This window comes from Clostridium hydrogenum (assembly GCF_021432385.1).
GTDB classification, from domain to species: domain Bacteria; phylum Bacillota; class Clostridia; order Clostridiales; family Clostridiaceae; genus Clostridium_S; species Clostridium_S hydrogenum.
In genome coordinates this window covers 1983258-2040928 of sequence record NZ_JAEACT010000002.1, presented here as the reverse complement: position 1 = coordinate 2040928, position 57671 = coordinate 1983258, and the positions used below count along the sequence as shown (strand labels likewise).

52 protein-coding genes, 3 pseudogenes and 3 riboswitches (2 of these 58 cut by a window edge) are annotated in these 57671 nt (G+C 30.9%); of the genes and pseudogenes, 49 read left to right on the top strand and 6 right to left on the bottom strand.

Going from position 1 to position 57671, the window contains the following annotated elements:
* From CUEA01_RS09235 to CUEA01_RS09160, 17 genes and pseudogenes are all read left to right on the top strand, one after another.
* Positions 1-836, top strand: the 3' portion of a protein-coding gene (locus tag CUEA01_RS09235) for an FRG domain-containing protein (protein ID WP_234121352.1). Its footprint begins 127 nt before the window's first position; 836 of the gene's 963 nt are visible here — the last part of the coding sequence; the start codon falls outside the window, past its left edge; its stop codon occupies positions 834-836.
* Positions 833-3082, top strand: coding sequence for a hypothetical protein (locus CUEA01_RS09230; protein WP_234121351.1), 2250 nt, complete (start codon positions 833-835; stop codon positions 3080-3082). The genes CUEA01_RS09235 and CUEA01_RS09230 overlap by 4 nt, the downstream gene beginning before the upstream one ends.
* Positions 3083-3154: 72 nt before the next feature.
* A complete protein-coding gene (locus tag CUEA01_RS24910) occupies positions 3155-3280 on the top strand; it encodes a hypothetical protein (RefSeq protein ID WP_268906149.1) in 126 nt (41 codons plus the stop codon).
* Between the two features lie 184 nt (positions 3281-3464).
* On the top strand, positions 3465-4898 hold the full coding sequence (locus CUEA01_RS09225; RefSeq protein ID WP_234122156.1) for a Sau3AI family type II restriction endonuclease: 1434 nt from the start codon (positions 3465-3467) through the stop codon (positions 4896-4898).
* 101 nt (positions 4899-4999) lie between these two features.
* Positions 5000-6367, top strand: coding sequence for a DNA (cytosine-5-)-methyltransferase (dcm, locus tag CUEA01_RS09220; protein ID WP_234121350.1), 1368 nt, complete (start codon positions 5000-5002; stop codon positions 6365-6367).
* 567 nt (positions 6368-6934) lie between these two features.
* Positions 6935-7369 (top strand): DUF3788 family protein, encoded by a 435-nt coding sequence (locus CUEA01_RS09215; protein WP_234121349.1) that lies wholly within the window; start codon positions 6935-6937, stop codon positions 7367-7369.
* Positions 7370-7580: 211 nt separating this feature from the next.
* A complete protein-coding gene (locus tag CUEA01_RS09210; protein ID WP_234121348.1) occupies positions 7581-8297 on the top strand; it encodes a hypothetical protein in 717 nt (238 codons plus the stop codon).
* A gap of 829 nt (positions 8298-9126) precedes the next feature.
* Positions 9127-9408 carry a hypothetical protein gene (locus CUEA01_RS09205; RefSeq protein WP_234121347.1) on the top strand — a complete coding sequence of 94 codons (282 nt, stop codon included), beginning with the start codon at positions 9127-9129 and terminating at the stop codon, positions 9406-9408.
* A 2-nt stretch (positions 9409-9410) separates the two neighbouring features.
* The gene (locus CUEA01_RS09200) at positions 9411-11642 is read left to right on the top strand and encodes a hypothetical protein (protein WP_234121346.1); all 2232 of its coding nucleotides are present in this window, start codon (positions 9411-9413) and stop codon (positions 11640-11642) included.
* Positions 11643-11658: 16 nt separating this feature from the next.
* Positions 11659-11931: a hypothetical protein gene (locus tag CUEA01_RS09195; RefSeq protein ID WP_234121345.1), complete on the top strand. Its 273-nt coding sequence runs from the start codon at positions 11659-11661 to the stop codon at positions 11929-11931.
* Between the two features lie 270 nt (positions 11932-12201).
* Positions 12202-12420, top strand: a pseudogene (locus CUEA01_RS09190) (tyrosine-type recombinase/integrase); the annotation flags it as partial.
* Between the two features lie 391 nt (positions 12421-12811).
* Positions 12812-12988: a hypothetical protein gene (locus tag CUEA01_RS09185; protein ID WP_234121344.1), complete on the top strand. Its 177-nt coding sequence runs from the start codon at positions 12812-12814 to the stop codon at positions 12986-12988.
* 328 nt (positions 12989-13316) lie between these two features.
* Positions 13317-14087: pseudogene (locus CUEA01_RS25335) on the top strand (hypothetical protein).
* A 260-nt stretch (positions 14088-14347) separates the two neighbouring features.
* Positions 14348-14764 carry a hypothetical protein gene (locus CUEA01_RS09175; RefSeq protein ID WP_234121343.1) on the top strand — a complete coding sequence of 139 codons (417 nt, stop codon included), beginning with the start codon at positions 14348-14350 and terminating at the stop codon, positions 14762-14764.
* Positions 14765-14778: 14 nt separating this feature from the next.
* The gene (locus CUEA01_RS09170; RefSeq protein ID WP_234121342.1) at positions 14779-15066 is read left to right on the top strand and encodes a hypothetical protein; all 288 of its coding nucleotides are present in this window, start codon (positions 14779-14781) and stop codon (positions 15064-15066) included.
* 641 nt (positions 15067-15707) lie between these two features.
* Entirely contained in the window at positions 15708-16244 is a 537-nt protein-coding gene (locus CUEA01_RS09165) for a hypothetical protein (protein ID WP_234121341.1), read from the top strand.
* 157 nt (positions 16245-16401) lie between these two features.
* Positions 16402-16779, top strand: coding sequence for a hypothetical protein (locus CUEA01_RS09160; protein ID WP_234121340.1), 378 nt, complete (start codon positions 16402-16404; stop codon positions 16777-16779).
* 14 nt (positions 16780-16793) lie between these two features.
* On the opposite strand, the gene CUEA01_RS09155 is transcribed toward CUEA01_RS09160, so the two are convergent.
* Positions 16794-17204, bottom strand: coding sequence for a hypothetical protein (locus CUEA01_RS09155; protein ID WP_234121339.1), 411 nt, complete (start codon positions 17202-17204; stop codon positions 16794-16796).
* A gap of 285 nt (positions 17205-17489) precedes the next feature.
* Here CUEA01_RS09155 and CUEA01_RS09150 point away from each other — a divergent pair, with 285 nt between their 5' ends.
* The 3 genes from CUEA01_RS09150 (at position 17490) to CUEA01_RS09140 (ending at position 21281) form a co-directional block, all read left to right on the top strand.
* Positions 17490-18086, top strand: a complete 597-nt coding sequence (locus CUEA01_RS09150) for a CPBP family intramembrane glutamic endopeptidase (RefSeq protein WP_234121338.1) — start codon at positions 17490-17492, stop codon at positions 18084-18086.
* A 305-nt stretch (positions 18087-18391) separates the two neighbouring features.
* Positions 18392-20383 (top strand): methyl-accepting chemotaxis protein, encoded by a 1992-nt coding sequence (locus CUEA01_RS09145; protein ID WP_234121337.1) that lies wholly within the window; start codon positions 18392-18394, stop codon positions 20381-20383.
* Positions 20384-20555: 172 nt separating this feature from the next.
* Positions 20556-21281, top strand: a complete 726-nt coding sequence (locus CUEA01_RS09140) for a VCBS repeat-containing protein (RefSeq protein WP_234121336.1) — start codon at positions 20556-20558, stop codon at positions 21279-21281.
* Positions 21282-21595: 314 nt separating this feature from the next.
* Here CUEA01_RS09140 and CUEA01_RS09135 read toward each other — a convergent pair whose 3' ends face one another.
* A complete protein-coding gene (locus tag CUEA01_RS09135; protein WP_234121335.1) occupies positions 21596-21775 on the bottom strand; it encodes a PDDEXK family nuclease in 180 nt (59 codons plus the stop codon).
* 546 nt (positions 21776-22321) lie between these two features.
* Here CUEA01_RS09135 and CUEA01_RS09130 point away from each other — a divergent pair.
* The 5 genes and pseudogenes from CUEA01_RS09130 (at position 22322) to CUEA01_RS09110 (ending at position 29098) form a co-directional block, all read left to right on the top strand.
* Positions 22322-24091, top strand: a complete 1770-nt coding sequence (locus tag CUEA01_RS09130; RefSeq protein ID WP_234121334.1) for a glycoside hydrolase family 13 protein — start codon at positions 22322-22324, stop codon at positions 24089-24091.
* Positions 24092-24195: 104 nt separating this feature from the next.
* The gene (locus tag CUEA01_RS09125; RefSeq protein WP_234121333.1) at positions 24196-25344 is read left to right on the top strand and encodes an ROK family protein; all 1149 of its coding nucleotides are present in this window, start codon (positions 24196-24198) and stop codon (positions 25342-25344) included.
* A 223-nt stretch (positions 25345-25567) separates the two neighbouring features.
* Complete coding sequence (locus tag CUEA01_RS09120) at positions 25568-27940, top strand: phosphoketolase family protein (RefSeq protein ID WP_234121332.1); 2373 nt, start codon at positions 25568-25570, stop codon at positions 27938-27940.
* 264 nt (positions 27941-28204) lie between these two features.
* Positions 28205-28633, top strand: a pseudogene (locus CUEA01_RS09115) (ATP-binding cassette domain-containing protein); the annotation flags it as partial.
* 207 nt (positions 28634-28840) lie between these two features.
* Complete coding sequence (locus CUEA01_RS09110) at positions 28841-29098, top strand: hypothetical protein (protein WP_234121331.1); 258 nt, start codon at positions 28841-28843, stop codon at positions 29096-29098.
* A 90-nt stretch (positions 29099-29188) separates the two neighbouring features.
* On the opposite strand, the gene CUEA01_RS09105 is transcribed toward CUEA01_RS09110, so the two are convergent.
* Entirely contained in the window at positions 29189-29536 is a 348-nt protein-coding gene (locus CUEA01_RS09105; protein ID WP_234121330.1) for a TIGR04076 family protein, read from the bottom strand.
* 24 nt (positions 29537-29560) lie between these two features.
* Entirely contained in the window at positions 29561-30382 is an 822-nt protein-coding gene (locus CUEA01_RS09100) for a class I SAM-dependent methyltransferase (RefSeq protein WP_234121329.1), read from the bottom strand.
* A 259-nt stretch (positions 30383-30641) separates the two neighbouring features.
* Here CUEA01_RS09100 and CUEA01_RS09095 point away from each other — a divergent pair, with 259 nt between their 5' ends.
* The 16 genes from CUEA01_RS09095 (at position 30642) to CUEA01_RS09020 (ending at position 44562) form a co-directional block, all read left to right on the top strand.
* Complete coding sequence (locus CUEA01_RS09095) at positions 30642-31340, top strand: thioesterase II family protein (RefSeq protein WP_234121328.1); 699 nt, start codon at positions 30642-30644, stop codon at positions 31338-31340.
* Between the two features lie 272 nt (positions 31341-31612).
* Complete coding sequence (locus CUEA01_RS09090; protein ID WP_234121327.1) at positions 31613-32218, top strand: HRDC domain-containing protein; 606 nt, start codon at positions 31613-31615, stop codon at positions 32216-32218.
* 99 nt (positions 32219-32317) lie between these two features.
* Positions 32318-32809, top strand: a complete 492-nt coding sequence (locus tag CUEA01_RS09085) for a hypothetical protein (protein WP_234121326.1) — start codon at positions 32318-32320, stop codon at positions 32807-32809.
* An 8-nt stretch (positions 32810-32817) separates the two neighbouring features.
* Positions 32818-33063, top strand: coding sequence for a hypothetical protein (locus CUEA01_RS09080; protein ID WP_234121325.1), 246 nt, complete (start codon positions 32818-32820; stop codon positions 33061-33063).
* Between the two features lie 4 nt (positions 33064-33067).
* Positions 33068-33613 (top strand): GNAT family N-acetyltransferase, encoded by a 546-nt coding sequence (locus CUEA01_RS09075; protein WP_329603989.1) that lies wholly within the window; start codon positions 33068-33070, stop codon positions 33611-33613.
* Positions 33614-33638: 25 nt separating this feature from the next.
* Positions 33639-34145: a GNAT family N-acetyltransferase gene (locus CUEA01_RS09070; protein WP_234121323.1), complete on the top strand. Its 507-nt coding sequence runs from the start codon at positions 33639-33641 to the stop codon at positions 34143-34145.
* 543 nt (positions 34146-34688) lie between these two features.
* On the top strand, positions 34689-34946 hold the full coding sequence (locus CUEA01_RS09065; protein WP_234121322.1) for a type II toxin-antitoxin system Phd/YefM family antitoxin: 258 nt from the start codon (positions 34689-34691) through the stop codon (positions 34944-34946).
* Between the two features lies 1 nt (position 34947).
* Positions 34948-35262: a type II toxin-antitoxin system RelE/ParE family toxin gene (locus CUEA01_RS09060; RefSeq protein WP_234121321.1), complete on the top strand. Its 315-nt coding sequence runs from the start codon at positions 34948-34950 to the stop codon at positions 35260-35262.
* Between the two features lie 29 nt (positions 35263-35291).
* Positions 35292-35552, top strand: a complete 261-nt coding sequence (locus CUEA01_RS09055; RefSeq protein ID WP_234121320.1) for an NUDIX hydrolase — start codon at positions 35292-35294, stop codon at positions 35550-35552.
* A gap of 452 nt (positions 35553-36004) precedes the next feature.
* Complete coding sequence (locus tag CUEA01_RS09050; protein ID WP_234122154.1) at positions 36005-38653, top strand: DEAD/DEAH box helicase; 2649 nt, start codon at positions 36005-36007, stop codon at positions 38651-38653.
* Complete coding sequence (locus CUEA01_RS09045) at positions 38654-39370, top strand: SWIM zinc finger family protein (RefSeq protein WP_234121319.1); 717 nt, start codon at positions 38654-38656, stop codon at positions 39368-39370.
* A gap of 536 nt (positions 39371-39906) precedes the next feature.
* Positions 39907-40551, top strand: coding sequence for a GTP pyrophosphokinase (locus tag CUEA01_RS09040; RefSeq protein WP_234121318.1), 645 nt, complete (start codon positions 39907-39909; stop codon positions 40549-40551).
* 23 nt (positions 40552-40574) lie between these two features.
* A complete protein-coding gene (locus tag CUEA01_RS09035; RefSeq protein WP_234121317.1) occupies positions 40575-41246 on the top strand; it encodes a response regulator transcription factor in 672 nt (223 codons plus the stop codon).
* Positions 41247-41276: 30 nt separating this feature from the next.
* Entirely contained in the window at positions 41277-42506 is a 1230-nt protein-coding gene (locus CUEA01_RS09030) for a sensor histidine kinase (RefSeq protein WP_234121316.1), read from the top strand.
* A gap of 384 nt (positions 42507-42890) precedes the next feature.
* Positions 42891-43592, top strand: a complete 702-nt coding sequence (locus tag CUEA01_RS09025; protein ID WP_234121315.1) for a pirin family protein — start codon at positions 42891-42893, stop codon at positions 43590-43592.
* A gap of 370 nt (positions 43593-43962) precedes the next feature.
* Positions 43963-44562 carry a nitroreductase family protein gene (locus CUEA01_RS09020; protein ID WP_234121314.1) on the top strand — a complete coding sequence of 200 codons (600 nt, stop codon included), beginning with the start codon at positions 43963-43965 and terminating at the stop codon, positions 44560-44562.
* Between the two features lie 504 nt (positions 44563-45066).
* On the opposite strand, the gene CUEA01_RS09015 is transcribed toward CUEA01_RS09020, so the two are convergent.
* Positions 45067-46473 carry an amino acid permease gene (locus CUEA01_RS09015; protein ID WP_234121313.1) on the bottom strand — a complete coding sequence of 469 codons (1407 nt, stop codon included), beginning with the start codon at positions 46471-46473 and terminating at the stop codon, positions 45067-45069.
* 174 nt (positions 46474-46647) lie between these two features.
* Positions 46648-46736, bottom strand: a riboswitch (glycine riboswitch).
* 23 nt (positions 46737-46759) lie between these two features.
* Positions 46760-46841, bottom strand: a riboswitch (glycine riboswitch).
* A 341-nt stretch (positions 46842-47182) separates the two neighbouring features.
* Here CUEA01_RS09015 and CUEA01_RS09010 point away from each other — a divergent pair.
* From CUEA01_RS09010 to CUEA01_RS08995, 4 genes are all read left to right on the top strand, one after another.
* Positions 47183-48772: a histidine kinase N-terminal 7TM domain-containing diguanylate cyclase gene (locus CUEA01_RS09010; RefSeq protein ID WP_234121312.1), complete on the top strand. Its 1590-nt coding sequence runs from the start codon at positions 47183-47185 to the stop codon at positions 48770-48772.
* A 119-nt stretch (positions 48773-48891) separates the two neighbouring features.
* A riboswitch (purine riboswitch) is annotated at positions 48892-48996 on the top strand.
* Between the two features lie 53 nt (positions 48997-49049).
* Complete coding sequence (locus CUEA01_RS09005; RefSeq protein ID WP_234121311.1) at positions 49050-50444, top strand: NAD(P)/FAD-dependent oxidoreductase; 1395 nt, start codon at positions 49050-49052, stop codon at positions 50442-50444.
* Positions 50445-50759: 315 nt separating this feature from the next.
* Positions 50760-51458 (top strand): ABC transporter ATP-binding protein, encoded by a 699-nt coding sequence (locus tag CUEA01_RS09000; RefSeq protein ID WP_234121310.1) that lies wholly within the window; start codon positions 50760-50762, stop codon positions 51456-51458.
* Positions 51459-51466: 8 nt separating this feature from the next.
* On the top strand, positions 51467-53725 hold the full coding sequence (locus CUEA01_RS08995; RefSeq protein ID WP_234121309.1) for an ABC transporter permease: 2259 nt from the start codon (positions 51467-51469) through the stop codon (positions 53723-53725).
* Between the two features lie 360 nt (positions 53726-54085).
* Here CUEA01_RS08995 and CUEA01_RS08990 read toward each other — a convergent pair whose 3' ends face one another.
* Positions 54086-54958 (bottom strand): methyl-accepting chemotaxis protein, encoded by an 873-nt coding sequence (locus tag CUEA01_RS08990; protein ID WP_234121308.1) that lies wholly within the window; start codon positions 54956-54958, stop codon positions 54086-54088.
* A gap of 273 nt (positions 54959-55231) precedes the next feature.
* Here CUEA01_RS08990 and CUEA01_RS08985 point away from each other — a divergent pair, with 273 nt between their 5' ends.
* The 4 genes in view from CUEA01_RS08985 to CUEA01_RS08970 are tightly spaced (at most 22 nt apart) and all read left to right on the top strand, a layout consistent with a single transcriptional unit that may run on beyond the window.
* Positions 55232-56641 carry a non-oxidative hydroxyarylic acid decarboxylases subunit C gene (locus tag CUEA01_RS08985; protein WP_234121307.1) on the top strand — a complete coding sequence of 470 codons (1410 nt, stop codon included), beginning with the start codon at positions 55232-55234 and terminating at the stop codon, positions 56639-56641.
* Entirely contained in the window at positions 56641-56874 is a 234-nt protein-coding gene (locus CUEA01_RS08980; protein WP_235699823.1) for a non-oxidative hydroxyarylic acid decarboxylases subunit D, read from the top strand. Before CUEA01_RS08985 ends, CUEA01_RS08980 begins: the two co-directional genes overlap by 1 nt.
* Positions 56875-56883: 9 nt before the next feature.
* A complete protein-coding gene (gene lpdD, locus CUEA01_RS08975) occupies positions 56884-57222 on the top strand; it encodes a prenylated flavin chaperone LpdD (protein WP_234121306.1) in 339 nt (112 codons plus the stop codon).
* 22 nt (positions 57223-57244) lie between these two features.
* On the top strand, positions 57245-57671 hold the 5' portion of the coding sequence (locus CUEA01_RS08970) for a UbiX family flavin prenyltransferase (protein ID WP_234121305.1). Its footprint extends 131 nt past the window's final position; 427 of the gene's 558 nt are visible here — the first part of the coding sequence; the start codon lies at positions 57245-57247; its stop codon lies off the right edge, out of view.

Genomic DNA, 57671 nt, shown 5'->3' with positions numbered 1-57671 from the left:
CAAAAATGATGCCAACATTATTTAGGGATAATAACGCTAAAGATATAAGTAGTATTGAAAATAGGGTGCTAGAATCAATAATAGATAATGGAATTAGTGAACAAAATAATAATTTACTTGATAAAACAATTGATATTCAACATTATATTGCGTATAGCCGTTTATTGGATATCTCATTTAATTCCCTTGTAGGATTATATTTTTCAGTGGAGAATGAAAATAAAGAGTTTGATTCATATGTTTATATAATTGGAATTCCCAAAAAATATGTTTTTTCACCAAGTTCACAATATTTAAAAAGTAATTTTGAGGATATTTTATCTGGGAAAGGTAATATTGTTGAAGATAATTTCAAATTAATTTTATCAAGTAAAAAAAATGAACGTATTATTGCGCAAGATGGAGGATTTATATTGTTTCCAGGCTCAAGATTCCATCCGATTCCGAATCTTTATTATGAGGAAATTACAATTTGTAAACATAGAAAAAAGGATATAATTAAAAATCTGAATGTTTTATTTAATATTAATCAAAGTAAAATATATCCAGAAAAAAGTTACAGAAAAGGGAAAATTGACATAGACGTTAATAATAGATTATTGCATACAAATTATTCTATTGAGACGGAGGTAGATTTATTTGGATATAGATTAATTTCAGAGTTAAAGTGTTATAAAAAATGTACCAAGGAAGATAGTGGTTTGAAGTTTGAAAGATATAAAAGAGTGTATAGAAGTGAATTTAAAAATATATTAATTAAATACATTAAGGATAAAGATAAAAAGAAATATGAAGAAAAATTAAATCAGTATTTGATTCAGGAGAAGTTTATATGATTGATAATAAAATGATAGAAATTATAAAGAAAACTATTCACATTGAAGATGTAAATACATTGGAAGAAAAAGAATTGAAGAATGAATTATATCAGTTGTCTTATGAAGGAAATGATTATATTGTTTATATTTCAAACGAAGATAATAAGTTGGACGAGCTGATTGAATATTATGAAAATAACATAAATACTATATTTATATTAATATATAAAAATTTGTATGAGTTTAAAGCGGACAAACCTCAAAATAGTAATATAAAAAAAGTAAACACTATAAAAAATAATGCTATAGTAGTTTATGATACAGAAAAGAAATTTGATATTGAAGTTAAGGGTATAGGAGAAAATTATCTTGAGTTTTCAGAGAATCCTAATATTGAAGCAAGAATTTATAATATAAAGCTTTATGATTTACATAAACTCTACATAAGTGAGGGGGATAATTTATTTAAAGAAAATGTAAGAAAAGGCATTAGTGCTAAACAAAAAGAAAAAGTTATATTAAGTAATGCTTTTAAAAATTATTTTTTATCAAGTGTTTTGAATAATTTGACAGAGGATGAACAAAGTAAGTTTTCAGATGATTTGAAATCAACTTGGCAGTCATGGATTAGTAATAAAATAGATATTGATTATGATGAAGTGAAACAAAAAAATACACCAAATTCTTTTTGGTATAAACATAATGGTATTAGTATTGTGTGTAATCAAGCTGACGCAATAAAATTCGAAAAAAATAGGATTTCAGGATATAGTGATAAAGTTCAAGTTGTAAATGGAGCACAAACAATATCTACATGGAGTGATATTTTTTATGAAATGGAAACGTTAGAAAAAAGCTCCCCCGAATTATATCGGTTTATGAAAAATACATTTAAAAAGACCATAAATCAAATGTTTGTAAAAGTTTCTTTTATGATTATAAATGAAGCAAATGGGATGTCTGCATCGGATATTATAAATGAGATTACAGTAGGATTAAATACGCAAGTTCCAGTTACTAATGTAGAAGTCTTTATGAAAGAAGATAGAGAATTTAATAAATTAAATAATATTATTTGGGATGAGTATAAAATTAGAATTGGAAGAGCAGGGGAAAATTTTGACTATAAACAAATTTTTTCACTTAAGGATATAGTACAGGGATGGTTGATATATGAAGGACAGCCAGGAAAGGCAAGAAATTTAGATAAAGATTCTGTGACAAGTGTTAAAACAATAAAAGAGTTAAAAGAATTTTTTTCAGATAAACAAAAAGGAAATCGATTTGTGCAATTTCTTAGATTCCAAGAAGAAATAGATAGATGGTGGAGAAGTAGAGCTAAGATAAATAAGAATGATATAAATGAACAAATAAAACAAAAAATAGATATAGATTCATTTGTATCAGTTGTTAGCTCTAACGGCCTTAATCATTTTAAAGCTTTTATTATTAATAAAGAAATTGATAAGGTATTAATAAAGGATGAAGGGGATATTATTGAGGAATTAAATTCTTCATACAAGAAATTTCTTTTATATTTTAAGAAAAATATTATAGATGATGATAAATTATCTGAGGAATTTAAACCGTATAGTAGTAATATGTTTAAAGGTAATGACAAAAAAATTTTTGATAATTTAATCAAAGAAAGTGATATATCAGAAATAATACAAAAACACAATAATATTGATGTTGAAAAACTGACCGATGATTACAAAAACTATTCTAAAAATCTAAATATAAAAGCAAATAATTATATGTTTATAGATGAATGGCTAAATGCAGAAAAAATTAATTTAACCAATATTAGAACGATTCCTTATTATGATGAAAAGGTAAGAGAGGCTTTTCCATTAAAAAGTAGTACTTTTATGGAAATAGCAGAAGCTGTTAATGGAGAGAAAAAAATCTCGTTTGAAGATAGTGAGTTTTACAAAGAAATATGTACGGAATTCAATATTTTTATTTTTTCAAAATTAAGAGTGGGATATATGAAAACGGATTTTAAGGAATATGAAGAGGATGCGAAAAAGGTTTTTAATCAAGTTGTAGAGGCATTTAAAACAGGAGATAAAAATCTTCTGAAAAAAGAATCAGATGATAGCAGTTTCCATATACGACCAAAAGCGAGAGATTCTTCAGATGTTATACAATTTACAGAAAGCGAATACATGACCAAACAAACATTTTGGGTTAATAAAAAGACCTTAAAAGAATTAATTCGTAATAAAGCAAGTTTTCCACATAAGAAACAAGATATTTAATCCTCTAAATCAACTTGTACAATTACAAATATATTATTTATAATATATTTGTAATTGTAGGTAACCCATGAAATGAAAAATTTATTCAAAAGAATTAAAATAACAAATATTAAGAAAAGTGCAAGAAGAAGGAATGCTTCATTAGCATCAAGAAAACACGGAATATATAAGTTCACAATATTTATGTATATAAAATAAGCTGATAATAAAAAAGAAATTAATATTAAACCAGGAAGAAAAGTTTTAGTTGAAATTAAATATTAAATTGAAAATTAAATAACGGAGTTTACAAAATAAAATAATAGACTAAAAAAGACAGATTAATGTGTAAAAGCCGCTGAAGAGATGATTCTTGATATTGAAATAGGAGAGAATAATATTGATGAATTATAATGATGAATATGATAATGCAGATCCGATTTCTATTGAAAAATATGCAAAAAAAATGATTGGACAATCATTTCAAGAAATAATAGATAAATATGAAAAAGAACATGCAATGATAATACGTGAAAGTTTTGGTTGTGGAAAACAAGAGGCACATGAAAATAAAAAGAATAAGGGGAATCTAGGGCAGATAGTGGAAGAAAAATTTTTTCATTATGCCTGTAATAGTGATTCCAGACCCGATTTTCCAGAAGCTGGAGTGGAATTAAAAGTAACGCCGTATAAGATTAATTCAAAGGGTAAAAAAGTGGCAAAAGAACGTTTGATATTGACAATGATAGATTATTTTAATGTTGTAAATGAGACGTTTGAGACAGGACATCTGTGGAATAAGGCAAAATTAATATTATTGGTTTACTATCTGTATAAAAAAGAAGTTAAATTTAGGGTTGATTATCAGATACATTATGCAAAGTTATTTACACCACCTGAGCAAGATAAAAAAATTATAAAACATGATTTTGAAGTGATTGTTGGAAAAATACGAGCAGGTAAAGCTCATGAATTGTCCGAAGGAGATACTTTGTATTTGGGTGCGGCAACAAAAGCAGTGAAATCTACAGATAGGAGAAAACAACCATATAGTGATGAACTAGCTAAACCAAGAGCATTTTCATTTAAGAACTCGTATATGACATATGTTTTGAATCATTATATTATTTCAGGGAAGAATACATATGAACCTATCATCAAGGATAAGAATGTTGATTCGTTTGAAGATTATGTAACAGAAAAGATAAATGAATATAGAGAATATACAGTTAAAGAATTGTGTGAAAAATTTGAAATAAATATTGATAAAAAGCCTAAAAGTTTGGAAGCAATTCTCGCTTATAGAATTCTTGGAATTAAAGGAAATCATGCAGAAGAATTTGAAAAAGCTAATGTTGTAGTAAAAACGATTCGAATTGAAAAAAATAACAAAATCAAGGAAAGTATGTCTTTTCCAACGTTTAAATTTAAAGAATTAGTGCAAGAAGAATGGGAAGATTCTGCCTTTGGAAATTATCTGCAACAGACCCGATTTATGTTCGTTGTATATAAATTTAATGATAATAATGAACTAGTGCTGAAAGGGTGTCAATTTTGGAATATTCCTTATAGTGATTTGCACAATGAAGTTTATAAAGTGTGGAAAAGAACAAAAGATGTATTACAAGATGGGCTTCAAATCACCGAAAAGAATGGAAAGAATTATAGTAATTTGCCAAGTTCGTCAGAAAATCCAGTATGCCATGTAAGACCTCATGGGCGAAATGCAAAAGATACTTATGAATTACCTGATGGAAGATTATATCCTAAGCAATGCTTTTGGCTGAATAATTCTTATATTTTATCGCAGTTAAATAAAAGATTTTTGGAAAAATAATAGAAAGATCTTTACAAAATGATAAAAATATTATATGATAATGATAGAACAATCATTCGAACTAATGTTCGCAATTATTTTGTAATGTAAGGAAGAGATGAATGGATAGAACAGTATGTGAATTATTCGCTGGTGTAGGTGGTTTTAGATGTGGATTAAATGGCATAGAATCTTTAGAGGACATAAATGGAGAAGAAAAATGGGAGACAACATGGTTTAGTCAGTGGGAACCAGCAGAGAAAAGTACACAATATGCACATGACTGTTATGTGTATCATTTTGGAACCTGTTTGGATAAGAATGGAAACGATACAACGAATATGAATATTGAAGAAGTCGATAAATCGACGCTCCCAGATTTTAATTTGCTCGTGGGAGGTTTTCCGTGTCAGGACTACTCTGTTGCCTCCTCGTTAGCGACATCAAAGGGATTGGAAGGGAAGAAAGGTGTTTTATGGTGGTCCATTAGAGATATTTTGGAAGAAAAGAAGCCACCATTTGTACTTTTGGAAAATGTAGATCGATTAATAAAATCGCCAGCAAAGCAAAGGGGTCGAGATTTTGGAGTCATACTTGCTTGTTTTAGAGATGAAGGTTATATTGTTGAATGGCGAGTGATTAATGCAGCTGAATATGGTTATCAGCAAAGAAGACGAAGAATATTCATATTTGCATATAAAAATGATACAAAATATGCAAATAAAATCATTGATAAAATGCAAAGTGACATAGATGAGGGTGTATCTAATGTGATTGAAAAGGAAGGTTTTTTTGGAACGACATTTTCCATTGATAAAATTAATTCAAAAAAGATAAAAATCCAAGAATTACCGAATGAAATTGGAGAGTTATCGAATCATTTTAGCTTTACTTTTGAAAATACAGGTATCATGAAGGATGGCATTATATATACGGTAAAGACAGAATCGAACTATCAAGGAAATCAAATTACACTTGGTGATATGTTGGAAAATGAATCGGTAGATGAGAAATTTTTTATTCCAGAAGAAAGATTGTATTATACGGCTACTGATATAACACATAGTGATGAATTGAAGAAAAGACTTTCAAAAGAGCAAAGACAGACATGGCAATATCTAAAAGGTGCTAAGAAATTACCACGTAAGTCATCTGCAACAGGTCATGAGTATATATTTTCTGAGGGCGCGATATCAATGATTGACGATTATGATAAACCAGCAAGGACAATGCTTACATCAGAAGGTAGTTTTAGTCGAACAACACATATAGTAAAAGATAAGATGACTGGAAGAATCAGATTACTTACACCCGAAGAAACGGAGCGTATTCAAGGATTCCCCACAGGGCATACAAAGTATTGTTTGATGAATGGGAAAAAGGTAGAAATGCCAATAAATAAACGTAGATTTATGATGGGAAATGCATTGGTTGTTGATTTGATAAAAGATATGGAAAAAACATTAAATAAAATATTTGCTAGTGAATGAAAAACATCTAGAATTACTGGACTGAATTTTTATATGTATACAGAAGAAACGGATAAAGGATCTATTGATGAAGCTGATAATAACGATTATAATGAGTATGGAGAGAATTTAATATAAATATAAATGCTGGAACATAACTAATAAATATTATGTATCCAGTTTTTTTATAGATAAATGTTTTTTACCGTAAGCTCCCTAATAAGAATCTGAATAGAAAGTGTTGAAAAAACATGAGATAATCGTCTAAAAGCAACTCAACAATACAGAATGAATTAATGGATTAAAATTATACGGGAATGCCACAGTAGTGGATGAAATATAAATTTTTGATGAAGAGGTAATAGCATTAAACTAAATACATACTACACTGATTAAAGAAAATTGGGGCTGCTACTTTGTAAGGACTACTTGCATGCATAGAATCTTAAGAATAAACTAGAAGGTTTTGAAAATGTACATTTAGAATTAGGCACTTAGTATGTTTGACTTATTGGCAAAAATATACCATTATACTAAGTATAAGTATACTGTTAACTAGAATTGGAACTGTTTTATGTTAATTAGGAGGTGCAAAATACCGTGTATGAAAGAATGCTAGACAAGCAGAAGGTGCCGTTATTTGAGGAAATGATTTCTTATTGCGGTGAAGTTGGAAAGTCATGGTTGGAACTAGATGTATATCTAAAGGATAAACTTGGAATGAAAAGTTGCATTCGTTTTCCATATGGGAATAAATACGGATGGGGCGTGAAGTATAGCCTAAAAAGTAAACATATTTGCGATGTCTTTGCCGAAAACGGAGCTTTTATGGTATTGATTCGTATTTCAAATGATGCAATGGAGCCAATTTACAAAACACTGAGCGATTATGCCAAAGTTGTGTGGGATAATAAATACCCATGTGGAAGTGGTGGTTGGCTTAATTACCGTGTTACAGGCAGTGAGCAATTACAGGATTTAATGAAGATAATGGAAACAAAAACAAAGAAACATGGTAAATGAGTATACTATGTAATTTGTCTGTGTTTATTAGAAAATAATTTAATGTACTTTGTTACTTTTTATGGATTAGGCTTTACTATTAATCGTGAAGACTATTCTGTAATTAATAAAGTCATAAGAAAGTAAAATAATTTGCGGGGCTTTATAAAAAATAAAGAAGTTTTTTCTAAATATGATTGTAATGAGAATTTGATATATGAGGAGAGTTTCAATGGGGTTATTTAATAAATTAAAAAAACATGATTCAAAAATAACATCAGAAAATAAAAATATAAAATACGTTTCTAATATTACTTTGGGACAGCTTGGTTTTATGGAGCAGCTTGACCGGGACGTAGTAGTACTAAGTGATGATGGAAATATTGAAATAGATAGAGCTGTGCATATATGTATTTCACAGGAAGCTTTAAATCAAACTTTGCAGGAATTTAAGGAGACAAAGCAAAAAGAGTATCAGTGCATTCAGCTGCCTCTTGGAATGGCAGTAGATAATGTGATTCAGCAGCCTCTATTTGATGCTCTCATAATTCATGGTCTTACACTGCAGGAGCTTATTATTACCAAAGAAGATTTAATGCCTATAAAGGATTTAATTGATTCCTTTTGCATAATGTATGCAGCAGCTAGAAATAAGATAAGTAATGAAAAGGCATTTGAACTCATGAAGGATAAGGTGGTGTACATTCTTGGAACATTGCCTACTATTAGCATGAAATCTGAAGGAAAATTTGGTTTTGATATCATTAAGCGAAAGGCAGAAAATGGCGAGGAATATGAATCTATTAAGTGTTTTTTAACTAGGGAAAGTGCAAATAAATATAATGGTAGCAAAAGTGAAATTACTCCAGTATCAGTTAACCAAATTAAACATTTCTTTGGTTCTATTATTATTGAGCCACACAGAAATTATTGGGTTGAGTTCAGATAATGAGATGAGGGATTGTTAGAATCAGCTTTAAGCTCTCCGTTTCAATCTTTATATATGGATATGAAGAGCAGTTAAAGTAAGTTAAGTTATACTAGAGGAAAGTACAAAACTAGCTTATTGTGGTTATAGATAGTAAGCTAGTTTTTTTATTGCCCCCAAATAAATAGAAGGCAGGTACTAAAAATAAATTAGGAACAATTTTTAGTATATAGCTACTGATAGATAGACAACTTGGAAATTAAAAATTTCAAATTTCAAGCTTATCATGGCAGCAATGTTTTTCAATTCACAGTTCACGATGCACAATTCACAATACACATGCTAGGGGTTTGGGCTTTAGCCCATGTAAATTCATGAACCTATGCATATTAATTTCAAATTTAGTAAACAAAAATGTATGCATATTATCAAACCTTGCCTATGGGTTTGGGCGTAAACCGATGTAGGTCCTTTAACTTAGTAGAATTACTTTTAATAGCAGTGCAATAAAACTTTGTATATTAATAAACTTTCTCTCAGGTAAATCTTAAATTTAAATATTTTCAGCTTCGCTAAGCAATAAAAAAATAAGTTTTAAGATTTTTATACGATCTCGTAGAAAAATCATCCTTCATTGTGCATTGTGAACTGTGAATTGTGAATTTAAAACATTAGCATAAGGATACATTTGGTATTTATAATTTCAATGTTTCAGGTTGTCTATCTATATTAATAATTTATATAAATAAATTAAAAAATAGATTAAAACGCATTGAAACTTGTGGAATATAATAGTAATATTAACATGGAAGTTTAAAACTGATTAGTGAAATTATGAGAGGTGACACTGTTGGGAGCAAGTGAATTAGAATATTCAGCAAGTATAATAAGTGAATGTTCATGCAATATAAAAAATGAGAAAAGCAATTTTTCTAATGGACTAGATACTGCGAACTTAGATAATAGGGATGAAGAAAACACTGCAGTACTTCAAATATTTGATACTATAAAAACAGAAGTGCTTATACTTACAAATCTGATGGATGGAATAGCAGAAGAACTTCGTGAAGAGGCAAATCGTTTAAGGCAGGCTGAAGAAGCGGCAAAACAGCAAAAGCAGGCAGGTGCTTAAATATGATTTCAGTGGATTTTGAAAAGTTAAAGGAACTTTATGATATTGTAAATAGATTTGAAGGTACAGTTAGTGAAAATTTAAGTAGAGCAGAAGCACAAACCTCTGGCATAACAGCGAGTGGTGACAGGCTTCTTCGTCATTTAAATGAAACAAAGCGATTTTTAGATGATGAAATTTCAAGGTATCAAAATTTAGAAAGAAGATTAAATGAAAAGGCAAATGCAATTAATTTTAGAGGTTTAAAAGCAGTAAATGCAGTAAATATTGACAGAATAAGCGAGGGGATAAATTCACCATCACCTAATCTTTACGAAGCTTTGTTTAAGCCCATTGTATCTGGAGGAGATGCAAGTCTTGATAATAGAAGCAGTAAGGTAGAATTAAAAAGTGAAAAAGAAGAAAATGTAATTGATAAAACTTTAAAGGTAGCAGATGGAAAAGTAAATTCAGCCGTTGATATGGTGGAAAATGCTGCAAATGAAATTAAGAATTTTGCAGAAGAAAAAATAGAAGATGTAGATAAGGCAATAAAGAATGTAGAGGAATACTTAAAATCGGAACTAGCGGAATTAACAAGGCAGATAAATTCTGTATTAGAGGAAATCTTTAAAACTTTTGAAAATAAAAACTTTCAAAAGTCTGGCACAGATTTTTTAATTCTTTTAGCTACTGATGTTCAGGAATTAACTACAAACAATAAAGAAGAACTAAAAGTACTTCCTAAGGTTGAAGCTGAATATGAAAATAAACTAATTGAAGACTTCGATAACTTCAAGGCGGATGCTTGGAATGAATTTAGTAAAAGCCATCCAGAAGGAGCAAAATTACTTGAGGATACTTCAAATAAAATAAATGATTTAGAGGGAATAATAAAGAAATCGTGGGAACTATACAAGAAAATTGATCCTAAACATGCTGGAATTCTAGCAGGAGCATGCACCTTTGTAAAAGAAACTGTAGAAATTCCATATGATGTAGCAGAGTTTTGTGGAAAGCAGTGGTATAACCTAAGAACTGATACAAAAGGAACTCTTTTAAGTTGGCTAGATACCAGTCAAAAGATATATGGTATTCTAAATCCACAAATACCAAAAACAGCAGAACAGCTGGAATTTGAAGGTAATTTGGTTAACTCTATAAAAAACAGTATAGATAAAAACCTAATTAATGGAGATGAATATACAAGATATAAGTTTGGTACAGATGTAGTATTAAATATAGCTACACTTTTTTCAGGGAAAGGAGCATTAAAAGCTGCATCTGAGGCAGGTAAGATGGAGGATGCAGTGAAATTTGGTAAGGATGCAAGTGAAATGTCCAAGCTTGAAAAAGGCACATCATATGCAGAAAAAATGTCGGAATTATCAAGCAAGCTAAAAGGTCTTGGTAAAGCTAGCGAGGAAATGTTTAAGAATACGTTAAGTGAGATATTGAGTCTTCAAAAATCAATGTCAGATAAGTTTGGAGATATAGTAGAAAAGTTAAAAGCCATAGATAAAGATGTGGAAATTAAAAGTGAAGCAAAAGAGATTGTAGAAACCGGTGAGAAAAGTGAAGTTGAAGAAAAAACAGTAAATGATATAATAAATGAAAAGAATGAAGTAGGTTCACCTGTAAAGGTTGATGAAGATATAAAGAAAGTAAATGAAAGCAGTTATGAAGAAAAAATAGAAACTGATTCGGAGAAAGTAAGAGCAACTAAGAGTGAACAGCTTAAAGATGTAAAAGACAGTGGAGTAAATGTAGAGTCTAAAACTGATGGAAGGGAAAAGAAAGGTACTGAGGGGGTTACACAAGCTGAAGACTATGGAAAGTATTCAACTCTAATTGATGGTAAAGTAAAAGAAATAGAAAAGTCATATCTACCTAATACTTTAAGTAAAACATTTACTGATAGTAATTATAGAACTGTAATTACAGAGGAAAAAATAATAGTTTATAGAACCTTTGGTGGTAGAGCTGATGCTGGAGGTTCATTTGTAACAACAGTTCCAGCAGAAAGTAGAATACAAGCTAAAATAGATACTGCGCTGTTACCAAGTTGGGGAAATAGTAGAATGTATGAGGCGGTAATAGAAGTTCCTAAAGGTGAAATATTAAACATAGGAAAGGTTGCTGAACAGACAACTGAAAGTGGTGCTAAATTAGTTGGTGGTGGAGACCAAGTGGTGTTACCATTAAATTGGGATTTGAATTGGATTAAAGAAATAAGAATAGTACCATCTAAATAAAGAAGGAGTATTAGAAATGAATATAAAAAACTTAGAAAATAGCATTAAAAAGGTAATAGATATATTGGAAAATCAATATGCAAATCAATTAAATAATGGAATTCTGGAATTAATATATAAAAGATATAAAAATGCTTTGATTTGTTTAAATAATAATGATTTAAAAACTATAAAAATAGCTGGTGGGGTAAGAGCGTATTTAGACAGTTATAGTGATTATACTTGTCCCTTAGTAATGGCAATGGATGAGGCTGAAACAATATATGATGAAGTTTTAAAAGATATATAAACTTTAATGCATAATAAACAATAAACTAGTTGCATAAAAATGATTAGTTATATTAAAGAGTGAAATCAATTGAAGTAGTAATAATATTCACTGCATAATCTAAATAATGCAGTGAGGAGATGAAATGAACCAGCTGAATTCAAGTAAGCTGGTTCATTATTTTTTTAGCAGTTAATACATGTTGTAAATACATCATTCAAAAGAACTATATTAAAAAGCGGCGATAACACATCAGAAAACAGAGATTTATGAGATACAGCTAAAGATTCAGAATATCTCATAATAGGTCAGAGAGGAGCATTAAGAAGAGATGCAATAAATACAATGATTGAAAGGTTAACTGAGGAGATAGGAATGATAAATAAATTAAAACCCCATACCTTCAGACATACTTTCTGTACAAGATTAATAAACAGAGGAGTGCCAATTTCAACAGTAAGTAAACTAGCAGGGGCTGTCGCACTAAGAAAATATTTAACTATAATTTAAAATTATTGCGAACAAAATCAAGTGAAGGTTTTAACGATACTGTGCACGTTAAAGGTTAACTTTTCAGATAAATCCGAAAGTTAAGGTTATTTTTCCTTCGCTTTGCTACGTAAAAAATTATAAATTTAAATTAAAGATTTTCCATAGTAAAACGGAGGAAAATCATCCTTTGCTTTTCACATAAGTGAAAAAGTTCACCTTTTAACGAGCAAAGCAAGTTAAAACCCTTCACTATTAGCTTTTTCGCCTTCTTTTTAGACGAAAAAATTTAGCTATTATCTCGCAATACTTTTTTGCGTATAAAATAATTTTGTGCGACAGCCCCTTTTATATTAACAGTAGCAGAGAAGAGAAAATGAAGGCGGTAAGCCTATTGTAGGAGGAGAAAATTATGATAACAATCTACACTTTAGAAGAAATCAAGGAACTAAGAGACATTTCAGAAGCAATGAAAGAAGAATTATTATCGTACTTTGAGGAGAGTGCTAAAGCTAGTGGTATAGCATCAGCAACATTGTGGAATAGGCTACCTAATAGGGCATATGTTGGGCACATCTATGTCACATGAAACTTAGATAAATCAATAGGTTGGGCATATGGTCACATTAAATTAGTTAAAGCAGAATGAAAAATAACTGAATAAATACTAAAAATAAAAAAAGAATTTACCACGCAATACGCCCTAAGCTAGTAAAATCAATGTTCTAAGAAGATTCAATAATGATTTCATTGAAAGCTACAAGGTCATTACCTCTAGCAGAATAAGAACGGATTGGCTTTCGCCCCCCATTCACAATAATTCTCCAAGAGGATTGATTGCTTTAAACTGAGGTTGCCTGCGTCCCTGCATGAATAATGAATAGGAGTGAATAGAGATGCATAAGAAGTAGAATCATATATACATTGGATTAGACCTACACAAGGATACCCATACCGCTGTTATTATAGACTGCTGGGATGAGAAGATAGACTCAATAACCACTCTGACCAATCAGCTTCATGAACAGTTAAACTATAATTACCCAAGCTATAAGAAATTTTTTTCTGATGTAAACAGTAAGACTGCATTAGCATTCTATGAAAAGTACCCATCACCGAAGCACCTAAGAGGTGTAACCGATGTAGACTTAGCTAAATTTTTAAGGAAACCTAGTCATAACAGCTGTTCAACAAGAAAGGCTAAGGAGATACTTTACATTGTAGAAAGTGATGTAGATACAACAAGAGAGTACCAAGAGTCTAGAGATTTCATCATTCAAAGCATTGTAAGAGACATTGCTTTTAAAAGTGAGGAAATTTAGAAGGCTGAGGCTGAAATGAAGAAGTTACTAAAGCTTTTAGACTTAAAGCTAGAAACTATTCCAGGGATAGATACTGTAACTGCAATAGCACCAGTAAATTTCAGTTCAGCAGGTAAAGGAAAAGATAAAAAGAGTAAGCAAGGTAATAGGGAACTATATGGAGTGTTCTATTTCCTAGCAGTGCAACAGATACAAGTCTCTAAGAAAGGAACTCCTAGAAATCCAGTTTTCCTAGAATACTACAAGAGAAAAGTCTCAGAAGGTAAAACCAAGATACAAGCATTAGTATGTGTAATGAGAAGGCTTAATAACATCATCTATGGAATGATGAAGAACAAGACTGAATACATTTTACCAGATATGTAAGTAGAGCAAATAGCATGATAAAATAGTGGTAGATGTTGAAGATACTCAAGTCTACCACTAAAAAATCATAAGACAGACTCTGACCCAAGGGGGGTAGTAAAGCTGAAGAACTAAGTTCTATAATTAAAGAATAGCATACAATAGATGATGCAATATTAAAAATAAAAAATTCATCTATTGAATCGTATAATAGTGAAAGTATTACAAAACTATTAAATGATGTTAATGAAATTAAGCTTAATACAAGGGGAAAAGCAAGGTTGAAAAGTGAAACACTTCATAAATGTGGTTTCACTAATTTTGATAGAAATGGTAGCTTGGCAGATGTTCTTGCATTTAAGGATATGAATATAGAAATTATTGAACTTAAAAATCCAATAACACTTTATAGAAGAGGATATCCAGGTGAACCAACATCATCTTATGGATTGGGAAGATGGTGGAGTGATGAAAATCTTACAATTGAGCAAGTACGTGATAAATTAGCTGTATGCGAAAGTTGGGGTAATCCACTTACAGGAGAATATAAAATAACGGTACCAGCAGGAACAAAGGTAATTAAGGGTATTTCTGAAAAACAAATTATAAAGAATAATGTTGGTGAAATTATTGAATCAAGGGCTGGTGGAGGCACTCAATATTGGTTTAATGATATTGATAGTAGTTGGCTAAAATAAGGAGATAGATGTAAATGAATAGAAAAGAAGAATTTATTAAATTAATTGATTTAGGAACTTCAATAATTACAGTATTAAAACAAAAATCAGAATATCATGTGTTTATTGATAGATACAATTTAATGCTTAAAGAATTGGAAGATTTAAAAAATGCAGTAATGAACGAAAAAATTGTAACAAGTTTCATATACCTTAATGTTGTAAAGATGTTAGACCATAATGATCCAAAAGAACTTGAAGATATAATTATTAAGATTAATAAGTTTTATGTTGATAACTATTATGAGGAAGAGGATAACTAACTGCAGAATAAGATGATAATTAACTACATAAAAATAAATAATTTATATAGTTTAGAAAATCAACAGATTGTATAATATTACTCATAGCATAATATTAATAATGTAGTGAAAAGATGAAATGAATCAGCTGAATTTAAGTAGGCCGGTTCATTGCTTTATAGTGATAAAATATGGGGAGATGTTGAAAAGAGTATATTCTACCGCCAAAAGATAATAAGACAGACTCTGCCCAAAGGGGGGTGGTGAAGCTAGATTAAAATATTTTGAAACTTTAAAAAATGGATTAGTAGATGATGAAACTTGGAATAATTTGTATAAGTATGTTGTAAGTTATATGTCTAAAAATGATTATACTAAGTTTGTTCTAGAAGGAAAATCAATTGTATAATTATTATAATATAGTAAGGCGTAGCAAAACTAATACATGGTAGAAATAGTAAAGGCTAATGCTGAAAAAAGGTGTTAGCCTTTTTTCAGCATCCTTGAGAACGGAAGTATGCCTAAGAATAAACAGTTAAATGATGTAAAGTATAGTGGAACAAATGAATACAGATGATGCAATGGTCAAGATAGAAAGAACAGACTACATTCATGCAATTAGTGGTTCTGAAATATATTTAAAGTAGTGAGGGATGAGATTAATGGATATTAAAATCGATGAAAGTGTCAAATGGAAACAAGATGGCGAGATAGTTGAAATAAAGATAGCAGATGTTTTAGTAGCAAAGGAATATGGTTTAAATAAAGTATATATTAAAAGACTGGATAATGATAAAAGTGAGATAAATGAATACTATGATTTGAAAGGAAGACTAATTTATTCATATGCAAGAAAAAGTGGAAAGGTGGTTTGCTATGATAATGCAAAAATTAATGATTTTATAGTTGATGATTTGATTTCAATTAAGTATTGTGAAAAACATAAAAGGTTTGTTGCTCAGGTTGGGATAAAAAGAACAAATAGTAGAATGATTGTATTGAATAATGTAGGAGATACGCTATATGAGGTTAAAGCACCTATGCATTATACATTTTATAGTTTGTCAGAAAACGACAATGAAATAGAAATAATATGTCAAGGAGATGAAGAAATGGCAGATAAGTTTGGACGAAATGATTGGCGTTTTTCAATTGACGTATTATCAGGTAAATTAATAAAGCAATCATTATCATATTAAGAGAATGGTTGCATGCTATGAGGTAAAGAATGACTTAGGAAATCCTGAGTATTGTTCTCTAGATGATAGTTCTGTAATTTAAGAATTATCAAGAGAAAGCAATAATGAAAAGATTGTTGCTATTAGATATAATAAACAATGGTGGAAGGTGAAATAAATGGAGGAAAATGGACAGTTTGCTATATATAAAGGAATAGAGTATAAGTGTTGCTTTAGAAACAATGGTAAAATCGGTTTATTAAGTGAAAAGCCCTTGGAAGGATTTATTGAGTTTATGGGAACTTATTCAAGGGATGTTACAGAAGAAGATTGTTCTAAAATATATAAAAAAACATTATGCTTCAAATACAACAATGATAGTCTTCTTATTCGTGAAGAGGATGATAATAAGGTTTTACTTGAAACGGGACCAAGGGCTTATGATTTAATTAGCTTAGGATTTAAAAGTGTTCTTAATGATACATTTCAAAAATGGGTATCATTAAGTGAAGGAAAAAGGTATTGGGCAATTTATGATTATAAAATGGAGCATTAAAAAGTAATTTTATATTACTTATAGTATACATGTGTTAATTTATAAAAGTTGGGCCCGTGTGTAAAAACAAAAGTCTTTGGTACAAGCATAAAGATAAGCTTGTCTGGTCCTGAAACTTTTCCAGTTTGTATTACTGTCCATTGCTTGATTGGTCCATGTCCAATTACGTTAGTTTTAACACCTTTATTAGCATAGGGTATGAAAGTTGTAGAGTTTTTTGGCACCCAGAAGAAAACTTTCATATGAGGCAGATGGTCAGCTCCAATCATCCAACTGTGAACTGGGTTGCCCCTCTTTTCAACTTCATTAGTAGAAATATAATCTGAAGAAGAATTAGATGAAAGAAAAAGAGACGATGTTTTTACTAATACAAAAGCGCAAAATGATAAAACAAATATAAATAAAAATATCTTTAAAAATTTCATTTTAAAACTTCCTATCCTTAAAATTATCAATCAAACTATGAATATATAATCTGTAATAAAGCTTGCACATAAGCTTTAAGTTTTACATGTTAGTATAATAACATTAAATAAACATTTGTACAATAATGCATGCATAGGATGATAAAATATGTATTATGAAAGGAGAAAAATTATGGACAACAAGAAGGTAGGAGCATTTATATCAGAGTATATATTATTGCAGTTTTTGAAGTGTTACAAGAAAGTATTCAACAGAAAAACTGAAACAAAGCAAGAGGTGTGATTATGAAAATGAATATGTTAATAAGTGCAGTTTTTCAGTTGATTATACTATCATTTGTACCTTTTGTATGGTGGCTTATTACTGCAAGGAAAAAAGCTAATTTCTTTAGATGGGTTGGCTTAAAGAAAATTAGGGTAGATAATATAAAAATATATTTGGTAGAAATGGTTATATTCATATGTGCCTCCTGTTTGATATCATCTAAAGTTTTTCAGATAGTTATCGGAAATGCTAAAACAGCAACAACTCAGTTTAATGGAAGAGGGGTTACTGCTGTACCTAATGTAATTATTTTTGCATTTTTTCAAACGGGGCTTTCAGAAGAGATATTCTTTAGAGGATTTTTAGGAAAAAGATTAATTAACAAATTTGGATTTACTGTTGGGAATATTATGCAGGCATTTGTATTTGGATTTGTGCATGGAGTTTTATTCTTTCCCATGATTGGAGCATTTGGTGCGGTTGTAATAATAATGCTTATCAGTGCAATAGGATGGGGAGAAGGGTTTCTTGATGAAAGAAAATCTGGTGGTTCAATAGTTACAAGCTGGATTATTCACGGAATTATGAATTTAATATCCTCTGTGGCTACTATTTGAATTAATAAGTTCAGCCATGGCAATAAATTTTGGATTAAGGTAGCAGATAAGGATGTACGTTTTATTCTTTTATGATAATGCGACACCACACCTTTTGCTGCTTCATTTTTTGATATTGGGTTAGCACTAGGAGTTTTACTTCATTTATGACATTTTCCATTACCTCCTTAAGTTATTTCTTATGGATGTTTTTGCGAAACTTTAAATGCAATTAAATTATTGACAAAAAAATGATTGACTTTTGTCGAAAAAGCACATATTCTATTACTTGGGGATAGAAACTAGTAAGGGGAGATTGGAATAAAATGAAAAAATTAAAACTTAACAGTATTCGTACTAAATTAATTGTTAGCTTAGTAGCAATTTGTGTAATTCCGCTAATTGTATTAGGTTTTGGTTCATATACTCAGTCAAAATCAATACTTAGTAAGAAATTAAGTGTTACGAGCAAACAAACACTTTTTGAGGTGAATAATGGATTGTCTGACTATTTTAACGGACTTTCTGGCATTGTTAACATGATGTCAACTAACTATGATTTTGTAAATGCTGAAGTGGGAGATAATATTAATTATATACCTGATATGCTAAAAGGTATAAAAGAAAATAATAAGGATATATTTACTACATACTATGGAACTGAAAGTGGTAAATTTCAAATATACCCTATTCAAGCAATGCCAGATGGGTTTAAAGCAACTGAAAGGCCTTGGTATAAACTAGCTTTAGAACACAAGGGACAGGTAGTAATAACTTTACCCTTTAAGGATGCTAAAACTGGTACAAGGGTTGTATCTTTAGCAAAAACGGTAGAAAAAGAAGGTAAAGTAGTTGGCGTAGTTGCAATGAACGTTTCATTAACTGCACTTACAGAAAAAATGGCTATGAGCAAAGTGGGGACTTCTGGATATTTATTTATAGCTGATATAAATGGTAATATTATAGCTCACCCTCAAAAAAAGCTTATTGGTACAAATTCAGCTTCTAAATTATCAATTTGGAATAAAGTAAAATCGGAGGATAATGGATTTGTTTCTTATACATATAATGGCGTAAAAAAGTTTGGGGTATATGAAACCAATACTATTACTGGATGGAAATTAGTAGCTACATTAGAACAAAATGAACTATCTAGTGATACAAAATCAATATTACAAACAACTATTCTAATAATAATAGTAATGGCGTTAATTTCAATACTTGTGTCAATGATATTAAGTAAAGGAATACATAAAAACATTAAGAAGCTAAAAGAAGTATTTGCCAAGGCTTCAGATGGGGATTTAACGGTATCAGTAAACGCAACTACAAAGGATGAGTTTAGAGATTTAGCTGTATCATTTAACTCTATGATAAAAAATATATCAGGGCTTATGAATAGTGTTACAAAGTCATCTAATACTGTATTAGAAACGTCAACAAGTCTTGCAAGTATGTCAGAGGAAGTAACGACTTCTATAGCTGAAGTGGCAAGCGCAATAGGGGAAGTTTCCATAGGAGCAACTGCACAAGCTCAAAGTGCTCAAGACGGTGCTGCACTTATGGAAGACTTATCAAGTAAAATAGATAAGATTAGCAATGACTCTAATGAAATGGATAAAATATCAAGTACTACTAAAGAATTAGGTTCAAAGGGATTACTAATGATAGATGCCTTAATAAAAAAATCAAATAAAACCAAAGCAACTACTAAAGAAGTTAACAATATAGTTCAAGATATGAATGAAAGCACTAAAAAAATAAATGCAATTTCTGAAACAATAGCTGATATAACTGAACAAACTAATCTTTTATCATTAAATGCAAGTATAGAATCTGCACGTGCAGGTGAAGCAGGTAAAGGATTTGCTGTTGTAGCGGAAGAAATAAGAAAACTTGCTGAGCAGTCTAAAAATTCGACAGAAGAAATAAAGTTAATCATAGCAGGTATACAGGAAAAATCAGGCACAGCTGTGGAAGCTATTAAGTCCACTGAATTTGTAGTAAATGAACAAGATATAGCTGTAGGTCAAACAAAGGATATATTCAGTGAAATCTTAAAATCAATTGAAATATTGATTAATAAGGTTGATGAAATAAAGGTATCCGTTGCTTTTGCAAAAGAGAAAAAGCAATCTACAGTATCCGAGATTGAAAATATTTCATCTGTGTCAGAAGAAACAGCCTCCGCTTCGCAAGAAGTTACAGCTTCAACAGAAGAGATAACAGCCACTATGGAAGAACTTACAAGATATTCAAGTAGGCTTCAAGCCTTAGCAGGGCAATTAGGGATTGAAATAAATAAATTTAAAATATAATTAAAAATAGCCAAACATACTAAAGGAAGCTATGCTTTAAATAAGTGTGAAAATCAACACTTGTTTAAAGCATAGCCTTTTAAATTATTATATATAAACGATAAAAAAATGTAGCAGGCTTCTCTATCACTCCATAAGATATTCTGAAAGCTAATAATAAAAGGGAGTTATCATGTATAATTGTTGTTTCAGGGAAAGTATGATATATACTAGAGTTGTTTCTTATGCACGTGGAGATGTAAATGGTGATAAAGTACCTGATAATGTGTATTTAACTGCTGTAAAGACACAAGATAGTCCTTTTGAACAGAATATTACTCTTGTAATTCAAGATGGAGTTACGAGAAGATTTACAAGTATACCACTTAAGGCAAATGCAGGCTATGACCCAAATCTGTTTTTGGCTGATTTTACAGGTGATGGAGTGAAGGATATTAAAATAAGCATTTTTTCCGGCGGCAGTAGTGGGTACACATTTCACTATATTTATTCCTTTGTAAACAATGTGCCAAAGCTAATCTTTGACTTTGAAGTGTATAATCAGGAATATAAATATGATATTAACTTCAAAAATAATTACAAGGTTGAAGCTTTAAGTAGGAAAAACCAAGAAAAATACATTATAGATTTATCTCTTAGGGACAAAGAGTATTTGAATGAAACATATGATGCAAATGGAGTTTTAAAGCAGCCAATAAGCGGTTTTGTAGATCCAATAAGCAGCCTTTATCCTGTGGATTATAATTTGGATGGAGTATATGATTTAATGGCTTATCAAAAAATAGCAGGAAGATCTAATGTTGATGGTTTAGGCTATTTTTTGAACGTTTTAAAATGGAAGGATAATAGATTTGATTTATATGACCAAAATGTAGCTATTTTTGGAGTTCAAGTATAGGAATAAGATAATTACTGCAATTGAGTTTAAGCTTTTGATAAAAGAGATGGGCTTCAAAGATGGATAGCTTTCTTTAATAATGATATTTGAGAAGATAAATTAAAATAGCTTATGAAATATACAAAATAACAAGTCCAAATTGAGAGATAGTTTGGACTTGTTATTTTATTTAAGATACCTTATTTTGAGTGGCAATTAACTATAAGTTTAACGAATTAAAATCAATTTCTAAATTATCATATATTCCAACCGTTACTTTATCCTTAAAAGTATAACCTTTTGGAGCTCTAAACTGGTTTGTTTCAGCATCAAGTCTATAGATTAATATAGTTTCTTATTTCAGCAGCAAGTTCCATAATAATTTTCTGATGAATTCTAGTTGGAGCGTCAGCCATGTTATATATGTGACCGTCTATAATTTCAATACGTTGGCCTTCTGGATAAGTCAAATAATCAGCATAGCTATGTAATTTGTTTTCAGCAGCATTATTCATAAATAGGGCACTCCTTTCAGAATTTTATTTTGAATTTTTTAACTTGTTTATAATGCCTATCTATAGGAGCATGTGAAAAATATAGGTATTCTTTTTTACGAACCGCTCATAAGGCTTTATGTGCAGTATAGTAAAACCTATAGAATACCTTTTTTCACATCCTCCTATACTAAATAATCACATTTGTTAATTAAGTTTACACCAGCTAATATTGGTTGTCAAAAAATTATTTTGCCTTTTCTTTTCTTCATGTTTAAGAAATTCAGAGTCTTTCATAGATTCACACCTAATTTAGCAAGATAGTGTTATTAATTGCCTTAATACTGCAAGAATTTTAAAATTGTTTTAATTATAATATCATTAAAGATAGTCGTCAAATCTTATAAGGTAGGTCAATTGGGATTTTCAGTAGGTCTAGTTGGCATATGGATAAGTATGGTATTAGATGAGATAGTTAGAGGAATAATAGTATTAATTTAGATGGAAAAGAGGCGGCTGGAGAAACAAATCTGTTGTCTCGTAAAAAACGCACATGGAGGTAGAATAATGAATTTTGCAGCAATTGAACACAAGGCATATGGATCAAATTGTTACGCATTAGACGATAAGAGTTTGGTAATAAGACTAAAGACAGGTTATGAGGTAAAGAAGGTAGAATTGATATTTGGCGATCCTTTTGATAAGAAGGGGTTATATGGTGATAAGGAATGGATAACTTCAAGTATTGAAATAAAAGAGCAAAAGAAATTAAAATATCAGCTTTTATGGCAGATTGTGGTTAAGCCCGAATTTAAGAGGATAAAATATTGTTTTAAGTTATATTCTGAGGAGGAATGTTTTTATTATTTTGAAAATGATTTTTACACAGAGGAACAGATGAAATTACGGGGACCTTTATTGCAGTACTTTATTTTTCCATGGATGAATGAAATCGATATAAATAAAACACCTAATTGGGTAAACAATACTATCTGGTATCAGATATTTGTAGATAGATTTTGCAATGGCGATGAAAGGCTTAATCCCGAAAACGTAAAACCTTGGAAATATGAAAAGGTATCGGCTTTTGATTATTATGGAGGAGATTTAGAGGGGATTATAAATAAGCTTCCTTACCTTAAGGAACTTGGGATTTCAGGTATTTATCTCACACCAATTTTTAAGGGAGACAGCAATCATAAATATGATACTAAGGATTACGAGGCAGTTGACCCTCATTTCGGCGATGAAAAAAAATTGAAGGAGTTAATCAAAAAAGCACACGAACACGGCATGAAAATAATGATTGATGCAGTTTTTAATCATACAAGTTATATGCATCCTATGTGGCAGGAGGTATGTAAGAAAGGCCCAGAATCTAAGTACTATGATTGGTATATGATTAACCGCTGGCCTTTTGATTTAAAGGATATAAGTACACGTGACGGAAAATACTATTCTTTTGCTTTTGCAGCACCCATGCCAAAATTAAATACTTGTAATCCAAAGGTTGTGAATTATCTAATTGGATTATTAAAAAAGTGGGTTTCAGATTATGAAATAGATGGTATACGATTTGATGTGGGAAATGAGGTTTCGCATGCTTTTGTGAAGCAGGTGAGAAGAGAGTTAAAGGCAATAAATCCAGATATATATCTATGCGGTGAAATTTGGCACGATTCTAATGCCTGGCTTTTGGGAGATGAATATGATGCCGTAATGAATTATCCTTTTTTAAGTTCAGTAACAGAGTTTTGGTGCGATCCAGCATTGAAAAACAGGGAATTTGAATATGCAATGAACTATGCGGCTTCTTTATACATGGAGCAGACTAGCTGCGTTCAGTTAAACCTTTTAGACTCTCATGATACAGAAAGACTTATAAATAGGTGTGCCGATGAAAAAGCCTTTTATGAGCAGTTAGCTGTGTTATTTACCATGAATGGAAGTGCATGTATTTATTATGGAACAGAAATAGCGCTGCAAGGAGGAATGGATCCAGACTGCCGAAGATGCATGCCATGGCAAGACATAGAGGCAGGTAAATATACTGATAAACTAGAAAAAATGAAAAAGTTAATTCATATGCGTTCTTCTTATCCATCACTAAGAAGAGGAGATATTAGTTACTATTATGACTGTGGCAATGAAAGAGTTTTGCATTACAAGAAAACCTTGGACGGAGAAAAAAGTGTACATGTTTATATTAATGCTTCCTTGGAAGATGTTAATTTAGATGAAAAAAAGGCTGAAGGATTTTTAGAACATAAAATACTTTTTTCTAATGAGTACAGCAGTGGTGTTTTGAAAGCTGGAGGGGTGCTAATTTTAGCTTAAAAAGGGGAAGACAACGAGTCTGCTTGACCATTATTTACCGTTATGATAAACTGATTTTAATACTTTAAAGGAAGCTGGGTCAGAAGATGATAGTAGATAAGCATATGATTCGAAGAAAAAATCGATCTATGATCTTAGAGAACATAATTTGTAATGAACCAATTTCAAGAGCTACTCTTTCAAAACAAACAAATTTGAATAAAGCTACTGTTTCAGAAATCACAAAAGAATTATTGGATGCGGAGATTATTAAAGAAATAGGAGAGGGTAGCAGTACTAGTGCCGGTGGTAGAAAGCCTACTATGCTCCAACTGAATAAAGAAGTCGGTTTATCCATTAGCATTGACATAGGTGCATACTATATTGCAGCGGCCTTGTTTTATACTAATGGTGTAATGATTCAAGAGACTATAACAAGAGATATTTCCGTTTATAAAAAAAATGTAGTAGATCTTGTAGTAAAGGCAGTCAAAGAGATGGAACAGATTAAAGTTCCTACTATTTATGGTATTACCGGCGTTACTTTAGCGGTTCACGGTATTACATATAATGAGAAAGTTGTTTTTACATCTTATTATGATCTTGATAAAATGGATTTGCATGCTGAAATTAGTGCTCGCTGTGATTACCCGGTGTATATTGAAAACGAAGCAAACTTATCAGCTTTAGCAGAGAGTACCTTTTCTTCTGAGCATAAAAATTTGATTTGTCTTAGTGTCCATAGTGGAATCGGTGTTGGCGTCATAAATAATGGAGAATTGTATACTGGTATTAATGGAATGGCTGGTGAAATTGGTCATTCTATTATTGTGCCGGATGGTATCCCTTGTGGATGCGGAAATCGTGGATGCTTAGAGAGATATTGTTCTGAAGCTAGTATACTGGAACAATATGCAGAGAAATCGGGCAAAACCAATGTGACTCCCGATGTACTTCAAAAAGATTATTATCAAGGTAATCCAGTTGCACATGAATTAACTGCAAAGATGTCTAAGTATTTGGCAATTGGAATTAATAACATAGTAGTGTCCTATGCACCGGAAATTGTCTATATTAATAGTCCTATCATTCGAAGAATTCCAGAGATGATTGAGCAGATTAAAAGCAATCTTGATAGCTCTTTTATGAAGGGGGTAGAAATCAAGAATTCCAGTTTGGGTTCAAAAGCAATTTTGCATGGAGCATGTGCAGTATGTACTCGTAAATTTTTAGATGTAACTCATTTAAAGCTTTGCTCGTCAAAAAATGAATAAAGCATTTTTTAAGATGTCTAATGAAGTGGGCGCTATAAAATAGACAGGTGAAAAAATTGTTTTTGCCTGTGTATTTTATAGCGTCCTTATTACGTTATAAAAAATACTTTATGTTTTTTTCAAAAAAAATAAAATTTATACTTGTCTTTTTTTTTACAAACAGGTAAAATATATTTGAGAAAGTTAGTTAGTACAATAAACAAACTAATGCTAGGAGGATACCATGGAAAAAACAGTGAATTATGATACAAAAGAATATTTAAAAAAGGTAGATGCTTTTTGGCGTGCTGCAAATTTTATTTCAATTGGACAATTATATTTAAAGGATAATCCTTTACTACAACGTCCATTACAAACTTCTGATTTAAAAGTGCATCCAATTGGACATTGGGGAACCATTGCTGGACAAAATTTTATTTATGCACACTTAAATCGTGTTATTAACAAATATGACTTAAATATGTTTTACATAGAGGGACCAGGACATGGTGGACAAGTAATGGTTTCTAATTCTTATCTAGATGGAAGTTATTCAGAAATCTATCCTGAAATCAGCGAAGATACTGAAGGCTTAAAAAAACTATATAAACAGTTTTCTTTTCCAGGAGGCATCGCGTCACATGCAGCTCCTGAAACACCAGGTTCTATTCATGAAGGAGGGGAATTAGGTTACTCCTTATCTCATGCAACAGGAGCCATTTTAGATAATCCACAGGTGATTGCAGCTGCTGTTGTAGGAGATGGAGAAGCAGAAACTGGTCCACTTGCTGCTGGATGGTTTTCAAATGTATTTATTAATCCAGTGAATGATGGTGCAGTATTACCTATTCTATATCTAAATGGTTTTAAAATTTCAAATCCTACGATTTTATCAAGAAAGACAGACGAAGAATTGACGAAGTATTTTGAAGGATTAGGCTGGGAGCCATTTTTTGTAGAAGGCACTGACCCAGAAAAAGTTCATCCGATTATGGCAAAACAATTAGATACAGTAATTGAAAAAATTAAAATCATTCAAAAAAAGGCACGTGAGAAATCAGCTGAAGAAGCTGTTATGCCAAAATGGCCAATGATGATTGTACGTACACCAAAGGGATGGACAGGTCCTAAAGAATGGGATAAAGAACCAATAGAAGCATCATTCCGTGCTCATCAGGTACCAATTCCAGCAGATGCACATCATCCAGAATATATTTCAGCTTTGGAAGAATGGTTAAAATCTTATCGCCCAGAAGAATTGTTTACAAAAGAGGGAAAATTAATTTCGGAATTAAAAGATTTGGCACCTAAGGGAAATCAACGTATGGCAACCAATCCAATCACAAATGGTGGAATTAAGCCTAAAAAATTAAAACTTGCAGATTGGCGTAAGCATGCAATTGACAATTCTACACCTGGCTCAGTCATTGCACAAGATATGATTGTATTTGGAAATTATGCAAATGATTTGATTGTAGAAAATCCAGATAATTTCCGTATTTTTGGACCAGATGAAACAAAATCTAACCGCTTAAATGCAATATTTCAATCAACTAAACGTCAATGGATGGAATCTGTTAAAGAACCATACGATGAATGGATATCTTCAGCTGGACGTGTAATTGACTCACAATTGTCGGAACATCAAGCAGAAGGTTTCTTAGAGGGTTATGTTTTAACAGGACGTCATGGATTCTTTGCAAGCTATGAAGCATTTTTACGTGTGGTGGATTCCATGATGACACAGCACTTTAAGTGGTTACGTAAAGCAAAGGAACAGTCTTGGAGAAACAACTATCCATCTTTGAATATAATTGCGACTTCAACTGTGTTCCAACAAGATCACAATGGATATACGCATCAGGACCCAGGTATTTTAACTCACTTGTCAGAAAAGAAATCTGAATTTATTCGTGAATATTTACCAGCAGATGCTAATACTTTAATGGCAGTAGCAGAAAAAGCATTTTCTAGTGAAGAAAAGATTAACTTAATTGTTTCTAGTAAACAGCCACGTCCACAATTTTTCAGTGTAAAAGAAGCAGAGGAATTAGTGGAAAAAGGATTGAAAGTTATTGATTGGGCAAGTACAGATAAAGGCGGTCAGCCAGATGTAGTTATTGCGGCAGCAGGTACAGAGCCAAACTTGGAAGCATTGGCAGCAGTAAGTATTTTAAATAAAAAGTATCCTAAACTAAAGATTCGTTTTATCAATGTACTTGATTTGTTAAAGCTTCGTAGTCCAAAGGTAGACGAACGTGGATTGTCAGATGAAGAATTTGATGCCTACTTTACACAAGATAAGCCAATTATTTTTGCATTTCATGGTTATGAAGGCTTAATTCGTGATATTTTCTTCCATCGTCACAACCACAATATTTCTATTCATGGATATCGTGAAAATGGTGATATCACAACTCCATTTGATATGCGTGTATTAAGTGAAATGGATAGATTCCATTTAGCAAAAGATGCAGCAAAAGCAGTTTATGAAGAAAAATCCGCTGACTTTGGAGCTGAAATGGATGCAATTTTGGAAAAACACCATGGATTCATTCGTGAACATGGAGATGATATTCCAGAAGTTGTTAATTGGAAATGGGAAACGCTTAAATAGGCTGATATGAAAGCTTCTTAATAATTTTAATTGAATATTTAAAGATAAACCACTGTGAAACTTAAAATTTATTTGTACCAAAATGCCGTCTTCTAGGCATTATGGTGCACATAAATTTTAATAGTTGAGCTGGTATATCTATAAGCATGTTTTATGTTCCCTCAGACTTAGGTTTGAGGGAATTTTTGCGTATTTTTTATGTGACAGAGGAAAACGCCACTCATAATTTTTAACGAATAAGAATTAATAAATTAACACAATAGAAAATATGATTATGAAGAATATATGTCCGTTTTTTCTGTAGTATTTCAGGATTTTAAGCTTTGGGCCTTTCCACTAGCGCAGAATGTTTCCGCTGGAGAGGCACAAAAGCTTGCAATTGCTAGAGCCTTATATAAAGATTCACCATTTATTATTTTGGATGAGCCTACAGCAGCTCTGGACCCTGTTGCAGAGTATGAAATTTACACCAGATTTAATGAGATGGTAAAAAATAAGACGGCGATATATATAAGCCATCGTTTATCCTCCTGCAGATTTTGTGATGAAATTGCCGTATTTAATGAAGGGCAATTGATTCAAAAAGGAAGTCATGAGACCTTGGTTTCTGATGCAAATGGGAAATACTATGAATTGTGGAATGCGCAGAAACAGTACTACGTGGAATCAACGGAAAGTAATAATGCTTCGTAGAATAAAACAATGGGGAGTTAGGCGTTTTAGCTCATGTGATTTTTGAACTAGATAAAAGCATTTTCTTAAATAATCCTATCTGGTAAAGAAGATGAAAGAGAATTCCAAGTTACCTTATTTTTTAAATATATTGTCAATTACTTTAAATTTAATTTATAATAGGAATAGACAATAACAAATTATTGTTTATTACGAGGGGGAGAGTTTATGATAATGATTTGGAATATGAAGGAAGTTTTTGTGGGAAACTCTTTACAAAAGTTCACTGAAGTTAGGAATACACTTTCTTCAAATGAAATTAAATATAAATATAAAATAGTCGATAGTACCAGTTCAAGTTATTTTGGTTCATCAAACCGAGCAAGAACTGGTACCTTTGGTGTAAATATGGATTACACAAAAACATATTATATCTATGTGCATAAGAATGATTATGATAGTGCACAAGCATTATTAAGAAAATAATTTAATAGATTGTAATTCATAATTTTCAAATATTGTTCACCAGCAACTAAATAAAGGATAGTATAATTGAGATAACCGATGATATTACCTCTAATCAAAAAACTTTCCTTTATAAAAATTCTCATTTCCAAGTTTCTTTGCCGTCATCCTAAACATAACGCAGCCATCTGGGCATACAACATTCTTGGTATATTTCCCATCGCCGCCGATATTCTCTAAATTTCCACCACTTCGGACAGCCTCCATGATTGGGAACATAATCATCATTACTTTGGAGCAAATACCTTGTCCATCCTTATTTACAGGACAGCCATAAGTGCAGGTATACTTGTCCCCAATTTCCTCGCCGTTTCTGCAATATCTCTCTGTGTGGTCACTTCGAAGAAACCCTGTTACCTCGATTTCCCATTCGTACTCTTCATCATACCATTTTTTCATAATAATAATCCTCCAAATTATAATTTATTTTCTTGATACAATCATAAAATGAGGACTCATTCCCATGATTTCTTCCTCATTTTCTGTACGTCTTACAATGTTTAATAATCTTTCTCTGCTATTCTCATCTTCCCATTTTTCACTTAAGTGAGGTGTGAACCAAATCACTCCTTCTATTGCATGCTTTTGAATTGTTTCAAAGCCTACTGATTCAAGCTCTCTTTGTAATCCTAGCGGAGTATGAAAGTATGCTTGTGCAATAAAATATGGATATTCCTTTGGTCTTATATGAACACCTGATGATAATTCATTTTCAAGCATATTAGTAAATATATTATCATCTAAAAAATTATTATCCTTACCATAGGTTGACAATGCCCAGGTTGTAGAACTAAATTTTGATATTCCTACTGAAAATAAAAGACCGTTTTTCTTTAAAACTCTTTTTGCTTCTTTTAAAACTTGTAATCGATCCTCTATATTTTGTAAATGATACAACGGCCCCATAAGCAAAACAATATCTGCACTTTCATCATCTCTATTGATACTTCTTGCATCACAAACTTCTGCAACGAAGGGATTATTTTTATTTTGATTTTTAATTGCATATTCAACCGCAGCTGGTGATAATTCTAAGAGATGCACTTCGTTATTCATTTCCGAAAGCCAAGAAGAATAAATCCCAATGCCGCCACCAATATCAAAAATTTTATTATTAGCGCCAGTAATATATTTCTTTAATATTTCTTTTGTTCTATATAACTCAACTTTTCCAAGGCCTCTTTCTAATCTCCCTTTTTCAGCACCAGCATTATAAAACTCTAACACTTCATCTATTTTTTCCATAGAAATCCCCACCAATATCAAATATTCTAACAATAAATCACAGTTAATATATGATATAATTATAACATTAATTTCAATATAATACATATATTCAGAAAATTTATGATGGGAGTAATTTTATGTAAATAAAAAAGGGATACTATAAAATCTGTAGAATATTATGAAAAGTATTGATTAATATACATAAGAAAATCCTAATAATATGAATGAAAATTGAGATGGAGCTTCTTTAATTAAAGAAAGTAGAGGGGAGATTTTAATGATATTATTTTGTTTACCATATGCAGGCGGATCGGGGAGTATATACTATAGATGGAAGATGCATTTAAATTCTTCAATATATCTAGAACCGATAGAACTTAAAGGGAGAGGAAAGAGGTTCAATGAAGATTTTTATGGAAACTTAGAAGATGCTGTTGAGGACATATTTGAAAATATAAAAGATATTATATTACATAATGAGTATGCTATTTATGGGCATAGTATGGGAGCTCTGCTAGGTTATGAGTTATATTATAAGATAAATAAAGAAAATCTTAGATTACCAAAACATATATTTTTTTCAGGGTATAAGCCACCAAGCCTACCAAGAAAAGAAAAACAGATATATTTACTACCAGATGAGGAGTTTATAAAAGAGGTAATTAAGTTAGGTGGGACACCACGAGAGGTAGCGGAGAATGAAGAATTGCTTCAGTTGTTTACTCCAATTCTTAGAAATGATTTTAAAATGTTAGAAAAGTATATTTACAAAGAAAAAAAAGACAAAATTCAATGTGATATTTCTATTTTAAATGGGAAAAAAGATGACATAACTTTAGAAGAAATATTAGAATGGAAATATCATACGGATAAAGGATTTAAAGTTTACGAATTTGAAGGAAATCATTTTTTTATAAATAATAATGTTGAGAATATAACTAAGATTATAAACCAAACGTTAACTGAATATAATTAAAAATATTGAATTGCTATTCTGTAAAATTCAGAGTAGTAAAAACTTATTTGTGAACAATTAAATTTAATGAAAGCAAAATTTGTGGTAAAAAGAAGAGATTCCCTCGTATTTAGTTTTGAGGGAATTTTTGCGTTAAGCTATATGTTTTGTGAAGTTCTTTATGTTGACAGAGGAAAATGTCACTAATAATTTTTACCGAATAATAATTAATACTTCAACACAATGGAAGATATGGTATAATTTTTTTATACTATGTGTGAGGTGACAACAATATGGGATTATTTAATAGAATGAAAGAACCGATTTTTCTTAAGGAAAGCAGCAATGCAGAAGTACAATTAGAAAAACTTAAAACATTAGAACCCTTACTTAATTCAAAGTATGCAAAGAAAGAAGTCAAAGCGAAAGTTATCCGTGCCGATCAATTGGTTAAATATATAAAAGAAATGTACGAAAGTTCTAAATTGTCAGTTGACTCGGATGAGAAAATGTTAGCTTGGGCTCAATCTTACTTAGATTTACATAATGATATTGAGAAAGATTATACAGGAAAATATGAGAAGTATAAAATCAATATATTAACATCACAGCAGCTAGCTGAAGAAACTGAGGCGCAAGTAGGAAAAGTAAAATCTGCAATAGTAGAGGAATTGCCAGTAGAAGAAACAGAAATTTTTAAAGAATTAAAAACATATAGATTGGATAAGAGTCATGAAGAAAAAATAAAACCGTATTACATTTACAACAATAATCAATTAAAAGATTTGATTTCCAAGATGCCTAGAAACAAAGAAGAACTAAAAATGATTGCAGGGTTTGGTGACGTAAAGGCAAATAAGTATGGCGATGATATCTTAAATATTATAAAAAAATATTAGCTTTTGGGTAAGTTGCAATTTAATGTTTCAGAATTCATTAGAGCTAACTGTGACTATCCTAGAAGTTGGAGTGGTAAAATTGAGAGGAGGAGGGTCAATATGATTACTATTTTTATAATGGAATGCATCTTATTTTGTGTTGTATTTACTATATTTAATTTAACTTATCTTTTCAAGAAGCCATTGGACTGGTTTTATGATTATCCAGATGAGGTACAAGCACGTATGCGCACACTGCCACAATATGAAGGTAAAATTCCAGAAAAGAAGAATAATTATAAGAAAAAGAAGCTTCCAGCTGCAATTATATTCATAATTATCTTATCAGTAATTGTATGGTTTTCTGGAGCACGTAGCTTTGCTTCTGGAGCATTGTATACATTTGCACTTTTTATGGTTATAAACTTTTATGATGCATTAGTTTTAGATACAATTTATTTCTGTCATTCTAAAAAGGTGCGCTATCCTGGAACTGAGGATATGATTAAAGAATATGAAAATCCAAAGAAGCATTGGATTGGTTTTTTGAAAGGAACAGGATTTGCAGTTTTGATTTCTTTGATAGTTGGTGGAATTATAGCTATTTTCTAAAATTCACAATGGAGGATGATTTTTTTATGCTACTTTTAAATAATGTTAATAAGAATCTAAAAGAAAAATTAAATATATTACTAAGTGAATGTAAAAGATTTGATATTACCATAGAAAGTATACTGGATGAAGAATACAATAATATAAAAATTTTTGTAGATAACCTTAGTTCTCCTACAATAATTGAAATTATTCAAGGAACATTTATTATTTTTGCAGAGATGCAGATAGCGATGTTTCAATGGAAATTGTAAAAAAATACCTCCTCACTATGGAATTCAGCCAACCGATGAAAAATGGGTAGCTTTAGCTAAAAAAATTCATAAAGAAAATTTGAAATCAAGCAAAAGATTTATTTTTTCAAGCGCTAATCTAAGTAAAAAGTATCTTGAAGAAATTATAGCTAGTAATAAATTTAGTGAATTTCTAAAAAGAATTGATTTAGATACTGCTAGTAAAATGAGTAAGGATAGTTTACAAAAATGTCATTTTTTTAATTATGATTCAGCAGAAGACTTTGTACGTAAAAGTTTTGGATTTTGTGTAGAAAAAGATAAGGAAATCTTAGCAGCTTGCACCGCATGTTTATTATCAAAAAAATCAGCTGAAATTTCTATAATAACAAATCCTAAGTTCAGAAAAAAAGGACTTGCTACCCTTGTAGCAGCGAAATTCATTTTATACTGTCTTGAGCATAATTTAACACCTCACTGGGATGCTGCAAATTATCCGTCATATTTATTGGCTAAAAAAGTAGGATATAACTATATTGATGAGTATAATATATATTATATAGATAATTGATAATATTTTAAAAGGAGGCTTAAAAATGCTAATTAGAAAGGTAAATGATTCTGACATAGAATTAATTGCTAGTTTATATATTGAAAATTGGAAAAAAACATATATAGGGATGTTGCCAAATAAATTTTTGAATAGTTTAAAAGTTAGCGATGGAATACAAAAATGGCAAGAATATTTTAGAAAAGAAAGACATATGATTTTTGTTGCATACGAAGATAAAGAATTCCTTGGTTTCTCTGCCTGCAAAGAAGATGATGAAATAAAGCATTGCTTATATTTAGATTCTTTACACGTATCTGAAGCTTCAAGAGGAAAGGGCATTGGTACGAAATTACTTAACACAGTGGGTAATTATGCTTATAAAGAGGGCTATAAATGTATGAGTATTTGCATTGTAAAAGGAAATTCAAATGCGAAGGGTTTATATGAGAAACTTGGAGCAAAGCATTATAAAGATTTTATTGATTATTTTGGTAGTACTGAATCCAATTCAGAAAAACTTATTTGGGATAGTTTAATTTCTTTTAGATAAATTTAAGTGGCTGTCGCACTAAGATTATTTAATCCGTAATTTAAAATTATTGCGAAGTAAATCAAGTGAAGGTTTTTAACTTTGCTGTGCTCGTTAAAAGACTAACTTTTTCACTTGCGTGAAAAGTGAAGGGTTTAACGATGCTACGCACGTTAAAGGTGAACTTTTCGGCTAAAGCCGAAAGTTAAGGTTATTTTTCCTCCGCCTTGCTACGGAAAAATTATAAATTTAAATTAAAGATTTTCCATAGCAAAGCGGAGGAAAATCAACATTTGCTTTTTACCTAAGGTAAAATCCTTCACCTTTGACAAGCGCAGCTATGTCAAACCCTTCACTTTTCACATAGTGAAAAAGTTAACCTTTTAACGTGCAAAGCATCGTTAAAAACTTTCACTCCTTTTGCTTCGCAATATTTTAAATTTGTGTATAAACTAATTTTGTGCGACAGCCCACCCAAATTTAAAATATAGCTTTAATAAAAAACTCGATTAATATATCAAAATTGTGATATAATATTGATATATTAATTAGGAGGTGTAATTTATGCCAGCGATAAGGCCAAGTTCAGATTTAAGAAATAAATATACTGAGATATCAGATTTCTGCCATAAATATGATGAGCCGGTTTATATAACAAAGAATGGTCAGGGAGATTTAGCGGTTATGAGCATTGAAACCTATGAAAAGCTTGTAGGCAAATTCGAATTGTATAAATTGCTTGATGAGGGATTTGATGCAATTGAAAAGAAAAAGGTTAGGCCTTTTAAAAATGCATTATCTGATATAGAAAAGGATCTATAAAATGAGTGCTTATGATATTCAAATTACTGAACCAGCTGAAAAAGATTTATATGAAATAGGTGCATATATATCTAGAGAACTTTTAGAGCCGGAAACAGCAAAAAAAGTAATTTCAAAAATAGCTAAAGTAATTAATTCTTTAGGAGATATGCCTTTAAGAAATGTATTAGTAGCTGATGAAAGATTAGCTTATAAGGGCATACGAAAAATCATAGTGGATAATTATATTGTATTGTACATTGTTACAGAGAATAGCAAGACAGTCACAATTATTAGAATACTATATGGAAAACGTAATTGGATGAATTTATTATAAATTATGCTATTAGCAGGGGAGGAATTATTTTGAGAGCACCTATGCAAGTATTAGTTATACCATACAAAATAGTAGATGAAAAACATAGGGAGTATTGGTCAGCAGATACATTCGTTTTACCTGAATATTGTTTTTCAGTAAATGTAGCTTCAAAGTCTGTAAAATTATCATCGGAACATACTGAATATAGTTGGGTTACATACGAGAAAGCAAATGAGTTGTTACATTGGCAAACCAATAAAGTTGCTCTTTTTGAACTTGATAATAGAATAAAAACGAATATGTTTTAAAAGCTACTGTCTTGCTTCTTTTTAGAAAAATGCGAACTAACTAAAAGATAAATTGAAATTTGTCTATATTTTATTACAAAATTCTATAATTCCATTTTTTCTTTGTTCCACATTTACTATTTCAGCAGTTGCTCCATTTCTCACTGGACTACAATTCATTACTAATACTTTCACAATATTCACCTCTACAAATTACTATTTAAATAAATACTATTACTTCGCATAATTCTACAATTGTGCTATAAATTATAGTTAATATATGCTCTAAGTATAACATTAATTTCAAGATAATGTATATACTTAGGCAAATACTGGGTGTCTCCTCTTAAAGTCTACTGCTTTTGTATAAGAATATCATGGTAATAAAGCTATTTATATGCTATATTTTTAAATATAATGGTTATACTAATAAAAAATAGTTATTTTACTAGGAGGAAGTTTTTTTGGAAAAGGTGCTTAAAGAAAAGAAAGAACTAATAGTTATTTTCACTAAAAATGGCTTTACAGTAGATTACGAAACGGCTAATAAGAAAAATTTGTCCGAAGAAAATCAAGAGGTATGGCATGAAAAATTTTTGAAAGATAAATATAAGGCACTGTGGGAGCTCGGCTTTACTAATAGTGATGACTGGATGTCACATTCAATAGGCTTTTTAAACTTTCTAGCTAGCAAATTAATAATGAAAATTTCAAGGCAGTCAGATATAGAAATTACCAGAGAAGCAGCGGATTTAGCTTTAGATTATGAGGAGCTTTACGAAATTAAAAATAGAATTCCGTTTTCTATAGGAATGGAATTTATAAATGATGAATGGATTTCTTTTACCTTTGAAAAAATTGCTGAAGTATATAGAAAAGAAATAGAGGAATATAAGGGAACGGTAAAGGATTTTTTTCTGGAGAGAAACACTAATATCAATGTTTGTGGAAGAGTATTTTTCCATCTTGTCGAAAATAAGGACGAAGATTATCCCTTTGCATTTCTAGCCACATATTCAACTGAAAATAGTGAAAAAGGAGCACATAAAGCTAAGCATATGCCTTTAAAAAATGCTCTTTTAGAATATAAAGATGACAAGGAAAAGCTGCTTCAATTAATGTCCACTATAAGTAAAGCAGCAGATGAAAGTGATTTTATATCAGAGCTTATGGAGAGTGGAGAATTATTTTCACCATTAAAATTTTCAAAAAAAGAAGCTTATGTAATTTTGAAGGAAATACCTATCTATGAAAGAGCAGGTATAATGTGTAGAATTCCAAACTGGTGGAAGAAAAAGAGCAATTCTTTAAGAATATCAGTTTCTATTGGAGAAAAAGAGCCTTCAAAGGTTGGAATGAATGAATTATTGTCCTTTGACCCGGAAATATTTTTGGGAGAAGAGAAAATTTCTAAAGAGGAACTTAAAAAGCTGCTTTCAGAGTCTGAGGGATTAGCTTTAATTAAAGGAAAATGGGTGGAAATTGATAAGAACAAGTTATCTGAAGTTTTGGAGGCATATGCAAAAGCTGAAGCTTTATCTAAAAAAGAAGGCTTAACTATAGCAGAAGCCATGAGGCTTGAGTTAAATGCAGGTGAAAGACTTGGTATCAATGAAGCTGAGGTTGATTTAGAGGTGTCAAATGGAACTTGGCTTAAAAAGTTAAGAGAAAGCTTAGTTAATCCAGAAATTATTAAAGAAAGTAAGCCGGTAAAAAGTTTTAAGGCTGATTTAAGAACATATCAAAAGACTGGTTTTTCATGGCTTTCCTATATGCAGAGAATTGGCTTTGGAGCCTGCCTTGCAGATGATATGGGACTTGGTAAAACTGTACAGATTATTGCTTTTCTTGAAAATGTAAGAGTTCAAAAAGGAGGAAAAGTACTGCTTGTAATTCCAGCCTCTCTCATTGGAAACTGGCAGAAGGAAATAGAAAAATTTGCACCTGAAATGTCTGTAACTGTGCTTCACGGAAAAGAAGCGGCTTCAGATTTAGAAAAAGAAAATTCATTTTTATATATTACTACCTATGGTATGGCTTCACGCCTAGAAGAATTAAAGAATACTTTTTGGGATATACTTATTTTAGATGAAGCACAGGCAATTAAAAATCCAGGAACAAAGCAAACTAAAACAATTAAAATGATTAAAGCAAAAACTAGGCTAGCTATGACAGGTACTCCTATTGAAAATAAACTTTCAGATCTTTGGTCGCTATTTGATTTCATAGATCCAGGGTTACTTGGAAGTGCTAAAGAATTTACTGATTTTACAAAGAAAATGGGAACAAATAGCAGCGATTATGCAAAGCTTAGAAATATTGTAAGTCCTTTTATACTTAGAAGGTTAAAGACAGATAAAAATGTCATATCTGATCTTCCAGAAAAAATTGAAATTAAAGAATATGCAGCTTTAAGTAAGAAACAAATTGTTCTTTATAATAAGCTTGTAAAAGATATTGAAGCTAAACTAAATGCATCAGAAGGCATAGAGAGAAAAGGTCTTGTACTCGGAAGCATAATTAAATTTAAGCAGATATGCAATCATCCCGATGAGTATTTGGGACTTAACGAATATAAACCTGATTATAGTGGTAAATTTGAGCAGCTTAAGGATATCTGTGAAAATATATATGAAAAAAGAGAGAGGGTTCTTGTATTTACGCAATTTAAAGAAATGACTGAACCTATAGCAGCTTTTCTTGAAAAAGTTTTTAAAAGGGAGGGCTTAGTGCTTCACGGAGGGACTTCTGTTAAAAAGAGGGGCGAAATGGTTGAAGCTTTTAACGGTGAGGAGTATATTCCTTTTATGGTGCTTTCACTTAAAGCAGGTGGCGTTGGTTTAAACCTTACAGCGGCAAACCATGTCATTCATTTTGATAGATGGTGGAATCCAGCAGTGGAAAATCAGGCAACGGATAGAGCTTTTCGTATAGGTCAGACAAAAAATGTAATGGTACATAAATTTGTTACAACAGGAACCATTGAAGAAAAAATAGATTTAATGATAGAAGAAAAACAAAAATTAGCTGGCGATATAATAGGTTCATCGGGCGAAAATTGGATTACAGAGCTAGATAATAAAGAACTTATGGAATTATTTAGACTAGGTGGTGAAAAATAAATGGGGTACTATGGATTTTTTGAATATGTTCCAGTTGCTGAAAAAAGAGAAAAGGCAAAAAAAACATTAGAAAAGCTGAGAAGCACAAATCCAGATATTTCACCAGTTATAATCGAAGGAAAAAGTATTGCAAGTAAGTGGTGGGGTAAAGCCTGGAATAAAAACTTAGAAAGTTATGCGGATTTCAGCAATAGAATAGGCAGAGGCAGATCCTATGTAAGAAATGGTGCTGTGTTAGATTTAAAGCTTAAAGAGGGAGAGGCTGAGGCTTTGGTTCAAGGCAGCGGTTCAAAACCTTACAAGGTTGTAATTAATATCGATAAATTAGACAAACTTAAATGGCAGAAGATGACGGAACTTTGCAATCATAAAATTGATACTATGGAAACCTTGCTTAAAGGAAAATTTCCTAAAGAGTTTGAGGAAGCTTTTAGTGGCTCTAAGAATGGAATGTTCCCTTCACCAAAGGAAATTCATTTTAGCTGCAGCTGTCCAGATTCCGCAATCATGTGTAAACATGTAGCAGCAGTATTATATGGAATTGGAGCAAGATTAGATGCAGATCCGGTTTTGTTTTTTAAATTAAGAAATATTGATTTTGAGGAACTTCTTAAAAAATCTATGGAAGAAAAAATGCAAAATATGCTCAAAAATGCAGATAATAAGAGTAAGCGTATTATTGATGATGAGGATGTATTTGATTTGTTTGGAGTGTAAGGTAAAAGTGGCTGTTGAACAAAGTTATTTTATATACAAATTTTAAATATTGTGAAGCAACTCAAGTGAAAGTTTTTAACGATGCTTTGCACGTTAAAAGGTTAACTTTTTCACTATGTGAAAAGTGAAGGGTTTGACATAGCTATGCTTGTCAAAGGTGAAGGGTTTTGCCTTCGGTAAAAAGTAAATGTTGATTTTCCTCCGCTTTGCTATGGAAAATCTTTAATTTAAATTTATAATTTTTCCGTAGCAAGGCGGAGGAAAAATAACCTTAACTTTCGGCTTTAGCCGAAAAGTTCACCTTTAACGTGTATAGCATCGTTAAACCCTTCACTTTTCACGTAAGTGAAAAAGTTAGTCTTTTAATGAGCAGGGCGAAATTAAAATCCTTCACTTGATTTTGTTCCCAATAATTTTAAGTTACGTATTAAATAATTTTAGTGCGGCAGTCCCTTTTTATATATTATTTTAAGGTTTGTTTAAGGTTAAGGGTTTATAATAAAAAATATAAAATTACAAAACATGGAGGATACAATATGCAGCAATTTAAATATGACATAAAATGTGATACCTTGTCACCAGAACAGGAATTTTATAAGGAATCCTATGTATTATTAGAAGGCGCAATTATTGAAGTAATTTCAAGATTAGATATTATTAGAAAATACAAATCAATTGAGCAACAGGAAGATCCTATAGAACATTGTAAAGCAAGAATTAAGTCAGCTAAAAGCATGAAAGAAAAATTGAAAAGAAAAAAGCTCCCTATTACTGCAGAGAGTGCTTTAAGAGAAATACACGATGCAGCAGGAATAAGGGTTATTTGCACATTTTTGGATGATATCTATTGGATTGCAAATATGCTAAGAAATCAGAAAGATATTAAGATTATTAACGAAAAAGATTATATTAAAAATCCAAAGCCTAATGGATATAGAAGCTATCATATGATTTTGCAGGTTCCAATACATTTAGAAAATAGAGTGGAAATGGTATACTGTGAACTACAAATACGTACTATTGCAATGGATTGTTGGGCAAGTCTAGAACACCAGTTGAAATATAAGAAAAACATTGAAAGCGAGAAAATGATTGCTGGAGAATTAAAAAGGTGTTCTGATGAAATTGCTTCAACCGATTTGAACTTTCAGACTATTCGAGATATGATAAAACAAATATAAATATAGAGATGAGGGAATTAAGGATGAGAATTTTACTTGCTGAAGACGAAAAAGAATTATCCAATGCCTTAGTAGCTATTTTAAAGCACAATAATTATTCAGTAGATGCTGTTTATGATGGGGCTGCTGCACTTGATTATTCACTTTCAGAAAATTACGACGCTCTTATTTTAGATATTATGATGCCTAAGATGAGTGGACTTGATGTGTTACAAAATTTAAGAGAAAAAGGAATTTATGTACCGGTTTTAATGCTTACTGCAAAAGCTGAAATTGAAGATAGAATTATTGGACTTGATAAGGGGGCAGATGATTATTTAAGCAAACCTTTTGCTATGGGAGAACTACTTGCAAGGCTTCGAGCTATGACTAGACGAAAATCTGAGTTTACACCAAATCTAATTGAAGTTGGTAATATTAGTCTTAACAAAGAAAACTATGAATTATCAAACGAAAAATCCTCACTAAGACTGGGTAACAAGGAATTTCAAATGCTTGAGATGTTAATGAATAATCCAAAACGTCTGATTTCTGCAGAGCAGTTTATGGAGAGAATTTGGGGATATGATTCTGAAGCAGAAACAAATGTTGTATGGGTGTACATATCTTATTTGCGTAAAAAGTTAGAATCTTTGGATGCCAATGTAAAAATTAAAGCAGTTAGAGGTGCTGGATATACATTAGAAGCAGAATAAAATTTAATTGAACAAGGAGTGTGAGAGAAAATGTTTAAAAAATTGCAGAGAAGATTTATTATGATTACAATGGGTTCACTAGGTTTGGTTGTATTTGTTCTCCTTGGTTCGATTAATATAGTCAATTATTATGAGATGGATCGCAAAATAAATGGAGCCATTGAGATTCTTTCAGAAAATCAAGGAGAGTTTCCAAAGTATAAGAAAGCAACAGAAATTGTCAGCGAGCAAAAATTTGGTTTTGAAATGAATCCAGAAACACAGTTTCAAACACGATACTTTGTAGTTAAGGTTAATAAAGATAATACTGTTAAAGAAACTGATACAAAGCATGTTGCTGCTGTTACCCCGCAGGATGCAGAAGGATATGCAAATAAGGTACTAGCTAGCAATAAAAGAAGTGGACATCAAGATATCTATAAATATTCTGTAGTGAGTGAACCTTATGGGTATATGATTATATTTGTAGATTATAGAATTCAGCTTCAAGAAGTTACAGTATTTTTATTGAGTTCTTGTGTAGTTGCACTTTTAACTTTGATACTTGTATTTATTTTTGTGGCTGTATTTTCTAAAAAGGTAATCAATCCTATTATTGAAAGTGTTGAGAAGCAAAAGCAGTTTATTACAGATGCGGGACATGAAATTAAAACACCACTTGCAATTATTTCTGCAAATGCAGATGTGCTTGAAATGACCTCTGGTAAAAATGAATGGATAACAAGTATTAGAAATCAAACAAATCGTCTTGACAAGCTTGTAAAAAATCTTTTAATGCTTTCTAAAATGAATGAGGATAATTTAAAAATGGTGTTTTCTGAGTTTGATTTAAGCGGTGTAGTTTTGGAAGCAGCATTTCCCTTTGAAATAATTGCAGAGAAAGAAAACAAAAAGCTTACAATAGATATTCAGCCAGGGCTTAAATATCATGGGGATGAAGGCAGTATACATCAGCTTGTTTCTACTCTTGTTGATAATGCTATGAAATATTCTAATGATGGAGGAATTATTAAAATTTCATTATCTCAAGTGAAAAAAGGAATAAAGATAGAGGTATATAATACAACAGATGATATTGATAAAGAAAATTTAGATAAGTTATTTGACAGATTTTATAGAACTGATTCTTCAAGGTCAAGAGAAACTGGTGGATATGGAATTGGGCTTTCAATTGCAAAATCCATTGTAGAAACACACCATGGAAAAATTTCAGTAAAAAGTGAGGATGGAAAATCTATCTGTTTTACTGTTCTAATATAATTTTAAATCAGATTACAAAGTACAAAGTACAAAGAAGGAGGATTTGCCTTCCGTGCGTCAGGTAAATCATAGAACTTATATATTTTGTCAGCTTTGCTGAACACTATGCTTTAACCCATGCGTAAGCATTAAGTTTAAGATTGAATATCTATAGAAATGTAGCAGGTCTTTTTTTATAGGCTATGTTTTAAATAAGTGTTGATTTTCACGCTTATTTAAAACATAGTTTATTTTTTTTAAAAAGCTATTGACTTATTCAAAATTAAATGCAATAATTTATATATAGTTACTTACTAAATGTAACTACATATAAAATTGTTATGATAGTTATAATTAAAGTATAAATGCTAAATATAAGTACAAAAATAACAGGAGAGATGAAATATGCTAAAAAAAATAGAAAATAAGAATATGGGAAGCAGTAATCTTGGATGGTTAAAAAGTAAATTTCACTTTTCATTTTCAGAATACTACAATCCAGACAATATAAATTTTGGAGTTTTAAGAGTTATAAATGATGATTTAATTGAACCTAGAAAGGGATTTGGGCTTCATCCCCATAATGATATGGAAATAATAACATACGTAGTTCATGGGGAACTTACACATGGAGATAGTATGGGGAATAGAAAAAGTATAGGTCGTGGTCAGGTTCAATATATGAGCGCAGGAACAGGTGTTTATCACAGTGAGCATAATCTTGGGGAGGAGACATCAAGGAGTCTTCAAATATGGATTTTCCCGGATAAAGATGGATATAAACCGAACTATGGGGATTTTAAATTTAATTGGGAAGATAGGCATAACAAATGGCTTTACATGGTTTCTAGTAAGGCTGGTGCGGCACCAATTAAAATAAATCAAGATATGAATATTTATTCCTTAGAACTTGATCATGGGAAAGAAATAGCTTTTCCTGTAAATGAGAATAGGCAAGCTTATCTAGTTCAGATAGAAGGTAATTCATCAATAAATAATATTGAATTAAATGATGGAGATGGAATGGAAATAGTCGAGGAAGATATTTCAATCAAAGCAAATACGACTTCTCATATTTTAATTTTTGAAATGAATAAGGAAAATTAATAGTTTTTATTGAAGATAGAGAATATATTAATTTTACTTTCAAATAATAATAAATGGCTATGTTTTAAAAGAATGTTGATATGAGCTTATGACATTAATGGACTCTAAGAATTGCTCGTTTATAATTTGCTACCCATTTAGATGCATCGTCCTGATGCCTAAATGGCTTTGACCGTCCTAGTCAAAATTACACAAATTATAAACGAGCAATCCTAAGAGTCCATAAAAGCCAACACATCACATCAACATTCTTTTAAAAATAGCCTAACATACTAAAGGAAGCTATGTTTTAAATAAGTGTGAAAATCAACACTTATTTAAAACATAGCCTAATAAATAAATAATATTTTATAATCGGAGGGATGTTTAAATGTCAAAAGATTTTTTTAAAGCCGTAGAGGATAGGCGTACGTTTTATGGAATTAGTAAGGAAAGTGTAGTTTCAGATGATAGGATTAAGGAAATTATAGAGCAGGCAGTAAAGTATACTCCATCTGCATTTAATTCTCAAGGTACAAGAGTGGTTTTATTATTAGGAAATCAACATGATAAATTATGGGATATTACAAAAGAAAACTTGAGAAAAATTGTACCAGCAGATAAATTTAGTTCTACTGAGGATAAAATAAATTCATTTAAAAATGGATATGGTACAGTTTTATTCTTTGAAGACAATAGCGTGGTGGAGGCACTTCAACAACAATTTGCTCTCTATAAAGATAACTTCCCAATTTGGGCACAACAAACAAGTGGAATGCATCAATATGTTGTTTGGACTGCATTAGAAATTGAAGGTTTTGGAGTATCCTTGCAGCACTATAATGAACTTATTGAAAATGATATAAAGAAAGAATGGAGTATACCAAATAGTTGGAAGTTAATTGCACAAATGCCATTTGGAAAGCCAACAGCACAGCCAGATGAAAAGCAATATAAGCCATTAGAAGATAGAATTAAAGTATTTAAATAAAAAAGTGTAGTGCAAAACCAAATAACATGGGACAGGTGCATTAAAAATAATGTGGTATACGAGTATCTTGAAATCTTAAATAAAATTAATAAAACTAAGTGGCAAATTTTCTGCAAACTTAAGAACTTTCAATAACTCGCTGAGAGGATACTCAAACAATTGAAAGTTCTAAAGTTTTCAAAAAATTCCCCACTAAGTTTTATACAATTTTATTTAAAATATTTCTTCGACACTCGTATACCACATCATTTTTTTAATGCACCTGTCCCATGTTATTTTGATAATTTCACTACATCTTTATTTCTGTGAAGTAAAAAGCAGAGCAAAAATCAGAGTAAAGAGTAGAGTTAAGGATGATTTACATTTCCTCACGTTAGGTAAATCTTAAACTTAAATGTTGTTCAGCGAAGCTGACAACATATATTCTATGATGGCGTAAGCAATCAAAAATAAGTTATAAGATTTTCCGTAGTAAAGCGGAAGAAAATCATCCTTCTTTGTACTTTATACTTTGTACTCTGTACTTTGATTTAATGCTTCTTCTCTATTTTTTGTCTTTGATTTAAGCATACTGTAAATTCCAAAAAGAATTATAAACCATACAGGTGTTACAAATAAAGCTACTCGAGTTTCACTATTAAGTGCTAGTGTAACTATAACGAAAGCAAAGAAAGCTAGAATTACGTAATTAGCAATTGGATAAAATGGCATTTTAAATTTATTTTTAGCAGCGGCCACAGGGTTAGCCTTACGATATTTTAAATGGCAAATAACTATAATTGCCCAAATAAATATAAAACAAAAGGTTGATATACTTGTAATTAGTACAAATACTCCTCCTGGCATAATATAGTTTAGAAGAACTGCAATTAATATAATAGCGGCAGAGAATATTGTAGCATTAGAAGGTATCTTGCTAGAAGTTAATTTTTTCATTGATTCAGGTGCATTATTTTCTTTAGCAAGAGAAAAAACCATACGGCTTGTGCTGAAAATACCGCTGTTACAAGCAGATGCAGCTGATGTTAATACAACGAAATTTACAATACTAGCTGCTGCCACAATTCCAACAGCACCGAATACTTGAACAAATGGGCTTTTATCTGGATTAATTGAATTCCAAGGGTATATACTCATAATAACAGCAAGTGCTCCAATATAGAAAATAATTATTCTAATTGGAATGTTGTCAATGGCTCTTGGAATAACATGTTCTGGATTTTCGGTTTCACCGGCTGTGAGGCCTACTAGTTCTATTCCAGTAAAAGCAAAAACAACCATTTGAAAGGAAAGGATAAAACCGTTTATACCATTTGGAAATAATCCACCATGCTTCCAAAGGTTTGTAAAGCTAGATATACCAGCATTTGTGGAAAATCCTTTAATAATCATGACGGTACCAACTATAATTAGTGATAATATTGCGACAACTTTAATTAACGCAAACCAAAATTCCATTTCTCCAAATAGTTTTACTGCCGTAAGGTTCATTATTAGTAAAACTATAAGAATTACAAGACTTGGAACCCACCTTGGTATATTTGGAAGCCAGTATTGTACATAAAGGCCCGCAGCAGTAACGTCAGCCATAGCAAGTGAAATCCAACAGAACCAATAAGTCCATCCAGTGATAAATGCGGCCCTGTCTCCTAGATAATCTTGGACGAAGTCTACAAAGGAATGATAGTTTAAGTTAGAAAGTAATAATTCCCCAAGGGCACGCATAACTAAAAAACAAATTCCACCTGTTATTAAATAAGCAAACAAAATAGACGGACCGGCAAGGTGAATAGATCTGCCTGAACCAAGGAATAAACCTGTACCGATTGCACCACCAATTGCAAGTAGCTGAACATGACGATTTTTTAGTCCTCTTGATAAATTTTCATTTTTTGAGTTTAGTTGATCCATTTTTTCCCTCCATCTTAGTCAAAAGGCATGTATTGCAGTACCTTTTCCTATAAGTATTTTATGATTGGAGATACAAATGGGAATAGATAAGATCTAAATGAAGTAATTGATATAAAGTATTACCACGCAAAAACTGTTTAGCCAGTAATTTCTTATTACTTTTGTAAGATATTTTATCTGTCCCCTGTCCTTTTACCTGAGAGTTTCGCCTTTTAGGCTTTCTCCTTCGGTGCTCTGTTTCGAGTCTCTCCAAGGGTTCATCCAATAACGGTCATCTCTATGTATAAATTACATATCTATACATTGGTACCTGAAAGATTTACTTCTTCGGTGAATGGCCATAGCCATAACTCTCCCGCTATTTTCATCTGAACTATTAAAATTAATATTTACATATTAATATAAAATTAATATAGTTGCAATAAACTTAATATTGTTTCGATTGAAAGAACCATAATAGTACTTGACTAATTTTGATAAATTGTTACTTAAAAGATATTATTATTAATTTGTTGTTAAAAAATAAGGCGTTACAAAAATAAACTATTAAAGTTAAAAACACATGTATTTGATACTAGTACACATCGAAGAATGTTAAGTTTGCATAAATATACAGAAGCTTTGTAGGAACAATGATATTAAAGAAATCATTGGATTATGTTATAATAAAAATATAATTAGTATATTTATTTGAAAGTGAGTCAGGTTTATGGAAAGAATAAACGATATTTTAAGCAGCTTCCTTTATATTGAAACTTTTGTCATTCTTATTATTGCTTGGGGTTCCTGGAAGAGGAGAAAGGCTTTGGGAGCGCTACCGCTTTTTATTGTTTGTATATGCTCGGCTTTTTATGCATTTGGGTATGGCATGGAAATAACAGCTTCATCACTTAAGGATGTGAATTTTTGGAGTAAAATTGAATATTTGGGATTGTCTTTTATTCCAGCACTTTGGATTGTACAAGCTTATTCCTTGTCAGCTAACGGTAAGAAAGCTAACAAGCTACATATAAGTTCCCTTTTTATAGTTCCAATAATTACATGTATGTTTAGACTTACAAATGAATATTTTCACTTTATGTACAAGAATGAAAGACTTATTAGTAACGGATATTTTTATATATTATCTTATCAAAAAGGTTTTTGGTATTATGTATATTACATATTTTTCTTTATTTGCATGATAGTATCCACAGCAATGTATTACAAAGCCTTTTTAAAATCAACAGGACTTGCACGACATCAGCTTAAAATTATGATTTGTGTATCAATAAGTGTTTTGATTTTTGAAACCTTTGATCAAATTCAAATTGTACCACTTAAAATGGATTATGGTGCTTTTATAATGTTTTTGGTATATGTGCTCTTTGCATATGTTGTTTATCCTTTTGATATGCTGCACATTATTCCAATATCAAGAGAAATGGTATTCGATTGGATTCATGATGGCGCAATTGTTGTGGATACTGATTTTAATCTTAAGGATTTTAATTATAGTGCAAAGGAAATATTTAAATCTTTGGATAAAAGTATGATAGGTACCAAAATAGAACTTTGTACAAGTGAAGCTCCTGAGTTTGATAAGATGTTAAGAATGTGGAACGATGTAGATAAAGTATATTCAGAAAGAAGCTTTAAAGGAGATGTTTTTGAATTTAGAATAACATCAATGGGAACCGTAAGTTATTTTAAAGCAAGGTTAAAGGCTCTGTATTATAAAGGATATAGAATAGGAAGTACTGTATTAATTTCTAATGTGACTAAGGAAAAAGAGATGGTACTTGAGCTTGAAAAAATGGCTAGATTTGATCAACTTACGGGAATACTAAATAGGAGATGTTTTATAGAACTCATTAGCATTGAATTCAGTAAATTGGAGAAAAGGGATTATCAAGGCATATTGTTTATGTTTGATATTGATCATTTTAAACGGATTAATGATACGTATGGACACCAAGCAGGGGATTATATTTTAAAAGAAATGGTATCTATAGCCAAAAATATGCTTAGAAATAAAGATTTGATTGGGAGATATGGTGGTGAAGAGTTCATTGGTTTTTTACCCAATATCTCAATGGACGAAGCTGTGTCAATAATTGAATGCATTAGAAGTGCTTTTGAAAAGCATGATTTTATTTATGATGGTATATTTATTAAAGTTACTGCTAGTTTTGGTGTTGCAGAATATTATAGGCAGGGATCTGGTGAATATTTTTCATATAAAGAAATGGTTAAACGGGCAGATACTGCGTTATATATGGCAAAGGAAAACGGAAGAAATCAAATTGCCGTAAATTAGCTAAGAATATAAGCTTAACGTTCACATTTTTTTGTAAAGTTTAATGAAATTTTGGATTTTTTCTTGATTTCTATAAAAAATTGAGCTAAAATTACCTAGTGAGACGAACTAATAAATCGAAAAATTGAATAATATTCACTTATATAAATTCAACAATATGGGTTGGATGTTTCTACCAAGCTGCCGAGAATAGCTATAGGACTATAAGTGTCTACTAAAAATTATATTTATAGATAAACTATAAAAATGGTTTATCTTTAACTAAGGAGAGATAAGTATGAGTTATGATGTAATAATAGTAGGTGCTGGTCCAGCAGGAATATTCACCGCATATGAATTAAAAAAGCAAAAACCTCAATCTAAAATTTTGTTGATTGAAGAAGGAAAAAGTATTGATAAAAGACATTGTCCTAAAGACAAAACTAAAAAATGCGTAGGGTGTAAGCCATATTGCAATATTACTACTGGATTTTCAGGAGCAGGTGCTTTTTCGGATGGAAAATTATCCTTGAGCCATGAGGTTGGTGGAGACTTACCAGAGCTTGTTGGTCCAGATTTAGTGCAAGAATACATTGATTATACAGATTCAATTTATTTGAGTTTTGGTGCCGATACTAAGGTTGAAGGTATTGGAAATAATGAAGCTGTAAAAGAAATTAGAAGGAAAGCTATTCAAGCAGCATTAAAATTAGTAGATTGCCCAATAAGACACTTGGGAACTGAAAAGGCTCAAGAAATATATTTAAAAATACAAAATCACTTGATTAATAGTGGTGTTGAAATAAAATTTGATACTACAGTTAAGAATTTGTTAATAAAAAATGGAGAAGTTTATGGAGCATTGATAACTGATTCATTAACTAAAAGTAAGGATGAAGAAGTGCTTTCGAGCAAGGTTGTTGTAGCTACAGGAAGAAAAGGTGCTGATTGGTTAAAGGATATGTGTGTAGAACACAATATAAGCCACAGTGCAGGACCAGTAGATATTGGAGTTAGAGTTGAATTAAGAAATGAAGTAATGGAAAGTGTAAATAATGTGCTTTATGAATCTAAACTTATAGGACATCCTGAACCATTTAGGGATAAAGTTAGAACTTTCTGCCAAAATCCTGGTGGGTTTGTTAGCCAAGAAAATTATGATAACAACTTAGCTATAGTTAATGGACATTCGTATAAGGATAAAAAGTCTAAAAATACAAATTTAGCAATATTAAGTTCTCATAATTTTTCTGAACCTTTTAATGAACCTATCGAATACGGACAAAAGGTTGCAGAACTTGTTAATATGCTTGGTAATGGGAAAATATTGCTCCAAAGATATGGCGATATATTGGACGGAAAAAGAACTTGGAAGCATGAATTGAATCAGTCTAACGTTAAGCATACACTGCCGGATGCAGAGGCAGGAGATTTAACTTCTGCAATACCATACAGAACAATGACAAATATATTAAATTTTATAAAAGCTATGGATACAGTAGTTCCTGGATTTGCAAGTAGAGAAACGTTGCTTTATGGACCAGAAATTAAATTTTACAGCAATAGAATTAATATGGATGAGAATTTTGAAACTAATATAAAAGGCTTGCATTGCCTTGGAGATTCCAGTGGTTGGACTAGAGGTTTAATGATGGCTTCAGCTATGGGAGTAATGATGGGAAGAAAGTTATAAACAAGGTTTAATACAAAATAACAAGATAGAAATATGCATGAAAATTTCTATCTTGTTATTTTATTTTTTGTACTATACCATTTTTCTTAGTTTTCAATATTCGAACTACAAGATTATTAATGAATATCTTCCTTTGCTATAGAAAGTATAATGGAAACAATTGAAAGTAAATGTATTGACAACTAATTCTAGTAAGAGTATACTAATTTATGTAAAAGAAAATGATAATCATTATCAATATCGCAAGCAAAGTTTTTAACCGTGCTTAGAACAGAATAAATTAATTATAGTTGTTTCAAATAAAGGGGGAGACGTATGTATTTAGAAGTAAAAGATTTAATTAAATATTACGGAGAAGATGGAAGTAGGGTTCAAGTTTTAAAAGGTGTAAATTGTTCAGTGGAGAAAGGTCAAATATGTGTTTTACTTGGACCTTCTGGTTCTGGAAAATCTACATTACTTAATATTATAGGTGGTATTGAAGAAATTGATAAGGGAGATATAATTGTAGATGGGAAATCAATAGTAAATATGAATAAAAAGCAAGTATCACTTTATAGGCGAAATAATTTGGGATTTGTATTTCAATTTTATAATTTAATACCTAATCTTTCTGTAAAAGAAAATATAGAAGTTTGTGAATATCTGAGTAAGACACCTCTTGATATCGATGATTTAATTAAAACTCTAGGACTTTGGGAACATAAAGATAAATTTCCTAATCAGTTATCGGGTGGACAGCAACAAAGGTGTGCTATTGGAAGGGCACTTGTTAAAAATCCTGGAATTTTACTTTGTGATGAACCAACAGGAGCGCTGGATTATAATACATCAAAGGAAATATTAGAGCTCATAGAGAAGGTAAATCAAAAATATAAAAATACTATTATAATAGTAACTCATAATGATGCTATTAAAAATATGGCTCATAAAGTTTTAAAGCTGCGTGATGGTAAAATTACCAAGCAGTATGAAAATGAAACTATAATGCGGGCTAAAGAGCTAGAATGGTAGGTGATATTATGAGAAATCCATTAAATAAAAGATTAATACGTGATTTAAAACATAATTCCGGCAGGTATATAGCAGTGGCTGTTATAATGATAGCTTCAATAGCTTTACTTTCAGGTTTTTTAGCAACAGCTGATGGGATAAAAGAAGCTTTTCAAAGTAACAGATTAGATTGCAAAGTAGAAGATGGACTTTTTAGTTCTTATTTCAAAGTTCCTAAAGAAGTAATAACGAAAACTGAAAAATTAGGAGTTAATATTTATGAAAATTACTATTCAAATGAGCCAGTTTTAAAAAGCGCTAAACTCAGAATTTATAAAAGCAGAAAAAATATTGATATAGAAACAATTATTGAAGGGAAGCTTCCAAAAGGCAAATATGAAATAGCATTAGATAGATTATTTGCAACAAATAATTCTCTTAAAGTTGGCGATGAAATTAGTATCAAAGGAAAAGCTTATAAAATAACAGGTACTATTTCACTTCCAGATTACAGTGCTTTATTCGAAAAAAATTCAAATCTTATGATGGAAACCAAATATTTTGGTGTTGCCATTGTCTCAAATGATGCTTTTAAAAACTTTACCGATAGCAATCTAATATACAATTATTCTTACTATTTTAAAAATAGAAATTTAAGTAAAAGTAGAAGCAAGGATTTATCAAACAAAATTGAAAAAAGTTTAGTTGAAAATCGAGTAGCTTTAATGGATTTTTGTACATCAGCAAACAATCAAAGCATTTCTTTTGTAGAAGAAGATATGGGCTCAGATGTACCAACTATGAAAGTGTTTTGCTACATTACAATTGTAATTATGGCATTTGTTTTTGCAATTATTGTTATGAGCACTATTGATGAAGAAGCTCAAATAATAGGAACCTTGCTTTCAAATGGTTATAGCAAAGGTGAAATCTTAAGTCACTACATGAGGATACCAATATTTGTTACAATCTTAAGTGCCGTTATAGGTAATATCCTTGGATATATTGTTCTTCCTTCAACTTTTAAAGCTATGTATTATAATAGTTACAGCCTTCCTCCATGTACAATAAAATTGAATAATGAAGCACTTATATTAACTACAATTATTCCAATATGTATCATGCTTTTAATAAATGCAGTTGTACTTTATGTAAAGCTAAATGCATCACCACTTCAGTTTTTAAGAAAAGATTTAAAAAAACACTCTAACAATAAACCTATAAAATTACCTCTTTTTAACTTTGTAAATAGATTTCGTTTGAGAGTTATCCTGCAAAATAGAGCAAATTATTTTATGCTTTTTATTGGAATCTTCCTTGGAAGTGTTATCCTACTGTTCGGTCTATGTATGATGCCAATGATTAATCATTATGTAGATAGCATTGAACAAACTAGCATATCAAAATATCAATACATTTTAAAAGCTCCTCAGAAACTCAAAGAAAAAGAGGCTGAAAACTTTACAATTTATGCTTTAAAGACGTATTTTAAAGCAGCAAATAGAAATTTAGATGTTTCTTTTTACGGAATAAATCACAAATCAAAGTACCTATCAAGCTTGTCAATCAATAATGGAGAACATGGAATTTATATGTCGGAGGGCCTAATGAAAAAGCTTGGAACTAAGCCTAATGATATAGTTAAATTTTCTAATCCATATACCAATGATACCTATTCTTTAAAGGTAATTGGAAGTTTCAATTATTCTTCTGGTTTTGCAGCATTTATGAATAGGCAGGAGTTAAATAAACTGCTAAAGTATACTGTAAATTATTATAATGGATATTTTTCTAATAAAAAGCTTCACATTAATGATAACAATTTAGCATCTGTTATTACACCAAAAGACATGGTAAAACTAGGACAGCAGATGACAGCTTCTATTGGAAGTAGTGCAAATATGTGCCTTGTTGTTGCAGTTCTTATATATATGTCCCTTATGTATATACTTACTAAAATAGTAATTGATAAAAACTCACTATATATTTCTTACATGAAGGTGTTTGGATATGAGGATAAGGAAATAAGGAAGCTGTATCTTCATACAACTACTGTTGTTGTTATTGCATCACTTGTTGTAGGATTACCATTAAATTATTTAGCACTTAAATATTGTTTTAAAGTGGCTTTCACAAAAATGAATGGATACATGGAAGTGTATGTACCTTCATATTTATTTGTAGCAATTGTTGCAGTTGGAATTATATCTTATTTATTAATAAACTCACTTCATATACGAAGAATAAATAAAATTAGTATGGCGGAGGCTCTTAAAAATAGGGAGTAATGCTTAGAAAATATGGGGCGTTGCATAAAAATTAAAAAATGCGAACCTTTATTCAGAGTACAGATGACAGAGTACAGAGTACAGTTAAGGATACACTTACTAGGGGTTTGGGCTTAAGCCCATGTAGGTTCTTTAACTTAGTAGATGCACTGTCAATAGTAGTGCAATAAAACTTTGTATATTAATAATCTTTGCTACAGAAAATCTTAAAACTTATTTTTGATTGCTTACGCAATCGCGGCATTAATGTTGTTCAGCGGAGCTGACAACATATAAGTTTAAGATTTACCTGACATAAGGAAAGGTAAATCAACCTTAACTGTACTCTGTCATCTGTACTCTGTACTCTGATTTAAAGTTTTAGACTAATTTTGCAATTTCAGCAATATTAGAAGTGCAAGCACTTAATTCCTCAGCAGAAGCTGAAATTTGTTCTGTAGCTGAGGCTTGAGTATTTGATACATCTGTAGTTTCATTTACCTTTTCGCCTAATTTGGTTGCAATATCATTTATAGTTTCTAAAATATTTGTAATGTCTGTTACTGCTTCATTACTTGATTCTGACATTTTTTGAATTTCTTTAGCTACAACAGAAAAACCTTTTCCAGCCTCACCTGCTCTTGCTGATTCAATAGCAGCATTAAGTCCTAAAAGCTTTGTATTTTTTGAAATACGGTTAATGAATTCTAATATTTTGTGAGATTCATTGATACTGCTTATTATTTTATTTGTATATTCTTGAACTTCTAAAATTTTGTTTAAAAGTAATTGGGCGGATGCTGCAATTTCCTGTGAGGTAGCACTTAATTCTTCAGATGAAGCTTGAATTGTTTCACTAACTTCTGATAAGATACTTTGATTTTTTAAATTTACAGCTACATTTAATGTACCTATTACCTTATTGTCCTTACCTTTTATAGGTATTACTGATGCCTTGAAGGGAACGCCATAAGTTTCTTTGGGCATTAGACCACTTTCTACATTTCCCGATTCTAGTGCTTTTGTAATAAGCCCACCATACGGAATTTTTTTCCCTTCAAGATCACCACAATTTAATTCTGTACCATTATAGTAACATATAAATTGTTCTTTATCTGTTAGTCCAATGGCAGTATCTAGTGGAAAAGATTTCTGAAACATAGGGCAAGCCTTATCTAAAAAATACAGCAATAAATTATCCTGATTTTCGGTAAAATAAGGATCTGAAAGTATTTTCTCATAAATTTCTAGCATTATATATCCTCCTATACATAAAAATTGAAAATTAAAATAAAAAATATAATTAAAATAAAAAATTCAATATAAGTAAATTATATTACGATATGAAATATTAATCAATAAAATATGTTTAAAATTGGATAATTATAAATAAACATTAAAATAAATGCAATTATAGTGTATTTTATAAATACAAATATGTAAAATCTTGATATAAAGGTGTTTTAAGAGTATAATTTGTGTAATAAAATAAAAATATAACAAAATTTTGTATAAAGGAGTGGAAATATGATATATAAAGATCTTAGAGAATTTATAAAAGTATTGCAAAATGAAAATCAGCTAATAGAAATTGAAGATGAAGTTATGCCAGAACCAGATTTATCCGCTATAGGAAAATCAGCTACAAATGTAGATAATGGACCTGCTGTGTGGGTGAAAAATATTAAAGGCTATAATAATAGTGTATTATTAAATGTACATGGTTCATGGCAAAATCATGCTCTCATGCTTGGGCTTCCCAAAAGTACCTCTGTTAAAGAGCAGTTTTTTGAATTAGATAAAAGATGGTCCAATTATCCTGTAAAGCCTGTGTGGGTTAATAACGCTCCTATTAAAGAAGTTACAATAACAGAAAATATTAATCTTTTTGATATACTTCCACTATTTAGAGTTAACAAATATGATGGTGGTTTTTATTTATCGAAAGCGCTTACAGTTACAAGAGATCCTGAAGCACCAGAGGATTTTGGAAAACAAAATGTTGGAACATATAGAATACAAGTAAAGGGAAAAGATTTACTTGGAATTCAACCGCTTCAATTTCATGATATAGCAGTTCATTTAAGAAAAGCAGAAGAAAGAAATGAAAAACTTCCAGTAGCAATATGTATAGGAAATGAACCAGTACTTAATCTTATGGCAAGCACACCTATAGAATATGCTCAATCAGAGTATGAATTTGCAGGAGCTTTAAAAGGAGAACCTATAGAACTTACTAAAAGCGAAAATGGATTAGATATTCCTGCTAGAAGTGAAATTGTGATAGAAGGATATATTATCCCTAGATCTAGAAAAATGGAAGGCCCTTTTGGAGAGTTCCCAGGAAGTTATTCTGGAGCTAGACTTCAACCAGAAATAAAAATAACTAGAATAACTCATAGAAAAAATCCTATATTTGAGAATTTATATATAGGAATGCCGTGGACAGAGGTTGACTATTTAGTTGGATTAAATACAAGCTTACCTCTTTATAGGCAGTTAAAAAGAGATTTCCCTGAAGTTGCAGCAGTTAATGCAATGTATACTCATGGAATCGGCGTTATAATTTCAACTAAATGTAGATTTGGGGGTTATGGAAAGGCAGTAGCAATGAGGCTTTTATCAACTCCACATGGAATGCCATATTCTAAAATTATTATTGTAGTTGATGAAACCGTTGATCCATTTAATCTTCCACAGGTTATGTGGGCGCTTACAACAAGGGTAAGACCAGATAAGGATGTTGTTCTTATTCCAAATGCACCTGGTATGCCGCTTGATCCTTCATCAGAACCTGCTGGAATGCATACAAAACTTATTATTGATGCAACTACACCAGTTGCTCCAGATGTGGCTAGAAAGGTAAATCCACTTGATCCACCAGAAGCGAGTGATTATTGGTATGATTATATGAAAAATTTAAGGAGGAATAAATAATGATTTGTCCAAGATGCGATTCTGAAAAAGTAGAACTATTAACAAAAGCACCTAAAGATGATGCTTGGGAAGTATATATATGCAAAGATTGTAATTTTTCATGGAGATCTACAGAAGATGAAGATATTACAAACCCAGAAAAGTACGATAAAAGATTTAAGATAAATCGCAATGATATAAGTTCCATCCCAGTAATGCCACCAATTCCAGAGCTAGTAAAGAATAAGGATTAGTGCTTATAAATGATAACGATAAATAAGGAAATAGGAAGAATAAAAATAAAATTGCAGGCTGTTAAAATGGGTGAAGATTTATGTGTAATCATAAGTGGCGGAAAAGAGCATATTGGTTCAATAACGTTTAGTTATGAGAAAGAGGCTAATACAATTGCCTTTGGAACGCATAAAGAAAAGTTTGTTACAGAAGCTGTTGGAGAGGTGTTAAATAGAAAGTATTCTCACAATTTTGTAATATGCTGCGGCATACATTTTGACAATATAACAAAAGAAGAGATAGAGTGTGTTAAGGATTTAGCACTTAAAGTTACAGAAGAATTGTGCTTAAAGATAAAACTAGAATAATATGTGCAGCAAGGAGTAGAGTATGAGAATTATAGTTGGAATTACAGGGGCTACAGGGACGATTTATGGAGTAAGGTTACTTGAAGCATTAAAAGGAATAGATGATGTTAAAGTATATCTTGTTATGAGCAAATGGGCAGAGAAAAATTTAGAAATAGAAACTAAATATACTTTAGAATATGTAAAAGGCTTGGCAGATTTTAATTGCGAGTATAGTGATTTAGCGGCTGGCATCTCTAGTGGATCCTTTATAACTGAAGGAATGGTAATTTTACCCTGCAGTATGAAAACCCTGAGTTCTATTGCAAATGGATTTGATGATAATCTTATTTCAAGGGCTGCTGGTGTTATGATTAAAGAAAGTAGAAAGTTAGTTTTGTGTCCAAGAGAGACTCCATTAAGTCCAATACATTTAGAAAATATGCTTAAATTATCTCAAATTGGTGTTA

What these genes read in the sequence shown, in the direction of transcription:
- CUEA01_RS09230 (WP_234121351.1), top strand. Translation starts at nt 833, where the DNA reads ATGATTGATAATAAAATGATAGAAATTATAAAGAAAACTATTCACATT.
- CUEA01_RS24910 (WP_268906149.1), top strand. Translation starts at nt 3,155, where the DNA reads ATGAAAAATTTATTCAAAAGAATTAAAATAACAAATATTAAGAAAAGT.
- CUEA01_RS09225 (WP_234122156.1), top strand. Translation starts at nt 3,465, where the DNA reads ATGAATTATAATGATGAATATGATAATGCAGATCCGATTTCTATTGAA.
- dcm (WP_234121350.1), top strand. Translation starts at nt 5,000, where the DNA reads ATGGATAGAACAGTATGTGAATTATTCGCTGGTGTAGGTGGTTTTAGA.
- CUEA01_RS09210 (WP_234121348.1), top strand. Translation starts at nt 7,581, where the DNA reads ATGGGGTTATTTAATAAATTAAAAAAACATGATTCAAAAATAACATCA.
- CUEA01_RS09200 (WP_234121346.1), top strand. Translation starts at nt 9,411, where the DNA reads ATGATTTCAGTGGATTTTGAAAAGTTAAAGGAACTTTATGATATTGTA.
- CUEA01_RS09195 (WP_234121345.1), top strand. Translation starts at nt 11,659, where the DNA reads ATGAATATAAAAAACTTAGAAAATAGCATTAAAAAGGTAATAGATATA.
- CUEA01_RS09185 (WP_234121344.1), top strand. Translation starts at nt 12,812, where the DNA reads ATGATAACAATCTACACTTTAGAAGAAATCAAGGAACTAAGAGACATT.
- CUEA01_RS09170 (WP_234121342.1), top strand. Translation starts at nt 14,779, where the DNA reads ATGAATAGAAAAGAAGAATTTATTAAATTAATTGATTTAGGAACTTCA.
- CUEA01_RS09165 (WP_234121341.1), top strand. Translation starts at nt 15,708, where the DNA reads ATGGATATTAAAATCGATGAAAGTGTCAAATGGAAACAAGATGGCGAG.
- CUEA01_RS09160 (WP_234121340.1), top strand. Translation starts at nt 16,402, where the DNA reads ATGGAGGAAAATGGACAGTTTGCTATATATAAAGGAATAGAGTATAAG.
- CUEA01_RS09155 (WP_234121339.1), bottom strand. Translation starts at nt 17,204, where the DNA reads ATGAAATTTTTAAAGATATTTTTATTTATATTTGTTTTATCATTTTGC.
- CUEA01_RS09150 (WP_234121338.1), top strand. Translation starts at nt 17,490, where the DNA reads ATGAAAATGAATATGTTAATAAGTGCAGTTTTTCAGTTGATTATACTA.
- CUEA01_RS09145 (WP_234121337.1), top strand. Translation starts at nt 18,392, where the DNA reads ATGAAAAAATTAAAACTTAACAGTATTCGTACTAAATTAATTGTTAGC.
- CUEA01_RS09140 (WP_234121336.1), top strand. Translation starts at nt 20,556, where the DNA reads ATGTATAATTGTTGTTTCAGGGAAAGTATGATATATACTAGAGTTGTT.
- CUEA01_RS09135 (WP_234121335.1), bottom strand. Translation starts at nt 21,775, where the DNA reads ATGAATAATGCTGCTGAAAACAAATTACATAGCTATGCTGATTATTTG.
- CUEA01_RS09130 (WP_234121334.1), top strand. Translation starts at nt 22,322, where the DNA reads ATGAATTTTGCAGCAATTGAACACAAGGCATATGGATCAAATTGTTAC.
- CUEA01_RS09125 (WP_234121333.1), top strand. Translation starts at nt 24,196, where the DNA reads ATGATTCGAAGAAAAAATCGATCTATGATCTTAGAGAACATAATTTGT.
- CUEA01_RS09120 (WP_234121332.1), top strand. Translation starts at nt 25,568, where the DNA reads ATGGAAAAAACAGTGAATTATGATACAAAAGAATATTTAAAAAAGGTA.
- CUEA01_RS09110 (WP_234121331.1), top strand. Translation starts at nt 28,841, where the DNA reads ATGATAATGATTTGGAATATGAAGGAAGTTTTTGTGGGAAACTCTTTA.
- CUEA01_RS09105 (WP_234121330.1), bottom strand. Translation starts at nt 29,536, where the DNA reads ATGAAAAAATGGTATGATGAAGAGTACGAATGGGAAATCGAGGTAACA.
- CUEA01_RS09100 (WP_234121329.1), bottom strand. Translation starts at nt 30,382, where the DNA reads ATGGAAAAAATAGATGAAGTGTTAGAGTTTTATAATGCTGGTGCTGAA.
- CUEA01_RS09095 (WP_234121328.1), top strand. Translation starts at nt 30,642, where the DNA reads ATGATATTATTTTGTTTACCATATGCAGGCGGATCGGGGAGTATATAC.
- CUEA01_RS09090 (WP_234121327.1), top strand. Translation starts at nt 31,613, where the DNA reads ATGGGATTATTTAATAGAATGAAAGAACCGATTTTTCTTAAGGAAAGC.
- CUEA01_RS09085 (WP_234121326.1), top strand. Translation starts at nt 32,318, where the DNA reads ATGATTACTATTTTTATAATGGAATGCATCTTATTTTGTGTTGTATTT.
- CUEA01_RS09080 (WP_234121325.1), top strand. Translation starts at nt 32,818, where the DNA reads ATGGAGGATGATTTTTTTATGCTACTTTTAAATAATGTTAATAAGAAT.
- CUEA01_RS09070 (WP_234121323.1), top strand. Translation starts at nt 33,639, where the DNA reads ATGCTAATTAGAAAGGTAAATGATTCTGACATAGAATTAATTGCTAGT.
- CUEA01_RS09065 (WP_234121322.1), top strand. Translation starts at nt 34,689, where the DNA reads ATGCCAGCGATAAGGCCAAGTTCAGATTTAAGAAATAAATATACTGAG.
- CUEA01_RS09060 (WP_234121321.1), top strand. Translation starts at nt 34,948, where the DNA reads ATGAGTGCTTATGATATTCAAATTACTGAACCAGCTGAAAAAGATTTA.
- CUEA01_RS09045 (WP_234121319.1), top strand. Translation starts at nt 38,654, where the DNA reads ATGGGGTACTATGGATTTTTTGAATATGTTCCAGTTGCTGAAAAAAGA.
- CUEA01_RS09040 (WP_234121318.1), top strand. Translation starts at nt 39,907, where the DNA reads ATGCAGCAATTTAAATATGACATAAAATGTGATACCTTGTCACCAGAA.
- CUEA01_RS09035 (WP_234121317.1), top strand. Translation starts at nt 40,575, where the DNA reads ATGAGAATTTTACTTGCTGAAGACGAAAAAGAATTATCCAATGCCTTA.
- CUEA01_RS09030 (WP_234121316.1), top strand. Translation starts at nt 41,277, where the DNA reads ATGTTTAAAAAATTGCAGAGAAGATTTATTATGATTACAATGGGTTCA.
- CUEA01_RS09025 (WP_234121315.1), top strand. Translation starts at nt 42,891, where the DNA reads ATGCTAAAAAAAATAGAAAATAAGAATATGGGAAGCAGTAATCTTGGA.
- CUEA01_RS09020 (WP_234121314.1), top strand. Translation starts at nt 43,963, where the DNA reads ATGTCAAAAGATTTTTTTAAAGCCGTAGAGGATAGGCGTACGTTTTAT.
- CUEA01_RS09015 (WP_234121313.1), bottom strand. Translation starts at nt 46,473, where the DNA reads ATGGATCAACTAAACTCAAAAAATGAAAATTTATCAAGAGGACTAAAA.
- CUEA01_RS09010 (WP_234121312.1), top strand. Translation starts at nt 47,183, where the DNA reads ATGGAAAGAATAAACGATATTTTAAGCAGCTTCCTTTATATTGAAACT.
- CUEA01_RS09005 (WP_234121311.1), top strand. Translation starts at nt 49,050, where the DNA reads ATGAGTTATGATGTAATAATAGTAGGTGCTGGTCCAGCAGGAATATTC.
- CUEA01_RS09000 (WP_234121310.1), top strand. Translation starts at nt 50,760, where the DNA reads ATGTATTTAGAAGTAAAAGATTTAATTAAATATTACGGAGAAGATGGA.
- CUEA01_RS08995 (WP_234121309.1), top strand. Translation starts at nt 51,467, where the DNA reads ATGAGAAATCCATTAAATAAAAGATTAATACGTGATTTAAAACATAAT.
- CUEA01_RS08990 (WP_234121308.1), bottom strand. Translation starts at nt 54,958, where the DNA reads ATGCTAGAAATTTATGAGAAAATACTTTCAGATCCTTATTTTACCGAA.
- CUEA01_RS08985 (WP_234121307.1), top strand. Translation starts at nt 55,232, where the DNA reads ATGATATATAAAGATCTTAGAGAATTTATAAAAGTATTGCAAAATGAA.
- CUEA01_RS08980 (WP_235699823.1), top strand. Translation starts at nt 56,641, where the DNA reads ATGATTTGTCCAAGATGCGATTCTGAAAAAGTAGAACTATTAACAAAA.
- lpdD (WP_234121306.1), top strand. Translation starts at nt 56,884, where the DNA reads ATGATAACGATAAATAAGGAAATAGGAAGAATAAAAATAAAATTGCAG.